Origin of the sequence: Burkholderia sp. Bp8998, from assembly GCF_003854235.1 — a bacterium.
Classification (GTDB): domain Bacteria; phylum Pseudomonadota; class Gammaproteobacteria; order Burkholderiales; family Burkholderiaceae; genus Burkholderia.
On the sequence record NZ_QTQF01000003.1, the window covers coordinates 114,657 to 169,259 of the forward strand.

Annotated in this window: 57 protein-coding genes and 1 pseudogene (2 of these 58 running past the window's edge); 29 read left to right on the top strand and 29 right to left on the bottom strand. The window is 68.4% G+C overall.

The features are described from left to right. The 6 genes from DIE06_RS05530 to DIE06_RS05555 form a co-directional block, all read left to right on the top strand. Positions 1-421: the 3' portion of an extracellular solute-binding protein gene (locus DIE06_RS05530; protein WP_124660513.1), read on the top strand. The gene continues 668 nt to the left of window position 1, outside the view; 421 of the gene's 1,089 nt are visible here — the last part of the coding sequence; its start codon lies beyond the left edge, outside the window; the stop codon is at positions 419-421. A gap of 10 nt (positions 422-431) precedes the next feature. Then, complete coding sequence (locus tag DIE06_RS05535) at positions 432-1,262, top strand: ABC transporter permease (RefSeq protein ID WP_124660514.1); 831 nt, start codon at positions 432-434, stop codon at positions 1,260-1,262. Positions 1,263-1,332: 70 nt separating this feature from the next. Beyond that, positions 1,333-1,788, top strand: a complete 456-nt coding sequence (locus tag DIE06_RS05540) for a TIGR00725 family protein (protein WP_124660654.1) — start codon at positions 1,333-1,335, stop codon at positions 1,786-1,788. A gap of 130 nt (positions 1,789-1,918) precedes the next feature. Beyond that, positions 1,919-2,113: a YqaE/Pmp3 family membrane protein gene (locus DIE06_RS05545; RefSeq protein ID WP_006750656.1), complete on the top strand. Its 195-nt coding sequence runs from the start codon at positions 1,919-1,921 to the stop codon at positions 2,111-2,113. Positions 2,114-2,227: 114 nt separating this feature from the next. Then, positions 2,228-3,544 (top strand): type II toxin-antitoxin system HipA family toxin, encoded by a 1,317-nt coding sequence (locus tag DIE06_RS05550; protein ID WP_124660515.1) that lies wholly within the window; start codon positions 2,228-2,230, stop codon positions 3,542-3,544. Positions 3,545-3,559: 15 nt separating this feature from the next. After that, entirely contained in the window at positions 3,560-3,847 is a 288-nt protein-coding gene (locus DIE06_RS05555) for a helix-turn-helix domain-containing protein (RefSeq protein ID WP_124660516.1), read from the top strand. Between the two features lie 87 nt (positions 3,848-3,934). Here DIE06_RS05555 and DIE06_RS05560 read toward each other — a convergent pair whose 3' ends face one another. From DIE06_RS05560 to DIE06_RS05570, 3 genes are read right to left on the bottom strand one after another with little or no spacing between them, the layout of a single operon-like run. After that, the gene (locus DIE06_RS05560) at positions 3,935-4,123 is read right to left on the bottom strand and encodes a hypothetical protein (protein ID WP_124660517.1); all 189 of its coding nucleotides are present in this window, start codon (positions 4,121-4,123) and stop codon (positions 3,935-3,937) included. Next, on the bottom strand, positions 4,095-5,102 hold the full coding sequence (cydB, locus tag DIE06_RS05565) for a cytochrome d ubiquinol oxidase subunit II (protein ID WP_124660518.1): 1,008 nt from the start codon (positions 5,100-5,102) through the stop codon (positions 4,095-4,097). Before cydB ends, DIE06_RS05560 begins: the two co-directional genes overlap by 29 nt. A 28-nt stretch (positions 5,103-5,130) precedes the next feature. Then, positions 5,131-6,543 (bottom strand): cytochrome ubiquinol oxidase subunit I, encoded by a 1,413-nt coding sequence (locus DIE06_RS05570; RefSeq protein WP_124611420.1) that lies wholly within the window; start codon positions 6,541-6,543, stop codon positions 5,131-5,133. Between the two features lie 454 nt (positions 6,544-6,997). Between DIE06_RS05570 and ltaE the strand changes: the two genes are divergently transcribed. Next, positions 6,998-8,011, top strand: coding sequence for a low-specificity L-threonine aldolase (ltaE, locus tag DIE06_RS05575; RefSeq protein ID WP_124660519.1), 1,014 nt, complete (start codon positions 6,998-7,000; stop codon positions 8,009-8,011). 114 nt (positions 8,012-8,125) lie between these two features. Here the strand turns inward: ltaE and DIE06_RS05580 are convergent, their stop codons facing one another. Next, positions 8,126-8,338 (bottom strand): DUF1059 domain-containing protein, encoded by a 213-nt coding sequence (locus tag DIE06_RS05580; protein WP_057925608.1) that lies wholly within the window; start codon positions 8,336-8,338, stop codon positions 8,126-8,128. A 159-nt stretch (positions 8,339-8,497) separates the two neighbouring features. Beyond that, entirely contained in the window at positions 8,498-9,403 is a 906-nt protein-coding gene (locus DIE06_RS05585; RefSeq protein WP_124611424.1) for an HTH-type transcriptional regulator ArgP, read from the bottom strand. Between the two features lie 234 nt (positions 9,404-9,637). Between DIE06_RS05585 and DIE06_RS05590 the strand changes: the two genes are divergently transcribed. Both DIE06_RS05590 and DIE06_RS05595 read left to right on the top strand, forming a co-directional pair. Beyond that, on the top strand, positions 9,638-10,708 hold the full coding sequence (locus DIE06_RS05590; RefSeq protein WP_124660520.1) for an MBL fold metallo-hydrolase: 1,071 nt from the start codon (positions 9,638-9,640) through the stop codon (positions 10,706-10,708). 125 nt (positions 10,709-10,833) lie between these two features. Further along, positions 10,834-11,493: a glutathione S-transferase family protein gene (locus DIE06_RS05595; protein WP_124660521.1), complete on the top strand. Its 660-nt coding sequence runs from the start codon at positions 10,834-10,836 to the stop codon at positions 11,491-11,493. 136 nt (positions 11,494-11,629) lie between these two features. Here the strand turns inward: DIE06_RS05595 and DIE06_RS05600 are convergent, their stop codons facing one another. Together DIE06_RS05600 and DIE06_RS05605 are read right to left on the bottom strand one after the other, a co-directional pair. Continuing rightward, on the bottom strand, positions 11,630-12,325 hold the full coding sequence (locus DIE06_RS05600; RefSeq protein ID WP_124660522.1) for a phosphatase PAP2 family protein: 696 nt from the start codon (positions 12,323-12,325) through the stop codon (positions 11,630-11,632). A gap of 430 nt (positions 12,326-12,755) precedes the next feature. After that, positions 12,756-13,988, bottom strand: coding sequence for an MFS transporter (locus DIE06_RS05605; RefSeq protein ID WP_124660523.1), 1,233 nt, complete (start codon positions 13,986-13,988; stop codon positions 12,756-12,758). A gap of 100 nt (positions 13,989-14,088) precedes the next feature. On the opposite strand from DIE06_RS05605, the gene DIE06_RS05610 reads away from it, so the two are divergent. Next, on the top strand, positions 14,089-15,072 hold the full coding sequence (locus tag DIE06_RS05610) for a LysR family transcriptional regulator (protein WP_124660524.1): 984 nt from the start codon (positions 14,089-14,091) through the stop codon (positions 15,070-15,072). 18 nt (positions 15,073-15,090) lie between these two features. On the opposite strand, the gene DIE06_RS05615 is transcribed toward DIE06_RS05610, so the two are convergent. Further along, entirely contained in the window at positions 15,091-15,729 is a 639-nt protein-coding gene (locus DIE06_RS05615) for a 2-hydroxychromene-2-carboxylate isomerase (RefSeq protein WP_124660525.1), read from the bottom strand. A 135-nt stretch (positions 15,730-15,864) separates the two neighbouring features. Beyond that, positions 15,865-16,686, bottom strand: coding sequence for an IclR family transcriptional regulator (locus tag DIE06_RS05620; protein WP_124660526.1), 822 nt, complete (start codon positions 16,684-16,686; stop codon positions 15,865-15,867). 172 nt (positions 16,687-16,858) lie between these two features. On the opposite strand from DIE06_RS05620, the gene DIE06_RS05625 reads away from it, so the two are divergent. The 4 genes from DIE06_RS05625 (at position 16,859) to DIE06_RS05640 (ending at position 21,654) form a co-directional block, all read left to right on the top strand. Then, positions 16,859-17,845 (top strand): hydroxymethylglutaryl-CoA lyase, encoded by a 987-nt coding sequence (locus DIE06_RS05625; protein ID WP_124660527.1) that lies wholly within the window; start codon positions 16,859-16,861, stop codon positions 17,843-17,845. After that, positions 17,842-19,137, top strand: a complete 1,296-nt coding sequence (locus DIE06_RS05630; protein WP_124660528.1) for a CaiB/BaiF CoA-transferase family protein — start codon at positions 17,842-17,844, stop codon at positions 19,135-19,137. Before DIE06_RS05625 ends, DIE06_RS05630 begins: the two co-directional genes overlap by 4 nt. An 83-nt stretch (positions 19,138-19,220) precedes the next feature. Further along, positions 19,221-20,528, top strand: coding sequence for an MFS transporter (locus tag DIE06_RS05635; RefSeq protein WP_124660529.1), 1,308 nt, complete (start codon positions 19,221-19,223; stop codon positions 20,526-20,528). A gap of 1 nt (position 20,529) precedes the next feature. Continuing rightward, entirely contained in the window at positions 20,530-21,654 is a 1,125-nt protein-coding gene (locus DIE06_RS05640) for an amidohydrolase (RefSeq protein WP_124660530.1), read from the top strand. Between the two features lie 334 nt (positions 21,655-21,988). Here DIE06_RS05640 and DIE06_RS05645 read toward each other — a convergent pair whose 3' ends face one another. From DIE06_RS05645 to DIE06_RS05655, 3 genes are all read right to left on the bottom strand, one after another. Next, positions 21,989-22,465 carry an SRPBCC family protein gene (locus DIE06_RS05645; protein ID WP_124660531.1) on the bottom strand — a complete coding sequence of 159 codons (477 nt, stop codon included), beginning with the start codon at positions 22,463-22,465 and terminating at the stop codon, positions 21,989-21,991. 120 nt (positions 22,466-22,585) lie between these two features. Beyond that, positions 22,586-23,071, bottom strand: coding sequence for an SRPBCC family protein (locus tag DIE06_RS05650; RefSeq protein WP_124660532.1), 486 nt, complete (start codon positions 23,069-23,071; stop codon positions 22,586-22,588). Continuing rightward, positions 23,034-23,411, bottom strand: coding sequence for a helix-turn-helix transcriptional regulator (locus tag DIE06_RS05655; protein ID WP_124660655.1), 378 nt, complete (start codon positions 23,409-23,411; stop codon positions 23,034-23,036). The genes DIE06_RS05650 and DIE06_RS05655 overlap by 38 nt, the downstream gene beginning before the upstream one ends. Before the next feature lie 79 nt (positions 23,412-23,490). Here DIE06_RS05655 and DIE06_RS38900 point away from each other — a divergent pair. Then, positions 23,491-23,608: pseudogene (locus DIE06_RS38900) on the top strand (GNAT family N-acetyltransferase); the annotation flags it as partial. Positions 23,609-23,705: 97 nt separating this feature from the next. Then, on the top strand, positions 23,706-24,284 hold the full coding sequence (locus DIE06_RS05665) for a hypothetical protein (protein ID WP_124660533.1): 579 nt from the start codon (positions 23,706-23,708) through the stop codon (positions 24,282-24,284). A 31-nt stretch (positions 24,285-24,315) separates the two neighbouring features. Here DIE06_RS05665 and DIE06_RS05670 read toward each other — a convergent pair whose 3' ends face one another. After that, positions 24,316-24,900, bottom strand: a complete 585-nt coding sequence (locus DIE06_RS05670) for a TetR/AcrR family transcriptional regulator (protein ID WP_124660534.1) — start codon at positions 24,898-24,900, stop codon at positions 24,316-24,318. 340 nt (positions 24,901-25,240) lie between these two features. On the opposite strand from DIE06_RS05670, the gene DIE06_RS05675 reads away from it, so the two are divergent. Continuing rightward, positions 25,241-25,945, top strand: coding sequence for an SDR family oxidoreductase (locus DIE06_RS05675; RefSeq protein ID WP_124660535.1), 705 nt, complete (start codon positions 25,241-25,243; stop codon positions 25,943-25,945). 58 nt (positions 25,946-26,003) lie between these two features. Here the strand turns inward: DIE06_RS05675 and fabV are convergent, their stop codons facing one another. Then, positions 26,004-27,206 (bottom strand): enoyl-ACP reductase FabV, encoded by a 1,203-nt coding sequence (gene fabV / locus DIE06_RS05680; protein ID WP_124660536.1) that lies wholly within the window; start codon positions 27,204-27,206, stop codon positions 26,004-26,006. 204 nt (positions 27,207-27,410) lie between these two features. Between fabV and DIE06_RS05685 the strand changes: the two genes are divergently transcribed. From DIE06_RS05685 to DIE06_RS05700, 4 genes are all read left to right on the top strand, one after another. Beyond that, positions 27,411-27,944 (top strand): GbsR/MarR family transcriptional regulator, encoded by a 534-nt coding sequence (locus DIE06_RS05685; protein WP_006760784.1) that lies wholly within the window; start codon positions 27,411-27,413, stop codon positions 27,942-27,944. 142 nt (positions 27,945-28,086) lie between these two features. Then, on the top strand, positions 28,087-29,352 hold the full coding sequence (locus tag DIE06_RS05690) for an SDR family oxidoreductase (protein ID WP_124660537.1): 1,266 nt from the start codon (positions 28,087-28,089) through the stop codon (positions 29,350-29,352). After that, a complete protein-coding gene (locus DIE06_RS05695) occupies positions 29,349-29,819 on the top strand; it encodes a DUF2269 domain-containing protein (protein WP_124660538.1) in 471 nt (156 codons plus the stop codon). Before DIE06_RS05690 ends, DIE06_RS05695 begins: the two co-directional genes overlap by 4 nt. A gap of 141 nt (positions 29,820-29,960) precedes the next feature. Then, on the top strand, positions 29,961-30,584 hold the full coding sequence (locus DIE06_RS05700) for a glutathione S-transferase family protein (RefSeq protein WP_124660539.1): 624 nt from the start codon (positions 29,961-29,963) through the stop codon (positions 30,582-30,584). 63 nt (positions 30,585-30,647) lie between these two features. On the opposite strand, the gene DIE06_RS05705 is transcribed toward DIE06_RS05700, so the two are convergent. Beyond that, complete coding sequence (locus tag DIE06_RS05705; RefSeq protein WP_124660540.1) at positions 30,648-32,051, bottom strand: serine hydrolase; 1,404 nt, start codon at positions 32,049-32,051, stop codon at positions 30,648-30,650. A 194-nt stretch (positions 32,052-32,245) separates the two neighbouring features. Next, entirely contained in the window at positions 32,246-33,424 is a 1,179-nt protein-coding gene (locus DIE06_RS05710) for a hypothetical protein (RefSeq protein WP_185733351.1), read from the bottom strand. A gap of 288 nt (positions 33,425-33,712) precedes the next feature. Between DIE06_RS05710 and DIE06_RS05715 the strand changes: the two genes are divergently transcribed. From DIE06_RS05715 to DIE06_RS05735, 5 genes are all read left to right on the top strand, one after another. Continuing rightward, positions 33,713-34,132: an HIT family protein gene (locus DIE06_RS05715; protein WP_124660541.1), complete on the top strand. Its 420-nt coding sequence runs from the start codon at positions 33,713-33,715 to the stop codon at positions 34,130-34,132. Between the two features lie 256 nt (positions 34,133-34,388). Continuing rightward, on the top strand, positions 34,389-34,553 hold the full coding sequence (locus DIE06_RS38170; RefSeq protein ID WP_185733352.1) for a hypothetical protein: 165 nt from the start codon (positions 34,389-34,391) through the stop codon (positions 34,551-34,553). A 172-nt stretch (positions 34,554-34,725) separates the two neighbouring features. Further along, positions 34,726-35,385, top strand: a complete 660-nt coding sequence (locus tag DIE06_RS05720) for an isoprenylcysteine carboxylmethyltransferase family protein (protein ID WP_124660542.1) — start codon at positions 34,726-34,728, stop codon at positions 35,383-35,385. 375 nt (positions 35,386-35,760) lie between these two features. Then, the gene (locus DIE06_RS05725) at positions 35,761-36,201 is read left to right on the top strand and encodes a hypothetical protein (protein ID WP_124660543.1); all 441 of its coding nucleotides are present in this window, start codon (positions 35,761-35,763) and stop codon (positions 36,199-36,201) included. Between the two features lie 727 nt (positions 36,202-36,928). Then, positions 36,929-37,765, top strand: a complete 837-nt coding sequence (locus tag DIE06_RS05735) for a bifunctional allantoicase/(S)-ureidoglycine aminohydrolase (protein WP_059680319.1) — start codon at positions 36,929-36,931, stop codon at positions 37,763-37,765. Between the two features lie 104 nt (positions 37,766-37,869). Here DIE06_RS05735 and DIE06_RS05740 read toward each other — a convergent pair whose 3' ends face one another. Further along, a complete protein-coding gene (locus tag DIE06_RS05740; protein ID WP_124660545.1) occupies positions 37,870-38,664 on the bottom strand; it encodes an aminoglycoside phosphotransferase family protein in 795 nt (264 codons plus the stop codon). Positions 38,665-38,874: 210 nt separating this feature from the next. Here DIE06_RS05740 and DIE06_RS05745 point away from each other — a divergent pair, with 210 nt between their 5' ends. Together DIE06_RS05745 and DIE06_RS05750 are read left to right on the top strand one after the other, a co-directional pair. Then, a complete protein-coding gene (locus tag DIE06_RS05745) occupies positions 38,875-40,989 on the top strand; it encodes a penicillin-binding protein 1A (RefSeq protein WP_124660546.1) in 2,115 nt (704 codons plus the stop codon). An 8-nt stretch (positions 40,990-40,997) separates the two neighbouring features. After that, a complete protein-coding gene (locus DIE06_RS05750; protein ID WP_124660547.1) occupies positions 40,998-41,609 on the top strand; it encodes a trimeric intracellular cation channel family protein in 612 nt (203 codons plus the stop codon). 62 nt (positions 41,610-41,671) lie between these two features. On the opposite strand, the gene DIE06_RS05755 is transcribed toward DIE06_RS05750, so the two are convergent. The 9 genes from DIE06_RS05755 to DIE06_RS05795 form a co-directional block, all read right to left on the bottom strand. Beyond that, on the bottom strand, positions 41,672-42,502 hold the full coding sequence (locus DIE06_RS05755; RefSeq protein ID WP_124660548.1) for a heme ABC transporter ATP-binding protein: 831 nt from the start codon (positions 42,500-42,502) through the stop codon (positions 41,672-41,674). Between the two features lie 19 nt (positions 42,503-42,521). Beyond that, positions 42,522-43,619 carry an iron ABC transporter permease gene (locus DIE06_RS05760; protein ID WP_124660549.1) on the bottom strand — a complete coding sequence of 366 codons (1,098 nt, stop codon included), beginning with the start codon at positions 43,617-43,619 and terminating at the stop codon, positions 42,522-42,524. A 15-nt stretch (positions 43,620-43,634) separates the two neighbouring features. Continuing rightward, positions 43,635-44,552: a hemin ABC transporter substrate-binding protein gene (locus DIE06_RS05765; protein ID WP_124660550.1), complete on the bottom strand. Its 918-nt coding sequence runs from the start codon at positions 44,550-44,552 to the stop codon at positions 43,635-43,637. Further along, entirely contained in the window at positions 44,549-45,640 is a 1,092-nt protein-coding gene (locus DIE06_RS05770) for a hemin-degrading factor (protein WP_124660551.1), read from the bottom strand. Before DIE06_RS05770 ends, DIE06_RS05765 begins: the two co-directional genes overlap by 4 nt. 49 nt (positions 45,641-45,689) lie before the next feature. Continuing rightward, positions 45,690-47,963, bottom strand: coding sequence for a TonB-dependent hemoglobin/transferrin/lactoferrin family receptor (locus tag DIE06_RS05775; protein WP_124660552.1), 2,274 nt, complete (start codon positions 47,961-47,963; stop codon positions 45,690-45,692). Between the two features lie 265 nt (positions 47,964-48,228). Next, positions 48,229-48,456 carry a hypothetical protein gene (locus tag DIE06_RS05780; RefSeq protein WP_124660553.1) on the bottom strand — a complete coding sequence of 76 codons (228 nt, stop codon included), beginning with the start codon at positions 48,454-48,456 and terminating at the stop codon, positions 48,229-48,231. Between the two features lie 78 nt (positions 48,457-48,534). Next, positions 48,535-48,918: a DUF6232 family protein gene (locus tag DIE06_RS05785; RefSeq protein ID WP_124660554.1), complete on the bottom strand. Its 384-nt coding sequence runs from the start codon at positions 48,916-48,918 to the stop codon at positions 48,535-48,537. A 124-nt stretch (positions 48,919-49,042) separates the two neighbouring features. Next, positions 49,043-49,303: a DUF2866 domain-containing protein gene (locus DIE06_RS05790; RefSeq protein ID WP_011548992.1), complete on the bottom strand. Its 261-nt coding sequence runs from the start codon at positions 49,301-49,303 to the stop codon at positions 49,043-49,045. Between the two features lie 222 nt (positions 49,304-49,525). Beyond that, complete coding sequence (locus tag DIE06_RS05795; protein WP_124660555.1) at positions 49,526-50,686, bottom strand: porin; 1,161 nt, start codon at positions 50,684-50,686, stop codon at positions 49,526-49,528. A gap of 306 nt (positions 50,687-50,992) precedes the next feature. On the opposite strand from DIE06_RS05795, the gene DIE06_RS05800 reads away from it, so the two are divergent. After that, complete coding sequence (locus DIE06_RS05800; protein WP_124660556.1) at positions 50,993-51,799, top strand: MetQ/NlpA family ABC transporter substrate-binding protein; 807 nt, start codon at positions 50,993-50,995, stop codon at positions 51,797-51,799. Between the two features lie 136 nt (positions 51,800-51,935). Here the strand turns inward: DIE06_RS05800 and DIE06_RS05805 are convergent, their stop codons facing one another. The 3 genes from DIE06_RS05805 to DIE06_RS05815 form a co-directional block, all read right to left on the bottom strand. Next, positions 51,936-53,051 (bottom strand): succinylglutamate desuccinylase/aspartoacylase family protein, encoded by a 1,116-nt coding sequence (locus tag DIE06_RS05805; protein ID WP_124660557.1) that lies wholly within the window; start codon positions 53,049-53,051, stop codon positions 51,936-51,938. A 257-nt stretch (positions 53,052-53,308) separates the two neighbouring features. Beyond that, positions 53,309-54,091, bottom strand: coding sequence for an ABC transporter substrate-binding protein (locus DIE06_RS05810; protein ID WP_124660558.1), 783 nt, complete (start codon positions 54,089-54,091; stop codon positions 53,309-53,311). 226 nt (positions 54,092-54,317) lie between these two features. Then, positions 54,318-54,603: the 3' end of a LysR substrate-binding domain-containing protein gene (locus DIE06_RS05815; RefSeq protein ID WP_185733353.1), read on the bottom strand. It continues 635 nt past the right edge of the window; only the last 286 of its 921 coding nucleotides appear in the window; the start codon falls outside the window, past its right edge; it ends in the stop codon at positions 54,318-54,320.

Sequence of the window (54,603 nt, forward strand, 5' to 3'; positions counted from 1 at the left end):
CGTGCTGCGCGTCGAGGGCACGACGCCGTATGCGAAGTTCGTGAAGGGCGAGATCCCGATCCTGATCGGCTACGAGAACGACGGCCTCAAGGCGAAGTACGCTGACGGCATGGGCGACGCGGCCGACGTCGTGATTCCGCAGGACGGCAGCGTGTCGGCGCCGTATGCGATGAGCCTCGTGAAGAACGGCCCGAACCCGTCCGCCGCGCAGCTCTGGCTCAACCTCGTGATGAGCGACGTCGGCCAGGCGCTGTTCGCACAAGGTTATGTGCGCCCGGCGGTGCCCGGCACGCCGGTTGCGCCGGAGGTCGCGGCGAAGCTGCCGAACGCGCCGCAGGTGCGCCCGCTCGACGTCGCGAAGGCGGCGGCGCGCAAGGCCGAGATCGACCAGCTCTGGTCGCAGGCGACGCTCGGCCAGTAAGGAGCGCGCGATGCAGACCTCCCTGGCCGAACGCGGCGCGCTGCGCCGCTTCGGCGCGGTTCCGGCGGCGATCTTGCTGGCGGTGTGCTTCGTGCTGCCGCTCGCCGCGCTCGTCGGCTCGGCGTTCGCGGACGGCAGCCGTGCGTTCGTCGCGGTGCTGCGCGATCCGCTCGTGGCCGACGCCATCGTGCGCTCGCTCGCGCTGGCGGTCGGTGCCGGCACGCTGTCGGTGGGCGTCGGCGTGCCGGTCGCCTTTGCGCTGGCGGCGCAGTCGCCGGCCCGTCGCCACTGGTCGCTCGCGCTGCTCGGCGTGCCGCTCGCGTTTTCCGGGCTGGTGATCGCGTACGGCTTCATCCTCGCGTTCGGCCGCGCGGGTTTCGTCACCACGCTGGCGGCATCGCTGGGCGCGGACCCGAACGTGCTCGGCGGCGCGATCTACACGATGCCGGGGCTGGCGGTCGCGTATGCGTATTACCTGATCCCGCGGGTCGCGCTGATGATCTACCCGGCGCTCGCGAACCTCGACCGGCGGCCGCTCGAGGCGGCGCTGACGCTCGGCGCGCGGCCGTGGCGCGCGTGGCTCGACGTCGCATGGCGCGAGCTGTGGCCGTCGGTCGCGTCCGCATGGTGTCTCGTGACCGCGATCGCGCTCGGCACGTACGGCACGGCGCTCGCGCTGGCCGGTACGCAGATCAACATCCTGCCGCTGCTGATGTACCTGAAGCTGTCGGACGGGCAAACCGATTTCTCGCAGGCGGCCGTGCTGTCGATCGTGCTGACGGCGATCTGTACCTGCGTTCTTGCTCTGGGGGAAGGCCTTGTTCGACAACGGCGACATTGAGTGGTCGGAGGCGGCGCGCTCCGCGCTCACGGATCTCGCGCAGCGGCAGCGCGGCACGCGGCGGCATTGCATGCCGGTCGGCGTGATCGGTCCGCGCGATGCGACGGACGAGCAGATGCGGATCGCGGAACGGATCGCGCATGCGCTTGCGGCAGCGGGCGTCGCAATCGTCGGTGGCGGCAAGCAGGGCGTGATGGAGGCGGCCGCGCGCGGCGCGCAGGCGGCCGGCGGGTGCGCGATCGGGCTGCTGCCCGAGGAGGATGCGCGGGAGGCGAACCCGTACCTGACGGTCGCGCTGCCGACCGGGCTCGGCATTACACGCAACGCGCTGATCGCGCGCGCGTCGCTGTGCCTGGTCGCGGTCGGCGGCGGGCTCGGCACGCTGTCCGAGATCGCGCTCGGGCTGCAGTGGGGCAAGCCGGTGTTCGCGATGTGCGACGCGCCGCAGGTGGCGGGGGTCGAGTGCTTCGACGCAACGGACCGGCTGGTCGCGCGTGTCGCGCAGTGGCTGGCCGATGCGGCGTAGGTCGCGTCCCGCGCGCGCCGATCGCCGGCTGTGTCGGCACGCGAGTGGCGGGTCCGGGCTTGAAATGCGGCGCGCGACCCGCCATATTGGCTGCGCATGAACGTTCAACGACGCCTCCAGAGGATTCCCGATGCGCCTTTTGCTTGCCCTGCTGTTGCCGTGGTTCCAGTTCTTCACGATCGGCCGCCCGATCGCGGGGATCATCTGCCTGATCCTGCAGCTCACGATCATCGGCTGGCTGCCGGCCGCGATCTGGTCGGTATATGCGCTGAGCCAGTACAAGACCGATCGCAAGATCGAGGCGGCATTGGGCGAGCGGCGGTAAGGTGCGGGGAGCGCCCCCGACCGTTTAGTGTCCAACAGCAGGATACCTATTTCGGTAGAAATTTATATAATTCAGCTGTGATAAGCGGCGTTATTTGTATATATTTCTACTGAAATGACTGCCTCCTGCACGATCCAGCTCCACGCCGAGGGTATCTGGCACGACGTCGGCGTTGTCACCCTGTTTGGTGAGCCTGATGAGGGCTGGCGTGGTCGCGCCTATACGGGTTACGACGTCGAATGGATTGTTGAGCATCAATTCGCCCGCGACGCGTACGCGATGGCGTGCGGTTTCCCGGTCGACCTGGAGCCGCTGGTGACGCCCCACTGGCCGGTTTTCCTGATCGATTTGTTGCCGCAAGGCTTCGGCCGCCAGGAACTGTTGCGCCGCCTCGATTTGCCGGAAACGGCGGAGGAGCGTGCAGACTGGCCGTTGCTGTTGGCGGGAGCCGGTAACTCGATCGGCAATCTGCGCGTCAAGGAAGCCGCACAGTGGCTTGCCGAGCGCCAAGGTCCGCACCAAGGTTTTACGGACGATGACGTTGCCGCCCGGGGAGGCGCATTCAGCGAATATCTCGCCGAACACGGATGCTTCGTCGCGGGCTCGTCGGGTGTGCAGGGCGAGTGGCCGAAGCTGTTGCTGACCCGTGCCGACGACGGGTTGCTCTATCTCGATCACACGCTGCCTGACGCGCATGCGGTCGAGCACTATATCGTCAAGTTCGGGCGCGGCGCGAACGAGCGCCGCGCCCAGATCCTGCGTCACGAAGCGCCCTACATGGCATTGGCTCGGCGCCTTGGCTTGCGTGTGCATGCGCCGCTGACGTTACGCGACCGGTCGCTATTCATTCCGCGGTTCGATCGCGCACGCATCGGCGATCGTGTCGTGCGGTTCGCTCAGGAAAGCATTGCGTCGCTGACGGGCAAAGCCGGCTTCGGTGTCGTGCCGAGTCACGACGAGGTGTGCCGGCATCTCGTGCATCAATGCACGGATCCTCAAACCGAGGTGGCCGAGTATCTGTGCCGCGATGTCGCGAATCTTGCGTTGGGCAACAAGGATAATCATGCACGAAACACCGCATTGCAACGCGACTTCGATGGCCGCGTTGCCCTGACGCCGCTTTACGACTTTGCACCGATGTATCTGCACCCCGACGGCATTGCACGGCGCATCCGCTGGGAAGGAAATGACGGTGGCCAGCCGGACTGGGCGCGGGTACTCGATGCGGTCGTCTCGTCGAGCGAGCCGCAGGCGGGAGACCTGCATGTCGGGCTGGATCGTGACGCCTTGCAGGTGAGGCTGCGCGCAATGGCGCCGCGCTTGCACGAGATCGCGGACCATGGCGCCGAGCTTGGTCTGGAGCACGATGTGCATGCTTTTCTGAAACCCGGCCTCGAGCGACTCGCTCGAGAACTGGATGGGCTGCGCTAGGGCGCGAGCGACACAATGGACAAACGCTATAACGCGATGTCGCTCCCCGAACAGCTTGCGCTGCGGCGCCAGGCAATCGAGGACGTTCTCGCGCATCCCGAGTGGTCGCTGCGCGAATCGGTACGCCATCTGAAGAAGACGATGCGGCTGACGAGCACCGAAATGGCGAAGCTCGCCGGCGTGTCGACGAAGACGATTCAGGATATCGAGCAGGGCCGCAGCGACGGGACGGTGCAGACGATGAACCGCATATTCGGGATGCTGGGATTGAAGCTAGGCGTGGTGCGGCGGGCGCCGCAATAACGCGTCCGGCAGAGCAAGCGCATCGCGTATCGATGCGCGTGGCCGGCGTAACGGGTGCGATCGCCCGGTCAGCCGGCCTCCTGGGCTTCATTTCACCGCAAACAGCGTCAGGTTCATGAAGATCCTGAACGCATAGCCGAGCGTGACGGCGCCGAGCACGCCGCCCGCCCACAGGACGACGAACCACATCCAGCCGCGCATGCGCGGCCGCGGCGTGCCGGGCCGGCGCGCCGCGGAATCAGGGGTTTCAGTGGTGGTAGTAATGCTGGTCTTCATGGCGCACCTTGCCTCGGAATACCCAGTAACCCATCGTCGTGTAGGCGATGATGATCGGCAGGATAACCGCTGCGCCGACCAGCGTGAAGGTCTGGCTCGACCGCGGCGCCGCCGCTTCCCAGATCGTCATCGTCTGAGGAATCGCATACGGGAACATCGTGACGAGCAGGCCGACGTAACCCAGCAGCACGAGCACCAGCGCGAGCACGAACGGCGTCATGTCGTGCCGGTCGCGCACCGCACGACGCATCCACACCGCGCACCCGGCGACCAGGAACGGCACCGGCAGCAGGCGCCAGAACAGCCCCGAATCGAACCAGCGCTGCGCGATGGCCGGATCCTGCAGCGGCGTCCACAGGCTGACGACGGCAATGAAGCCGAGCAGCACGACGGTCAGCGGCCACACGACGCGATGGAGGCGCCGCTGCAGGTCGCCTTCCGTCTTCGCGACGAGCCAGCAGCAGCCGAGCAGCGCGTACGTGACGACCAGGCCGAGGCCCGTCAGCAGGCTGAACGGCGTGAGCCAGTCGAATGCGTCGCCGGCGAACACACCGTCCTTCACGTTGATGCCCTGCAGGAACGCGCCGAGCGCGATCCCCTGGAACAGCGTCGCGCCGGCCGAGCCGCCGATGAACGCGAGATCCCACAGCTGCTTCGTGCGCCGTGCCTTCGCGCGGATCTCGAACGACACGCCGCGGAAGATCAGGCACACCAGCATGAAGATCAGCGGCAGGTACAGCGCCGACAGCACCGTCGAATAGACGATCGGGAACACCGCGAACAGCCCGGCGCCGCCGAGCACGAGCCACGTCTCGTTGCCGTCCCACACGGGCGCGACGGTGTTCATCATCAGGTCGCGTTCCTTCTCGTCCGGGAAGAACGGGAAGACGATGCCGATGCCGAGGTCGAAGCCGTCGAGCACGACGTACATGAAGAGCCCCAATGCGATGATCGCGGCCCAGATTACGGTGACGTCCATAGGTTTTCTCGTTTGCGAAATGGGTGGCTCAGACGGTCTCGATCAGCTCGTCGACGGCCGACATCGGGCGGCGCGCGGTGTGATCGGGGCGCGTGTCGGGTGTGTCGTCGTGCTTGACGTCGGGCAGCGCGGGGCCGGCCTTCATCAGCTTCAACATGTAGTACACGCCGGTGCCGAACACGAGGAAGTACACGATCACGAACGTCATCATCGACAGGCTGACCTGCTGCACCGACAGCGGCGACACGCCCTGCGCGGTGCGCATCACGCCATACACGACCCACGGCTGGCGGCCTGCCTCGGTCGTCACCCAGCCCGCGAGCAGCGATACGAAGCCGGTCGGGCCCATCACGAGCGCGAAGCGCTGGAACCACTTCGATTCATACAGGCTGCCGCGGCGGCGCAGCAGCCAGGCGAGCGCGGCGAGACCGATCATCGCGAAGCCGAGGCCGACCATGATCCGGAAGCTCCAGAACACGACCGTCGAATTCGGGCGGTCTTCAGGCGGGAAGTCCTTCAGCCCGCGGATCTCGCCGTCCCAGCTGTGCGTGAGGATCAGGCTGCCGAGGTGCGGCACCTTCACCGCGTAGCGGGTCGTCTCGGCCTTCATGTCCGGAATGCCGAACAGGTTGAGCGGTGTGCCGCCCTTCTCGGTTTCCCACAGCCCTTCGATCGCGGCGATCTTCGCGGGCTGGTGCTTCAGCGTGTTGATACCGTGCTGGTCGCCGATCACGGCCTGCAGCGGTGCGAGCACGAGCAGCAGCCACAGCGCCATCGAGAACATCTTCTTCACACCCTTGTCGCGGCGGCCCTTCAGCAGATGCCACGCGCCCGTCGCGGCCACGACCAGCGCGGCGACGATGAACGCGGCGATCGCCATATGGAACAGGCGGTACGGGAACGACGGGTTGAAGATGATCGCGAACCAGTCGGTCGGCACGACGCGGCCGTCGACGATCTCGAAGCCCTGCGGCGTCTGCATCCAGCTGTTCGACGCGAGGATCCAGAACGTCGAGATCAGCGTTCCGATCGCGACCATCAGCGTCGCGCCGAAGTGCGCGCGCGGGCTCACGCGATTCCAGCCGAACAGCATGATCCCGAGGAAGCCGGCTTCGAGGAAGAACGCGGTCATCACCTCGTACATCAGCAGCGGGCCGGTGACGGCGCCGGCGAAGCTCGAGAAGCCCGACCAGTTGGTGCCGAACTGATAGCTCATGACGACGCCGGAGACGACGCCCATCCCGAACGCGACCGCGAAGATCTTCGACCAGAACAGGCACAGCGTTTTGTAGTACTGCTTGCCGGTCTTCAGCCAGCGATATTCGAGCACGGCGATGAAGCTGGCGAGGCCGATGCTCAGCGCCGGGAAGACGATGTGAAAGGAGACGGTGAACGCGAATTGCAGGCGGGCCAGATCGAGGGCCGAAAGTGCGGTGTCCATACCAGATGACCGAGGCTGACGATACCCGCCGGCGGGTGCCGGCGGCCCCCGGGCCGACGGGGCAGCGGGGTTGGCTGGAGTATGGATTGCGATGTTGCGCCGCGAAATGCGCCAACTCGTCGCAGATGTCCAGCCCGGTGCGCGCGATTTCGGGATAAATCGTTGATTCGTATCAAGAACGTCGTTCGTGGCGCAGGCGGCTGCGGCGTGGCGGTCTGCCGCACGTGCGGCAATATGGCGCGTCGCATCATTCGATCGATGCGGCCGGCGCAACGAGGTCGGCGCACGCCGCGGTGTCGCCCCGCGTCCGGTCGGGCCGACGTCGGGTCGACGCGGCACGCATGCGGCGCGCATGCGGCCACCGGCAGGCGCTGCGCGAATTGCGTACACTCTGAGTCTCGTTTCGGCAGGGCCGGGCGCATCGGTTCCGGTCCGCGTTCACTCAGGGCACAAGATGATCGATTTACGCAGCGATACCGTGACACGTCCGAGCCAGGCGATGCTGGCCGCGATGACTGCCGCCGAAGTCGGTGACGACGTATGGGGCGACGACCCGACCGTGCTGCGCCTGCAGGCGGTCGCGGCCGAGCGGGCCGGCAAGGAAGCCGGCCTGTTCTTCCCGAGCGGCACGCAGAGCAACCTGGCCGCGCTGATGGCCCATTGCGAACGCGGCGACGAATACATCGTCGGCCAGCTCGCGCACACCTACAAGTACGAAGGCGGCGGTGCGGCCGTGCTCGGCAGCATTCAGCCGCAGCCGATCGAGAACGCGCCCGACGGCACGCTGCCGCTCGCGAAGATCGCCGCGGCGATCAAGCCGATCGACAACCACTTCGCCCGCACGCGGCTGCTCGCGCTCGAAAACACGATCGGCGGCCAGGTGTTGCCGGACGGCTATGTGCAGGAAGCCGTCGCGCTCGCGCGCAGCCGCGGGCTGGCCGCGCACCTCGACGGCGCGCGCGTGTGCAATGCGGCCGTCGCGTCGGGCCGTCCGATCGCGGAACTGTGCGCGCCGTTCGATACCGTGTCGATCTGTTTCTCGAAAGGGCTCGGCGCGCCGGTCGGCTCGGTGCTGGTCGGCAATCGCGCGCTGGTCGAGCGCGCGCAGCGCTGGCGCAAGGTGCTGGGCGGCGGGATGCGGCAGTCGGGCATCCTCGCGGCGGCCTGCCTGTATGCGCTCGACCACAACGTCGAGCGGCTGGCCGACGATCACGCGAACGCCGCGCATCTCGCGGCAGGCCTCGCGCGCATCGAGCCGGTGAAGGTGCTGTCGCACGCGACGAACATGGTGTTCGCGCAATTCCCCGAAGCCGATTGCGCGCCGCTTGAGGCGTGGCTCAAGGAACGCGGGATCCTCACGCAGATGCTGTACGCGTCGCGCTTCGTCACGCACTGCGACGTGTCGCGCGCGGACATCGATACCTTCATCGACGCGGTCGGCGCGTATTTCGCGCAACGGCGCGCGTAAGGCGGAATGCGCCGGCCGGCGGGGGCGCCGGCGCGTCGTGGCGCGAAGCAGGAAGTGGGAAGGCGATCGGGGCGACGCTGCAGCCCGCCGGTCGATATCCGGCGTGCCGGCGGATTACGCTTGCCGGGGCGTGTCGACCGGCGGCGTGCCGTCGCGGAACAGGGATTTCAGTTGCGTGCGCAGTTCGGCGCTGTCGGTGTGCTGGTGCACCGAGACCGCATGTTGTACGGCGGCTTCCAGCAGTTCGTTGTCGGAGTCGGCGGAAATCGCGACCGAGCAATTCATCGCGCTCGGGAACTCGCGGCAATCGATATAGCGGCGGGACATGATGTTCTCCTCACGGGAAAGGGAACGGCCGGATATGCATGATCGGCCGCGCCGCGCGTTCGCGAGGCCGATGAAAAAAGTATAGGCGGCGCGGCGGGGTTTCTGGCCGCCGCGCGCACGGCACCACGTGCCGCGCCGGCGGTGTCGATCACCCCCGCGTCACGGCAGCGGCGCGAGCAACCGGCGCGCCGCTTCGACCACCCGTGCGGACAGCGACGCCATGGTCGGCGACTGCACGGTCCACGCATGCCAGTACAGCGCGATGTCGGTCGGATGCATGGGCGCGAGATCGACGAGCCCTTGCGCGTCGAGCGGCGCGCCGCCGATCAGCGGCTCCGGCACCATCGCGTAGCCGAGCCCGTGCCGCACCGCCGCGAAATGCGCGTGCGTGCCCGGCACGTAGTGGCACGGATACGCACCTTCGGGCAATCCGAACTTCTCCTTCAGGAACGTGGACTGCAGCGTGTCGCGCCGCGAATACGCGACGACGGGTGCATGGCGCGCGCTCGTGCGGTTCAGGCCGCGCGGAAACCAGCGCACCGCGAACGCGGCGGCCGCGAGCAGCCGGTAGCGCATCGTGCCGAGCGGCGTCGCGACGCAGCCGCGCATCGGTTTCGGCTCGGTCGTCACGCAACCGACGGCCATCCCGCTTTCGAGCAGCGCGAACGTGTGGTCCTGATCCTCGACGATCAGCTCGAACAGGATGCGCTCGCCCGCGAGTACCGACGTCAGCGCGGGCAGGAACCAGGTGCCGAGGCTGTCGGAGTTCAGCGCGATCGTGACCGAGATCGGCGATTCGCGCTCGGTTGCGAGCGTGCTTTGCAGGTCGGCCTGCAGCAGCGCGACGCGGCGCAGGTGCTGCAGCACGCGCTGTCCGGCCACCGTCGGCCGGCACGGCCGCGTGCGCAGCACGAGCGGCGTGCCGAGGCTCGCCTCCAGCGCGCGGACCCGCTGCGTGACGGCGGACGCGGTCACGTGCAGGCGCACGGCGGCCTGCTCGAAGCTGCCGGTGTCGGCGACGGCCAGCAGCGCGGCGGCCTGCTTCGGATCGATCGTCATCGACATATCGACGCAATTCCTGTGAACGTAAGACGAGAGCAGGCGGTAGTGTAAGGCAGTGTGCGCGACGGTCCGGGCGCGGCATGACGCCCCGCCGCATGCAACGATGCCGGGCGACGCGCGTGTTTTGCACTACGCTGTATGAACGTGCGCCCCGCGCGCCGGCGATACACGCGGTGCGGATTGCACGACCCGCACCCTCCGACAACTGAAACGCCCAGCCGACGGAGCGACTTCGCCATGATCTTCCGGCAACTTTTCGACCCGCAATCGTCGACCTACACGTATCTGCTCGCCGACCGCGGATCGCACGAAGCGCTGCTGATCGACCCGGTATTCGAGCAGGTGCGCCGCGATGCGGCGCTGCTCGACGAACTCGGGCTGCGGCTCGTCGCGACCATCGATACGCACGTGCACGCCGATCACGTGACGGGCGCGTGGCTGCTGAAGCAGCGCACCGGCAACACGATCGCGATTTCGGCCGCGAGCGGCGCGCAGGGCGCCGATCGCTACCTGAACGACGGCGATCGCTGCGCATTCGGCCCGCGCTACCTGACCGTGCGCGCGACGCCGGGCCATACGAACGGTTGCATCAGCCTCGTGCTCGACGACGAATCGATGGCGTTCACCGGCGACTGCCTGCTGATTCGCGGCACCGGCCGCACCGACTTCCAGCAGGGCGACCCGCGCGCGTTGTATCGCGCGGTGCACGGTCGGCTCTTCACGCTACCGGCCGCATGCCTGCTGTATCCCGCGCACGACTATCGCGGGCTGACGGTGACGAGCGTCGGCGAGGAACGGCGCTTCAATCCGCGTCTCGGCGGCGATCTCAGCGAAGACGATTTCGCGGGCTACATGCACAATCTCGGGCTCGCGCATCCGCGCCAGATCGACGTCGCGGTGCCCGCGAACCTGCAGTGCGGCGTCGCCGCGAACGCGCCCGACGTGCAGGCGGCGCCCGACTGGGCGCCGCTGGTCTATACGTTCGCCGGTTTCTGGGAAATCGATCCGCAGTGGCTCGAGGATCACCTGCCGGCGGTGCAGGTGGTCGACGTGCGCGAGCCGGACGAATTCACCGGCCCGCTCGGCCACCTGCCCGGCGCGACGCCGATTCCGCTCGGCGAACTGGCCGCGCGCACCGGCGAGCTCGCGCGTGACCGGCCGATCGTGACCGTGTGCCGCGCGGGCGGCCGCTCCGCGCAGGCGACGGTGATCCTGCTGAAGGCCGGTTTCGATGCCGTCGCGAACCTGGGCGGCGGGATGCTGCGCTGGCGGGGCGAAGGCCGCGTCGTGATGGACGGCCGGGCGTAGCCGCGCGTTCGCGCGCAACAAGAAATTATCGGACGGATGTCGAATCGGCCCGGTGCCGTTCGTCGTCAAGGTATCCGATCACGTGGCGCCGCATGACGCGGCGCCGAAACCCGAGAGACCCCGCGATGACGCCGACGCTCTACGCCCATCCCTTTTCGTCCTACTGCCAGAAGGTGCTGACCGCGCTGTACGAGAACGGCACGCCGTTCGACTATCGCGTGCTCGCGCACGACGATCCGAAGCCGATGCAGGAACTGGCCGCGCTGTGGCCGATGAAGCGCTTCCCGGTGCTCGTCGACGCGGGCCGCACGGTGATCGAGGCGACGATCATCGTCGAGTACCTCGACCTCTATCACCCGGGCCCCGTGCGGCTGGTGCCCGACGACCGGCGCGCGGCGCTGGAAGTGCGGATGATGGATCGTTTCTTCGACAACTATGTCTCGACGCCGCAGCAGAAGGTCGTGTTCGATGCGCTGCGGCCGGCGCACGAGCGCGATGCGCGCGGCGTCGCCGATGCGCGCGCGATGCTCGAAACGTCATACGCGTGGCTGGACCAGAAGATGGCCGATCGCGAATGGGCGGCCGGCGACCGCTTCAGCCTCGCCGACTGCGGCGCGGCGCCGTTCCTGTTCTACGCGGACTGGACGCACCGGATCGATCCGTCGTTCGCGAACGTGCTCGCGTATCGCACGCGGCTGCTTGCGCGGCCGTCGTTCGCGCGTGCGGTTGACGAAGCGCGGCCGTATCGTTCGTTCTTCCCGCTCGGTGCGCCCGACCGCGACTGACGTGCGCGGCCGCGGTCGCCGCGGCGGCGACGACCTGGACGGCGGCCCGCGCAGCGCGCGATGCCGCCGCGCAGGGCCGGCAGCGCGTGCCTGGACGTCGTGATGACAGCAGCGGATGCATCGCGGCGCCGTCCCGTTACATCGTCGTATGCTTGACCGACTGCGCGAGCGTCAGCAGTTCGTCGAACTGCGTGATCAGCTCGAAGCACAGCAGGAACGCGAGCGTATAGGCCGGCGCGGGAAAGCGCCGGATCGCCTCCAGCACCTGCGGCGCGAAGCGCGATCGAATCGCATCGCGCGTCAGCAGCCAGGCGATCGCGATGCCGATCGCGGCACCGGCGATCAGGTCGGTCGGGTAGTGATAGCCGAGATACGCGCGCGGCACGCAGATGAACACGACCGCATACAGCAGCGCGAGCACGCCCGCGCGGCGCGCGATGATGAAGATGCCCGTCGCGATCGCCATCCACAGCATCGCGTGATCGCTCGGAAACGAACTCCAGGCCTGCAGCGTGGCCGCACGCAGTTCCTCGGACGGGAAGTGCAGGTGCAGGTCGGGGTTGTAGATCGGCCGCACGCGGAACGGCAGGACTTTCGCGAGCAACCGGCCGAACGCGAGCGCGACGAGTCCGCTCGCGACCGTCGCGACGACCAGCTCGCGTTGCCGTTCGCGCTGCGGTCCCGGCTGGAACCACAGCCAGCACAGCACGGGGATGAGGACGAAGCCCTTGAACGTATAGAGGCCGGCGATCACGCGGATCGCGTGGTTCATTAGCGGTCCGAACGTGATGTGGGTGAGGAAGATCTGGATCGTGGTATCGAAATTGTTCATGTTCTGCGACCCCCGGCGGACACGCAGTACATGACATGCGGCCGGCGAGAATCAGGTAGCGCGCTCGCACCGGAGCGCAATGGGGGGCAAGTATGTCACCGGTAATTTCGAAGAAAATGGGAAAAAATACCGGGAATCCCCTTAGAAGACGCGATTTTCCGATGGGGCCGGATTGGAGAAGGCCGTGCGGTGCGGTCGTGTGCAATCCTCTGACGGTTGCGTATGGACCCTTCCGCTTCCGCGAAAAATAATTGGTTGAACCGGGCAATTCGGCGGGCCGTCGCGGATTTTGCATCGAATGACCGAATGCGCGCCGCGTCTCGTACGGATCTGTCGCGCTGCGCCGGACTGCGCGGCACCGAACGAAAACAAAAAGAAAAGGCGTGCAGGCCCGGTGAGCCTGCACGCCTCGTATGCGCGTTGCCGAAAATTACCGGCGCCACATGCGCACGGCCAGCGCCGCCAGCGACGTCGTCACCGCCAGCACGATCACCGCATTCCAGCCCAGTTGCGCGAGCAACGCACTGCCGAGCGCGGCACCGGCCGCCATCCCGATGAACATGCCGACGAACAGCACCGCGTTGAGCCGGCTGCGCGACGCGGGATCGATCCGGTAGACGATCGCCTGGTGCGCGATCAGCGTGGCCTGCACGCCGAGATCGAAGCCGATCGTCGCGGCGGCGAGCAGCGCGAGCTGCGCATGCGGCGTCAGCAGCGGTGCGGCGGCCATCGCGGCGAACGACACCATCGCGATCCCGATGCCGATGCGCGTGACACGCTCGGGACCGTGGTGATCGGCCATGCGTCCGGCGATGGGCGCGGCCAGTGCGCCGGCGGCACCCGCGAGGCCGAATGCGCCGGCGGCCGCGCTGCCGAGGTGGAACGGCGCGCCGTGCAGCATCACCGCGAGCGTCGACCAGAACGCGCTGAACCCGACGGCCAGCAGCCCTTGCGCGAGTGCGGCGCGGCGCAGCGCGGGATGACGGCGCCACAGTTCGCCGAGCGACCCGATCAGCGCGCGGTACGACAGCTGCGTGGTCGGCTCGAAGCGCGGCAGCCCGCGTGCGGCCACGACGCCGATCGCGGCGACGCTGGCAGCCGCGAGCGCGAACATCGCGCGCCAGCCGGCCGTTTCCGCCACGAAGCCGGCGACGACGCGCGACAGCAGGATGCCGAGCAGCAGCCCCGTCATTACCGTGCCGACGATGCGGCCGCGATGCGTGTCGTGCGCGAGCGTCGCGGCGGCGGGGACGACGTCCTGCGCCATGGTTGCGGTCAGGCCGATCGCGAAGCTCGCGGCCAGCAGCAGCCCGAGCGACGGCGCGATTGCAGCGAGCAGCAGCGCGACCACCAGCGCGGCGGCTTTCGTCACGATCACGCGGCGCCGGTCGAAGCGGTCGCCGAGCGGCGCGAGCAGCAGGATGCCCAGCGCATAGCCGAGCTGCGTGAGCGTCGGCACGAAGCCGATCGCGCGCGCCGACGCGCCGAGATCGGGCCCCAGCGCGGCGAGCATCGGCTGCGCATAGTAGAGCGGCGCGACGCCGAGGCCGGCCGCCGCGGCGAGCAGCAGCACGAGCCGGCGATCGGGCATCGAGGAGGCGGCCGCATGGGCCGGCGCTTGGGCCGCGCGGGGCGCGGCGTCGAGACGGGTCGGGGTGGACATCGCGTAGATCCTTGTTCGGGTATTGGATGGACGCGAGTTTGCCGACCGGCGGCCGACCGTGGTAGTGCCGCCCGGCGCAGATTTGTTATACGCTTGGCGAATGACCGACAAAATCTCCGTTTCGCCCGCTGCTGGCGGGTCTCCACGCGTTCAGACGGTGCCTGTCGACGGTGCCGGCTATCGTTTCGAGTTGATGGAAACCTTCGTACGCATAGTCGAGGCCGGCAGCCTGTCGGCCGCCGCCGCGCAGCTGCACACGACGCAGCCGACCATCAGCCGGCGGCTGCAGACGCTCGAACGCTCGCTCGGAATGAGGCTGCTGCAGCGGACGACGCATGCGATGCGGCTGACCGTCGACGGCGAGCGCTGCTTCACGCGCGCGAAGGAGTTGCTGGCGAATTGGGCGGCGTTCGAGGCCGACCTGCGCGGCGCGCAGGAGGAGCCCGACGGCCTGTTGCGCGTCGCGGTGCCGCACGCGTTCGGGCAGGAGCGCTTCGTCGCGCCGCTTGCGCGGTTCCTGCGCGACTATCCGCGCGTATCGGTGGAATGGTTGCTGCAGGACGAAGTCCGCGATTTCGTCGGCAGCGGAATCGACTGCGCGATCCAGGTCGGCGAGCCGACCGATCCGTCCGTCGTCGCGATCCGGCTGAGCAAGGTGCCGCGCTTCGTGGTGGCTGCGCCGTCCGTGCTGAACGGCGCCGACGTGCCGGCCGATCCCGACGCGCTCGCCGCGTTGCCGTGGCTTGCGCTGCGCACGTACTACCGGACCGAGCTGACGCTGACGCACGCCGTCACGGGCGACACGCGGCGCATCGCGATGCGTCCGCGCATCACGACGGCGAATCTCTACGCGCTGCGCAGCGCGGCGCTGCTCGGTGTCGGCGCGTGCGTCGGTTCGTCGTGGATGCTGGCGGACCATCTCGCGCGCGGCGAACTCGTGCATCTCGCACCCGACTGGCAGGCCGCGCCGTTGCCGGTCTACCTGACCTACCCGCACGCGCAGTTCTACCCGTCGCGGCTCGTGCGCTTCGTCGCGATGATGCGCGAGGCCGTGCCGCCGCTCGTCGAAGGGCGCGACACGTAGGCGCCGTCGCGCGCGCCGTCAGCCGCGCCGGATGCCTTCGGGCAGTGCGCTGATGCGGCGCACTTCGGGCGAGTCGAGCCACGCGCGGGACGTCGCGCAGTCGACGAACATGTCGGTCGCATCGTCGCCCCAGAACAGGTCGCCGTCGAGTTCGAAGGTCGGCACGCCGAACACGCCGTGCGCGATCGCCTGATCGGTGTTCGCGCGCAGTGCGTCCTTGACCGGCTGTGCTTCGACGGCCGTCACGCCTTCGGGAAAGCCGACCGCCTCGCACAGCGCGGCGAAGCCCTCTGGCGTCGATACGTCCTGGCCGTCGCGCCAGATGTGCCGGAAGATCCGCCGGATCGCGTCGGGCGTGTTGCCCATCGCGATCGCGAGACGCAGCGGCCGGATCGGGTTGAACGGGTGCGCGGGCGGCATCCGGAAGGCAATGCCCAGCTTGTCTGCGCGGTATTGCGCGTGGCGATAGGTGAAGATGCGCTTTGCCGCGATCTCGGCCGGCGCTTTCTGGCCCCAGTGGGTGAGCAGCGCGCCGAGCACGATCGGCTTCGGCTCGTAGGCGGCGGCGGGCGGCAATCCGTCGAACCGTTCCTGCTGCAGGTACGCGAACGGCGAAACGAAATCGAAATACCAGGTGGCGGTGCGCGGGGCGTTCATCGTGGGGCTCCCTTGTGCATGTCCGGACGGCAGTGGCATGTGCCGCGCCGGCGGGCGGCGCGCTGCATGCGTCGACGGCCAGTGTCGCATGCGGCCGCCTTTTGCGCTGTTGCAGCGCCGGATGCGCGTGGCCGGCTAGGGCTGCGCGGTGTCGTCCGGCGCCGCCGCGAAGCGCGCGAGGCTGTCGCGCACGGCCTGCGCGTCGTAGCGCGCGCCTGCGCCGCCGAGCGCGACGGTCGCCTTCTGCGCGAGCGGCAACAACATCGCGAGCGCCGCGGCCATGGCCGGCGCGGCGGCAAGCCGCGATATCGGGCCCGACACCGTCAGCGCGCCGACGCAGTCGCCGGCCGCGCCGAACACCGGCACGGACGCCGACGCCGTCTCCGGGTCGCGCTCGCCGTACGACGCGGCCCATAACTGTTCGCGCACGTCGTCCCACCGCGCATCGTGCGGGTCGGTGAACGCGAGCAGCACTTTCCCGGACGCCCCCTGGCGAACCGGAAACTCCTCGCCGACCCGGATCGACACACGCACCGTGCGCGCGGGTTCGACGCGGTAGAGCACCGAGCGCATGTCGCCATGGCGCACATAGAACGATGCGGTTTCGCCGAGTTCGCGGCTCAGCGTCTCGAGCAACGGCTCGACGACCGGGCCGACCCGGAACGAGCGCTGATACAGCGCGGCGAGCCGCAACGGCTCGTGTCCGACTGCGTACTGGCCGTCGTCGAGCTTGCGCATGAAGCCGCCGTGCTCGAGCGCGGCGAGCAGGCGCAGGATCGTGCTCTTGTACAGCCCGGTGCGGCGCGACAGTTCCGCGAGCGACAGCCGGTCGTCGGTTTGCCCGAAAGCATGGAGGATCGCGAACGCGCGATCGAGGACGGCAACGCCGCTGGAGGCTTCGGCCGACGAATCGGGCGCTTCGTCGGTGTGATCTGCGGGAGTCGAGGTCGGGGGCACGGCTTGCGGTTCCTTGGTGACGGTCGATCGACTATATCGTTCTGTCTGATAGAACGCAAGTTCCAAAAAATCGCAACTTCACGGGTATACCCCGCTTACAGCCCAGTCAGCACGCCTCTAAAGTTCCGTCAAACAGAACGATGTTCTTTCAGATAGAACTTTGAGGTGTCGAATGAGCGTTTCCGAATATCCGAAGGTGCTGGTCAGCGAGGTCGGTCCGCGCGACGGCCTGCAGAGCATCAAGGCCGTCATGCAGACGGCCGACAAGTTGCGCTGGATCACCGCGCTTGCCGCGGCCGGCCTGCGCGAGATCGAGGTCGGGTCGTTCGTGCCCGCGCGGCTGTTGCCGCAGATGGCCGACGTGCAGGCCGTCGTCGCGCATGCGCTGGCGATTCCCGGGCTGCACGTCGCCGCGCTCGCGCCGAACCTGCGTGGCGCCGAAAGCGCGTTCGAGGCGGGCGTCCACAAGCTGACGCTGCCGGTATCGGTGACCGAAGCGCATTCGCTGGCGAACATCCGCAAGACGCCGGCGCAGATGATCGACGAGGTGCGCGCGGTCGTCGCGCTGCGCGATGCGCGGTTTCCGGCGGTGCAGATCGAGGCGGGCGTGTCGGTCGCGTTCGGCTGCACGATCGCCGGCGCGGTTTCCGACGACGAGACGATCGCGATGGCGGTCGCGATGGCCGAATGCGGGGTCGACGAGATCGGTCTGTCCGATACGAGCGGTTACGCGAATCCGGCGCAGGTGCGCCGGCTGTTCTTGCGCCTGCGGCGTGAAGTCGGCGACAAGGCCGGCGGCGCGCACTTCCACAACACGCGCGGGCAGGGGCTCGCCAACGTCGACGCGGCGCTCGACGCCGGCGTGACGACGTTCGACGCGAGCCAGGGCGGCCTCGGCGGCTGCCCGTACGCGCCGGGCGCGACCGGCAACATCGTCACCGAGGACCTCGTGTTCCTGCTGGAGTCGATGGGGTACGACACGGGCGTCGACGCCGACGCGCTGCTCGCCGCGCGCGCGATCCTGCACGCGGCGCTGCCGGCCGAGGCGCTGTACGGCCACGTGCCGGAAGCGGGGCTGCCGAAGGGTTTTCGTTATGCGGACGGCCGCGTGCCGGTCGCGCCCCAGCCGGAAGGCTGCCTGACGGGAGTCGCGCAATGAACGATCGCCCACCGGCTTCGGCGCTGCCGTACGACGGCGTGCGCGTGATCGAGATGACGCACATGGTCATGGGCCCGACCTGCGGGATGCTGCTCGCGGACCTCGGTGCGGAAGTCATCAAGATCGAACCGATCGCGGGCGACAGCACGCGTGCGCTGCGCGGTTCCGGCGCGGGCTTCTTCGGGATGTTCAACCGCAACAAGAAGAGCCTCGCGGTCGACGTGAAGGATCCGCGCGGGCTCGAGATCGTGCGGCGGCTCGTCGCGACGGCGGACGTCTTCAGCGAGAACTTCAAGAGCGGCACGATGGACCGGCTCGGCCTCGGTTATCCGGCGCTGTCCTCGCTGAATCCGCGTCTGGTGTACGTATCGCACAAGGGCTTCCTGCCGGGGCCGTACGAACATCGCACCGCGCTCGACGAAGTGGTGCAGATGATGGGCGGCCTCGCATACATGACGGGCCCCGAAGGCCGGCCGTTGCGTGCGGGCTCGAGCGTGAACGACATTATGGGCGGGATGTTCGGCGCGATCGGCGCGATGGCCGCGCTCGCGCAGCGCGAACGCACCGGCCGTGGCCAGCAGGTGCAGAGTTCGCTGTTCGAGAACAACGTGTTCCTCGTCGCGCAGCACATGATGCAGTTCGCGGTGACGGGGCAGGCCGCGTCGCCGATGCCGAGCCGCATTTCCGCATGGGCGGTCTATGACGTGTTTTCGGTGAAGGACGGCGAGCAGATCTTTCTCGCGGTCGTGTCGGACACGCAATGGGCGCTGTTTTGCGACGCCTTCGGCCTGGACGCGCTGAAGGACGATGCGCGCCTTGCAACCAACAACTTGCGCGTGCAGGCCCGCGAGTGGCTGCTGCCGGAACTGCGCGCGCGGCTCGCCGCGCATTCGGCGGCGGAGATCGGCGCGACGTTCGAATCGATCGGCTTGCCGTATGCGCCGATCACGAAGCCGCAGGACCTGTTCGACGATCCGCACCTGCTCGCGACCGGGGGCCTCGAAGCCGTGACGCTGCCTGCCGACGCGAGCAGCGCCGGCCGGCCGGTCGACACGCGCACCGCGCTGCTGCCGCTGACGCTCGCGGGCGAGCGCCTGCGGCTGCGCTCGGCGCCGCCAGCGCTTGGTCAGGATACCTGCGCGTTGCTCGGCGAGCTGGGTTATACGCCGCACGAGGCTCGGGCGCTGATTGAAGCCGGCGTTGTCGCGGGCCGGCACGGACATGGCGCGGATGGCCAACCGCCGGGCGTATCGGCCGACACGCCTTCGCCGAACGAAGTGGCAAGCGCGTAGCGCCGCCGCGATCCATCGAACGAACAAGGCATCCCGGCCGCGCGATCGCGCGGGCGCGGATCGCCGCATCCACGGAGACAACCATGACATCCGCTACCCCGGCGCTGGCCGCCGATCGCGAGACCGACGCGTCGATCGAGCAACGGGCCGTGCGCAAGGCCGCATGGCGCTTCATTCCGCTGCTCGCGCTCGCATACTTCTTCAACTATCTCGACCGCACGAGCGTCGGGTTCGCGGCGCTGACGATGAATCGCGATCTCGGCCTGACCGCGACGCAGTTCGGCTGGGGCGCCGGGATCATGTTCGCGGGCTATTGCGTGTTCGAAGTGCCGAGCAATCTCGCGCTGTACCGCTTCGGTGCGCGGCGCTGGCTCGCGCGCATCATGATCACGTGGGGGCTGATGGCGGCGGCGACCGCGCTCGCGACGGGGCCGACCAGTTTCTATGCGATCCGGCTGCTGCTCGGCATCGGCGAGGCCGGCTTCTTCCCCGGCGTGATCTTCTTCCTCGCGGTGTGGTTCCCGGCGAGTTACCGCACGCGCGTGCTCGCCTGGTTCACGGTGTCCACACCGCTGTCGTCGCTGATCGGCGGTCCGCTGTCGACCTGGCTGCTGCAGCTCGACGGCACGCTCGGCCTGGCAGGCTGGAAGTGGATGTTCATCGTCGAAGGGCTGCCCGCGTGCGCGCTCGGCTTTTTCGTGCTGAAGCTCCTGTCCGACTCGCCGGCCACGGCTGCGTGGCTGTCGGACGACGAGCGTACCGCGCTGCAGCGCGCGTTCGAGCGCGAAGGGGCCGCCGCCGGCCGCAAGAAGCGCTTCGGCGTCGCGCTGCGCGACGTGCGCGTGTATCTGCTCGCGCTGATCTCGTTCGGCTTCACGATGGGTTCGTACGGCATCGGCATCTGGCTGCCGCAGATGCTGAAGGCGCACGGGATGTCGACGATGCAGACCGGCTGGTTGTCCGCGGTGCCTTACTTCTTCGCGACGATCGCGCTGCTGTGGTGGGCGAAGCGGGTGGACCGGCGCGGCGGACCGGTCGCGAACCTCGCGATCGGGCTGGCCATTGGCGCGGTGGCGCTCGGCGTGTCGACCCATTTCCTGACGCTCGGGCCGGCGCTCGTCGGCATCACGCTCGCGCTGATCGGCACGATTGCCGGACGCACGATCTTCTACACGCTGCCCTCGCGCTTCCTGTCCGGCCAGGCAGCGGCCGGCGGGCTGGCGCTGATCAATTCGATCGGCGCGCTCGGCGGATTCGCGGGCCCTTATCTCGTCGGCTACCTGAAGGACAGCTTCGGCACCTTCACGGCCGGGATGCTCGGCCTCGCGATCGTCCTGGCGATCACGACGCTGCTCACGCTGTCGCTGTACGCGTTCGACCGGAGCGAATGACATGACCTTTTCGATCAAACGACGCCGGCTGCTCGGCGCGGCCGCCGCATCGCTCGCGCTCCCTGCATTGGCCGATACGCGCACGCCGGCTGAAAACGGAGCCCCCCGCATGACGACGCAAGGCAACTATCTCGCAGTGCGAAGCGACTGGCTCGCATCCGCGCTCGAACCCGCACTCGATCCGGATCTGCCGATCGTCGACGCGCATCACCACTTCTACGAGCGGCCGGGCTGGATCTACATGCTCGACGACTATCTGCAGGATGCGCGGTCCGGCCACAACGTCCAGGCATCCGTCTACATGCAGGCGCTGACGCGCTATCGCGATGCGGGCCCGGCCGAACTGAAGCCGGTCGGCGAGACGGGCTACGTCGCCGGCGTGACGGAGCCGCTGCAACGCAGCGGCCCGGCCGTCGCGAAAGGCATCGTCGGGCATGCGGACCTGCGGCTCGGCGCCCGCGTGCGCGACGTGCTCGAAGCGCATCTCGACGCGGGGCGCGGACGCTTTCGCGGCGTTCGGCACCTGAGCACATGGGATGCCGATCCGTCGCTCGCCAACCCGTTGTCGGCGGTGCCGCGCGGGCTGCTGCTCGATCCCGCGTACCGGGCCGGCGTCGCGCAGCTCGCGCCGCTCGGACTGTCATACGACGCGTGGCTGTTCTTTCCTCAATTGCCCGAGTTGTTCGATCTCGCGAAGGCGAACCCCGATACGCGAATCGTCGTCAATCACTGCGGCGGCGTCGTGCGGATCGCGAGCTATGCGGACAAGCGGCCGGAAGTCTTCCAGCGCTGGTCGGCGTCGATGCGCGAACTCGCGCAGCTGCCGAACGTGTTCGTGAAGGTCGGCGGCCTCGGCATGCGGATCAACGGGTTCGATTTCGAGAAGGGCGAGCGGCCGCCGTCGTCCGAACAGCTCGCCAACGCGTGGAAGCCGTGGATGCATGCGTGCATCGAGGCGTTCGGCGCCGAGCGCTGCATGTTCGAGAGCAATTTCCCGGTCGACAAGGGCTCGTATTCGTACGTGAACGGCTGGAACGCGTTCAAGCGGCTGACCGCGCACGCGAGCCCGAACGAGCGCGATGCGCTGTTCCGCGGGACCGTCTCGCGCGTGTACCGGCTCGGCTGACGCGTATCGCGCGCGTCGCATCGCGCCGGGGCTTCGCGCCAGGCCCCAGGGCCTGTTCACGCTAATAACGGGCTTGCGCTGGCCCCCAGAAGGGCCGAGCGCAAGGAATGCGACGAAGCGAATACTCGACGTATTCGCGAGGAGCATGACGCGGCGATCGGCCCTTCTGGGGGCCAGCCCCACGAATGAATTTTCCAAAACAGGGGAACGTGCCTTTCCGCCCGCATTGCGGCGTCGTTCGTCGTTGCAATAGCTACGGCTATTGCGCCTCCTCTCTCCTTGCCCTGCGGGCGGAAAGGCACGTTCGCAAGCCCGTTATTAGCGTGAACAGGCCCTAGCCCGTCTCGACCAGCGCCGCGAGCCGGGCCAGCGCCATCCGCCAGCCGGTCTCGTTGTCGGCGGCCGGCACGCCGGGCGGCACACCGTCGTGCACCGCATCGACGCGCGTGCCGCCAGCTTCGTCGGATAGCGTGATCGTGATCGTCATTGCGCCGCGCAGCATCGGATCGTCGGTTTCGAACACGTCGATCTCGACGATCCGCTCGTCGGGCACGAGCGTCACGAAGCGGCCGTGATAGGTGTCGGTGCGCGCGGTGGTCTTGCCGGTGCCGTCCGACGGTTCGTTGTAGCTCAGCGACACGCGCAGCGCGCCGCCTTCGCGCGCGTCGTAGGCGTAAACGCGGCACGTCATGCCGTCGGGCACCTTCCATTGTTCGACGGCGTGCGGATCGAGCAGCGCGCGGTAGACGCGCCCGCGCGGCGCGTTCAGGTGCCGGCTGACCCGGGTCGAATGCGTGTGCAGTTGCAGCATGTGGCCTCCCGCGGAGCGCGCGCGACGGTGCACGCCGGATGCCGGCGTGTCGTCACGCTTCCTTCAGGAATCCTAGGCGCGTGCGCGGCGGCATGCAACGGCCCGCGCACGCGTCCGGTTTCAGCGCAATGCGGCCGCGAATTCGTCGAGCTGCGTGATGCAGGTGTTCCAGCCCTCGAAGAACCCGAGCGCCTCGTGGCGCTCGCGCGTCGCCACGTCGGGATGCATCACGCGCGCCTCGTAGCGGCAGCCGGCGGCGTCATCCGCCATCGTGATGATGGCCGTGAAGCCCAGCCACGGCACCTGCGGCCGCCAGCCGCCCGCGAGCATCGACGTAAACGCGATTCGCGCTTCCGGCACGATGTCGAGGAAACAGCCGGGGTTGTCGCTCGTGCCGCCGTCGGGGCCGCGCATGAACGTGTGGAAGGCGCCGCCCGGGCGCAGGTCGAACGCGCGCACTTCGGTGGTCCACGGTTTCGGGCACCACCATTCCTTCAGCAGTTCGGGATCGGTCCAGGCGCGCCAGAGCGCCTGGCGCGGCGCACGCAGCGTGCGCGTGATGACGAGGTCATGGGCTTCGACGGGGGCGACGTGGCTGGCTGACATGTGCTTGCTCCTCCTGGTGACGGCGTTCGACGAATTCCACGAGGCGATCGGCGCGGGCTTCCCACAGCACGCGCTGCGCGGCGAGCCAGTGCTCGGCTTCCGCCAGCCGGCTGCCGACCAGCTCGCAGGTGCGCGAGCGGCCGGTTTTCCGGGTCGTGACGAGGCCGCTGCGCTCGAGCACCGCCACATGTTTCATGAACGACGGCAGCGCCATGTCGAACGGCGCGGCCAGTTCCGAGACGGTCCGCCCGCCATTGCCGAGCGCGCCGACGATCGCGCAGCGCGTCGGATCCGAGAGGGCGTGGAATACGTCGCTGATACCGGGTTTAAAGTTAGCCATGTGGCTAAGTATAGGCGATGCAACGCGAATTTTCATCGCTCAGGCGATGGGGCGGTAACACGCGCCGGACGGGCTGGGCGCGGCCGGCCGAATCGTCGGCACCGTGCAGGTCTTGACCGCGCAGCCGGAGAACCAGCCGCATCGAGCGGACATTGCAAAGATGCTTGTGTCGCGTCGTGCGCGTCGCCGTGGTCCCGAAGCCGGGTGGGAAAGAAAAGCCGGCCGTCGGCAGCGCGGCTCCGATATATTCGTGCTGGAACACGCCACCACACCGCCACCGGAATCGCCGCCCCGATGAAACGCTCCCATGTCGCCTTTGCCCTCACGGGCCTGCTCGTCGCGCTGCCGATCGCCGCCTACGCGCTCGTCAAGCCGCTGCGCGTCGTCGCGCCCGTGCTGCTCCCCGGCGTGTCCTGCCCGAGCGCGGACCTCTGCACGGACGATGCCGCGAAGTTCGGCGCGGCGCAGCAGCTCTATCGCGACGGCTCTGCGCGCGCGGCGGCGGCAGTGGGCCCGTTTCGCGACGCGCCGCGCGTCGTGTTCTGCTCGACGCGCGAGTGTGCCGACAGGTTCGGTCTCGGCGAACGCGCGGCACTGACGCTCGGGGATTTCGGCGTGGTCATCGCGCCGCGCGGCTGGCAGACGTACTTTCTCGCACACGAGCTGATCCACCACCGTCAGGCTGAAGTGCTCGGCAACCTCGCGGTCGCGACCAAGCCGCGCTGGCTGATCGAGGGAATGGCGTATGCGCTCAGCGACGATCCGCGTCATCCGCTGAAGGAGCCGTTCGAGTCGTGGCGCACGCAATTCGCAGCGTGGCATGCCGCGCTCGGCCAGCAGCCGCTGTGGGACGCCGCAAGGGCCGTGGAATAGCGGTCGCGCGCGACGGGCGCCCGCCGTGCCGCTATGCCGGCATGGCCGGATCGTCGGGCTGCCCGGCGAGCGTGCGCCGCCCCGTGTCGAGAATCTCGTCGGCCAGCGCCGGATCGGTGCCGGCGAGCGCGCGCGACAGCACGAGCGCGCCGACCATCTGGCTGAAGGCCGCGATCGCGTCGCGGCGCGTGTCGGCCGCGGCCGAGCCTTCCGCGGCCACCATCCGTTCCAGCCGGTCGAGATACGCGGCGACGCCGTGCGCGTAGCAGGCGCGCGCCGCATCAGTCAGCCGAGGTGCATCGCCCGCGAAGCCGGACAGCGGGCAGCCGGCCTCGACGTTGTCGCGATGCGCGGTCGACAGGTACGACGTCACCTGTTGCGCGACGCTGCCGGCGTTCGGCGAATCCGCGCGGTCCTGCATGGCCTTTTCCATCACCGCGGCGACCAGCGCATCCTTCGATTTGAAGTGGTTGTAGAAGCCGCCCTGCGTGAAGCCGGCTTCCTTCATCAGCTCCGTCAACCCCACCGCGTCGACGCCGCGCACCCGGAACAGCCGCTCGGCGGCCGCGACGATCGCGTTGCGGTTTTCGGCGGCCTGCTGTCTCGAGACGCCCATCGATCCCTCCCTCATTCCTGCAATTGCGTCGATTGAAAAACACAATGGTGATCACCATTGACGTGCCGGAATCGCGCTGACACAATGCATCGCAAAGACAATGGTGATCGACATTGACATCAAGTGTAGCCGACTTCGCGAACGAAGCGAAGCGACCGGCGCGGCACGGATGGACGTCGGTCCGGGTCTTGGGTGCGGAGGGGCGTGGGCGGCGGGACAGCCAGCGCTCCGGCACCGGTGGTGCAACGGTTCGGTACGCGATGGCAGCGTGGTTTTTCACCGGATCCCGAGCGCGCGGCGAACCGGCGCGAACGGGGTCGACTATCCGAAAGGAACGATCATGAAGATCGAAGGTGCAGTCGTTTTCGTCACGGGCGCGAACCGCGGGCTTGGCCTCGAGTTCGCGAAGCAGGCGCTCGAACGCGGGGCGCGGAAGGTCTATGCGGGCGCGCGCGATCCGGCCAGCGTGACGCTGCCGGGCGTGGTGCCCGTGAAGCTCGACGTGACCGATCCGGCGGCGGTCGCCGCGGCCGCCGACGCCGCGCGCGACGTCACGCTGCTGATCAACAACGCGGGCATCGCGCGGCTCGGCAGCCTGACCGACGACGGCGCGGTCGACGCATTGCGCGATCACCTCGAAACCAACGTGTTCGGAATGCTGGCGACGTCGCGCGCGTTCGCGGGAACGCTCGCCGGCCACGGCGGCGGCGCGATCCTGAACGTGCTGTCGGTCGCAAGCTGGGTGAACCGGCCGATCCTGTCGGGCTACGGCGTGTCGAAGTCGGCCGCGTGGGCGCTGACCAACGGGCTGCGGCATTCGCTGCGCGAGCAGCGCACGCAGGTGGTCGGGCTGCACGCCGGCTTCATCGATACGGACCTGACGCGCGGCCTCGACGTGCCGAAGGCGACGCCGGCCGACGTCGTGCGCCAGGCGTACGACGCGATCGAATCCGGGGCGGAGGAGGTGTCCACCGACGACTTCACGCGGCAGGTGAAGGCCACGCTGTCGGCCGGCGTGTATCTGGACGAGGCGACGCCGCTCTGACGTCGCCCGTGGAAGACGGCCCGCCGCCCGCGCATGCGCGCGGCGGGCCCGGCCATCGTCAGACCGTGGTGTCGATGATGCCCGGGATCTTCACGTCCGGGTTCACGTCCGCGTCGTAGTCGACGCCGGCGATCTCGAAGCCGAACAGGCGCAGGAACTCGGTCTTGTAACCCGTGAAGTCGGTCATCTCGTACAGGTTCTCGTTCGTGACCTTGTCCCACATCGCGACGACCTTGTCCTGCACTTGCGGATCGAGTTCCTTGTAGTCCGCGCGCAGACGGCCTTCTTCGTCGATATGCGGCGTCGCGCCGTACAGGCTGTCCTTCAGGAGCCCGTACACCTGCTCGATGCAGCCTTCGTGCGTGCCCTGTTCCTTCATCACCTTGAACAGCAGCGACAGGTAGAGCGGCATCATCGGGATCGCCGAGCTCGCCTGCGTGACGACGGCCTTCAGCACCGACACGCGGGCGTCGCCGCCGTGCGCGGCCAGCTTGTCGCGAATCGACAGCACCTTCTTGTCGAGATCCTTCTTCGCCTCGCCGATCGAGCCGTTCCAGTAGATGTCGTGCGTGATCTGCTCGCCGAGATACGTGAACGCGGTCGTCTTCGCGCCGTCGGCCAGCACGCCGGCTTCGTCGAGCGCGTCGATCCACATCTGCCAGTCCTCGCCGCCCATCACGGCGACGGTGCCGTCGATCTCTTCCTGCGTCGCCGGCTCGAGCGAGACTTCGCGGATCACTTCCTTGTCGGTGTCGAGGCCGCGGAACGTGACCGACTTGCCGACCGGCTTCAGCGTCGAGCTGATCGTTTCGCCGGTTTTCGGATGCGTGCGGCGCGGTGCCGCGAGGCTGTAGACGACCAGGTCGACCTTGCCGAGATCCTGCTTGATGGTGTCGATCGTGATCTGCTTGACCTTGTCGGAGAATGCGTCGCCGTTGATGCTGCGCGCATAGTGCCCCTTTTCCGCGGCGAACTTCTCGAACGCGGCGCTGTTGTACCAGCCGGCGGTGCCCGGCTTCGTTTCGCTGCCGGCGCGCTCGAAGAACACGCCCAGCGTGTCCGCGCCCGAGCCGAATGCGGCCGAGATCCGGGCGGCGAGGCCGTAGCCGGTCGATGCGCCGATCACGAGCACCTTCTTCGGGCCGTTGGCGATCGGGCCGTGCGAAGTCACGTAGTCGATCTGTTCCTTGACGTTGGCTTCGCAGCCGACCGGATGAGTCGTCACGCAGATGAAGCCACGCACGCGCGGTTTGATGATCATGAAAACCTCTAGTCAGAAAGGCAGGGACGGCCTGAAATCGGAAAAATCCCGCGCATTGTAATGGAAGCGGGCGGGCACGGCGGGAAAGGCGGACCGCAACAGCGGTCGCATTGGCTCAGGGTCGAACTACGGCAGCTGCGCTTCGCGTCGCTGCCGGTTATTTCTCTCTTGACAGAAATAACTGAAAAAACTAAATTTCCCGACATGGAACTCACACCGATTGCCGAACGATTCATTCTCCACTGGGGCGAAATGGGCTCGCGGTGGGGCGTCAACCGCACCGTCTCGCAGATTCACGCGCTGCTGTACCTGGCCGGGCGGCCGGTCGCGGCCGACGAGATCGCCGAGACGCTCAACGTCGCGCGCTCCAACGTCAGCACGAGCCTGAAGGAGCTGCAGGCGTGGCGGCTCGCGAAGGTCGTGCACGTGCTGGGCGATCGGCGCGACCACTTCGAGACGTCGACCGACATCTGGGAACTGTTCAAGCTGATCGTCGAAGGGCGGCGGCAGCGCGAGATCGAACCGACGCTCACGGTGCTGCGCGATTGCCTGACGAGCCCCGAGATCGCCGACGAGAGCCGCGAGACCGAGCAGCGCATCCGCGACACGCTGCAGTTCGTCGAGACGCTCACGACCTGGTCGGACGAGATGCTGCGGCTCAAGCCCGACACGCTGATGAAGGCGCTCGGGATCGGCGCGAAGATCAGCCAGACGGTCAGGCGCAAGTCGTCGAAGTAAGCGGCACCGGACATGCGGGCTCGCAGCCCGTTTTTTTTGAAATCGTTATTTCTGTCTTTACAGAAATAACTGTAAATAGAGGGCGAAAAATGAACGAGGCCATGCTGTCGATCCGCCGGCATGCCGCACCGCGGAGTGCGACATGAACGTCCTCGTCTGCGGCGCGAACGGCTTCATCGGACGGGCGCTGGGCGCGCGGCTCGAAGCCGGCGGCCATCGCGTGCTGCGCGGCGTGCGTCGTGCGGTCGGCCCGCACGACGTCGCGATCGACTTCGCGACGGATACCGATCCCGACGCATGGCTCGCCCGGCTGGACGGCGTCGACGTGGTGATCAATGCGGTCGGGATCCTCGCCGACCGGCGCGAGGCGACGTTCGACACCGTGCATCGTGCGGCGCCCTGCGCGCTCTTCACCGCGTGCTGCCGTGCCGGCGTGCGGCGCGTGATCCAGATCTCGGCGTTGGGCGTCGAGCGTGGCGATACGCCGTATTTCGCCAGCAAGTACGCAGCCGACACCTTCCTGCAGACGCTGCCGCTCGATTACCGGATCGTGCGTCCGGCGCTCGTCTACGGAACCGCCGGCACGTCCGCACGGTTTTTCCGGATGCTCGCGAGCCTGCCCGTGCACGCATTGCCGGCGGGCGGCCATCAACGGCTGCGCCCCGTGCACGTCGACGATCTCGCCGACCTCGTCGCGCGGCTCGTCGATGCGCCGGCGGCCGGCAACCCGGTCATCGACGCGGTTGGCGGCGACGAAGTCGAGTACCGCGAGATGCTGAGCGTTTATCGCGCCGCGCTGGGCTTCGCGCCGGCGGCGCGCATTGCGCTGCCGGGCCCGCTGGTCGGCGCGGCGGCCGCGCTGCTCGGCGCGATGCCGGGCGCGATGCTGACCCGCGACACGTGGACGATGCTGCGCGGCGGCAACACCGGCGATCCCGCGGCGCTCGCGGCCGTGCTCGGCCGGCCGCCGCGCGGGCTGCGACGTTTCATCGGCGCGGACGTGGACACGGACACGGTCGCGCTGCGCCGCGACGCGCTCGCGATGTGGCACCGGCCGCTGTTGCTCGGCGCGCTTGCGATCGTCTGGATCTGGACGGCCATCGTGAGTGCTTTCGTCCACCCGCTGGGCGACAGCCTGGCGATGCTTGCCCGCGCGCATTTGACCGGGCTGCCCGCGCTGATCGCGCTCTACGCGGCCTGCGCGCTGGACTTCGCGTTCGGCGTGGCGACCGTCGCCGCGCCGTCCCGCCGGCTGTGGGCCGCGCAAGGCGTGCTGATCGTCGCGTATTCGGCCGTCATCGCGGTCACGATGCCCGGCCTGCTCGCCGAGCCGTTCGGCCCCGTGCTGAAGAACGTGCCGATTCTCGCGATCCTGTTGATCCTGTTTTCAGAAGAAGAACGCGCATGAACACCTATCTCGTGATCAAGACGCTGCATATCCTGTCCTCGGTGCTGATGGTCGGCACCGGATTCGGCACCGCGTTCTACCTGTTCTTCGCGAACCGCACGCGCTCGGTGCCGGCGATCGCTGCCGTGTCGCGCCTCGTCGTGCGCGCGGACTGGTGGTTCACGACGCCGGCCGTGCTGTTCCAGCCCGCGTCCGGGCTGTGGCTCGCGCACACGGCCGGCTGGCCGTGGGATACGCCGTGGCTCGTCGCATCGATTGTGCTGTATGCGGTCGCGGGCGCGTGCTGGCTGCCGGTCGTGTGGCTGCAGATCGAGCTGGCCACGATCGCGAAGCTCGCGCATGCGAACGGCGATGCCGCGTTGCCGGCGCGCTACTGGCGCTATGCGAAGCGCTGGGAGCTGCTCGGCTATCCGGCGTTCTTCGCGATGCTGACCGTCTATTTCCTGATGGTGCTCAAGCCGATGTAAGCGAAGCAGCGGGGCCGGAAACGCCGGAATCGCCCGAAGCCCTGTCGATTCCCGCGGGCTCGTGTATAACTTCGACGAGAGCGCGTTCGGGCCGTGTCGCGCGTCCCGATCGCTTCGCATTCGACCTCACAAGGAGCCTGCATGCTGCACATCCTCGGCAAGATCCCGTCCATCAACGTCCGCAAGGTGCTGTGGCTGTGCACCGAGCTGAACCTGCCGTTCGAACAGGAAGACTGGGGCGCGGGCTTTCGCACGACCAACGACCCGACCTATCTCGCGCTGAATCCGAACGGCCTCGTGCCGGTCATCAAGGACGACGACTTCGTGCTGTGGGAGTCGAACACGATCATCCGCTATCTCGCGAACCGCTATGGCGGCGACGCGCTCTATCCGGCCGAGCCGCAGGCGCGCGCGCGGGTCGATCAGTGGATCGACTGGCAGGGCACGGACCTGAACCGTTCGTGGGTCGGCGCGTTCCTCGGCCTCGTGCGCAAGTCGCCCGATCACCAGGACCCGGCAGCGATCGCGCAGTCGATCGCGGGCTGGACGAAGCACATGCAGGTGCTGAACGCGCAGCTCGAAGCGACCGGCGCGTTCGTGGCCGGCGACCGCTTCACGCTCGCCGATATTCCGATCGGCCTGTCGGTGAACCGCTGGTTCGGCACGCCGTTCGAGCATCCGGATTTCCCGGCGGTGAAGCGCTACATCGACCGTCTGGCGACGCGCGAAGGCTTCAGGCAGTACGCGGGCAGCGCGAATCCGTAACGCATCGCAGGTCGCGCGGTGCGGCCGCGTGGCGGCCTGACTGCCGCCGCCGCGCCGCGGCCGTCACGAGCCGGATGCCGGTACGGCCTCGAGCACGCGCGCGAGAAACGCCTCGTGATTCCACGCGGATTCCGGCCGCGACAGCCCGAGCCGCACGACCACCAGCTCGCGGCTCGGCACCACGCTCACGAACTGGCCTTCATGGCCGACCGCATGAAACGCGTCGGCGGGCAGCGGGCTCGCGTGCGCGTCGCGATCGTTGAACGGCTCCGGCACCTTCACCCACAGATGCGCGCCGAATTCCTCGCGCGTCGACAGCGGCGTCGCGCGCGTCAGGTAGCGCACCCAGCCTTCCGGCAGCAGCCGCTGCCCATCCCATACCCCGTCCTGCCGCAGAAGCTCCCCGAAGCGCGCCCAGTCGCGCGCGCTCGCATACATGAACGACGCGCTGCCGAGCGTGCCGGCCGCATCGGGCTCGAACACCGCGCTGCGCATCCCGAGCGGCGCGAACAGCGCACGGCGCGGAAACGCGAGGTAGTCGCCCTCGGTGCCGCCCATCGCTTCGCGCATCACGCGCGCGACGATCGCGCTCGTGCCGCTCGAGTAGTACCACTGCGTGCCGGGTTGCGCGGCGAGCGGCTTGTCCGACGCGAAGCGCGCGGTGTCGGGCTGCGTGAACAGCATCACGGCGACGTCGGACAACGGGTCGTCGTAGTCCTCGTTGAATCGCAGGCCGCTCGTCATCCGCAGCAGCTCGTCGAGCGTGATCGCCGCGCGCGTATCGCCGCTGTCGCGCCATTCGGGCAGCAGCGCCGACGTCTCCGGCGACAGCTTGTGCTGCGCGACGAGCATGCCGGCCAGCGCGGCCGTCACGGTCTTCGTCATCGACCAGCCGGGCAGCGGCGTGTCGGCCGTGAAGCCGGGCGCATAACGTTCGGCGATCACCTGGCCGCGCCACATCACGACGACCGCACGGGTGCGCCGCGGCCGCGCCGGATCGGGCTCGTCGAATGCGCGGTCGAGCGCGGTCCGCAGCTTGCGTGCGTCGATGCCGGCGGGCGGTGCGGCCGGGGCCGCAGCTTGCGCGGGCGGCGGATCGGGAACGGGTGGCAGCGCGGCCGGCAGCACGCCGCGCGACGGCCCGAGCGCGAGCGTGCAGCCGAGCCCGGGCCGGAAGTCCGCCTCGCGTTGCGCGAAACCGGCGAAGGTCGCGACGGCACGATGATGCTCGGGATCGATCGACGGGCGCACCAGTTTCAGCAGCGGATGCACGCCGGCCATGATGTCGACGTCGATCACCGACGCGGCCGGACGGCCCGACACGAACACGCCGGAACACAGCGCCTTCGCGGCATAGCCCGTCGCGATCGGGGCGAGCCGCGACAGCATGTAGCCGGTGTAGCCGAGCGCGGCGACGAGCGCGACGGCGGCACCGCGCAGGATCAGCGATTTGAAGGGGATCGTCATGCGCGAGCGTCCTCGGTGGCGTGCCGGCCGGCAACGATCCGGCAGTGTCGCAGGTTCGGGCGAGCGGCGGCAATCGCGGGAGCGGATGACGCCGGGCGGCGTCGATCAGGCGGCATGGTGCCCGGCGTGTGCGAAGCGCATGTGTCGATCGCGCAGGTTCGAACGGGCCGCATGCGGCCCGTTCGCATGGGGCGTCATTGTGCGTTGTTGTCGTCCGGACGCAGGGTCCAGACCGTTGCAGTATTCGTGTTGTCGTCGACGGCCGCGAATTCCGGCTGGCCCTTGCTGCCGTGCCCGAACGCGATCCCGAATGCCGCGCCCGGCACGGTATCGACCTGCATCTGCGCGACGAAGCGCCCGTCCACCGTGAATTCGACGATCTCGCTCGGTTGCAGCGGGTCGGGGTTGACCGCGTCGCCGTTCGCGGTCACGAGATGGCCGTTCGGCGCGAGCGCCAGGGCGAGCGGGCCGTGCAGGTGCGCCGCATCGAAGTAGATCATGCGTCCGACGCCGCCGTTGCGGTTCGTCGTCGCGGCGTTCTGGATCGCGAACACCGCGTTGTCGCCGGTCGAGGCGACGTACAGGACGTCGACTTTCGGGTCGTACGCGAGACCGGTCGGGCCGACGACGAGCGCGTTGGGATCGGTCCGGTTCACGTAGCCCGACGCGATGATCCGCGAGCTCGGCAGCATCGTGACGCCGTCGTTGCCGATCGCCAGTTCGATCCGTGCGACCGTCCCGTTCAGCACGTTGGACACGAACGCGGTCACGTGCGGGCCGTGATCGATCACGGTCATGTCCCACGGCCCGTCGAGCAGCGTGGCGCTGACCAGTTGCGTGACGAGATTGCCTTGCGGACCGATGACGAGCAGGGAGCCCGGGGGGACCACGGTCTTGCCGTCCGGTGCGGGGACGTTGCCGACCAGCACGAAGCCGCTGCGCAGCACCGCAAGCGCGGTCGTCAGGCCGAGATTGCTGCCCTGGAAGAACGTTGCCGGCGTTTTGCCGGGCGTCAGCTTCACGATCGTCGTGCCGGTGCCTTGCGTGTTCGACGCCGAGTTGAAGTTGGACACGACGACGTCGCCCGATTTCAGCGTGCTCCAGCTCGGCACGCCGCGCGGCACGAACGCGATGCCGTACGGATTGACGTCGCCGTTGGCCGGCACGGTCGACGCGGTGACCGACGAGACGATCGGCAGGATGATGTCGCTGCCGCCGGCCCACGCGAAAGCCGACGACAACGCGACCAGCCCGGCGCCGCAAGCGCCGCGGCATAGCATGCGCGCCAATGTGCGACGGGCGTGGGCAAGGAGCGGCGGGTGAAGGGCAAGGACGGGCGGGGCGGGTGAATGACAGGAAGGGAGAGGGTCCATGGCATGACTCCGGTTGATGATCGCAATCAGTCATCCCGGCTGCCGGCCTGCGCAGCCGACGGGTGTCCGGCGCGGGTTCGCGATCGTGCCATGCGAATCCACGCTCGGAATAAACGGATGACGACGGCCCGATATTCCATTCGTCGACGGACATCGCATGCGAGCCGGCGTGCATTGTTCACGGCAATCGCGACATGTCCTGACAAGTTGAAATCCGGCCCGCCGTCGGCCCATAATCGTCCGGCATCGTTCCCAGTCAAACCGCAACCGGAAGAATCGGAAAACGCCATGTCCTACGACAACAACAACCCGTTCGCCCGGATCCTGCGCGGCGAACTGCCGTGCGTGAAGGTCGCCGAAGACGACGCGACCCTCGCGATCATGGATCTCATGCCGCAGGCCGACGGTCACGTGCTCGTGATCCCGAAGGAGCCGGCCGCGCAGATCTTCGAGCTGTCCGGTGACGCGGCCGCGGCCGGCATCCGCATGACGCAACGCGTCGCGGCGGCCGTGCGCGACGCGCTCGGGCCGGACGGCGTGTTCATCGGCCAGTTCAACGGCGCGGCGGCGGGCCAGACGGTCCCGCACGTGCATTTCCACGTGATCCCGCGCTGGGAAGGCGTCGAGCTGCGGATGCACGCGCGCGACATCGCCGATTCGGCGACGCTCGAGTCGGTCGCGCAACGTATCCGCGCCCGTTTCGTGTAACGCGCACACGGCGCGTGGCTCGGGCGGCGCCAGCGGGCGCGGGCCGCGACGCCGCGCGCATCTGTTTCGGCAGTCACACGAAGTAACACGTGTAACCGCTCGCGAAACTCGTCCCGGCGGCCCCGGCGCTAGACTCCGCGCATTGCTTCATCGAGCGACAGGAAGGGCGGATCGCCCCTTCGTGCCGGCCGTCGCAGCATGCGGCGGTGCGGTGTTCGCAAGGTGCCATGTACCCCTCTTCGCCGGGAATCGAGCCATGTACAAAGTTCTCATCACGTTCGCGCTGATCGCCGGCCTGACCGGCTGCTACGTCGCGCCGCCTTACGGCTACGCGCCCGCACCGGCCTACTACGGCTATGCGCCCGCATATTACGCACCGCCCGTCAGTGTCGGGATCGGCGGCAACTTCCGTATCCGCTGACCGGGCGGCGTCGGCGGGCGCGGGCTTGCCCCGCACGTCGATCGACCTCGTGGCTCGACGCGCCGCCGCTGCCTCTCGCAGGGACCACTCGCGCGCCGCATGACGGCGCGCGTGCGCATCGCTTGCGCGGCTTCCTATACTTCACGGGAAAGCCCACTCCGACGAGGCAGCCATGGCCGTCACACGCAAGGTCGCAATCGTTGCGAGCGTCTCCACGCTCGTCTATCTCGGGCTCGCCGTGCTCGGCATCGGCGGGTTCGCCGCCTTCTTCTCGCATCCGCAACTGACCGCCATTGCCGTCGCGACGCTCGCGCTGGCTGCCGCCGCGTTGTGCACCGAAGGCAACCTGAGCGCCGGCGAGCGCGAGAACCGCGACAACCGCTGGGTGCTCGCGGCCTTCGCGGCCAGCGGGTTCCTGCTCGCCTATCTGCCCGCGCTGACCGACCGGCTCGACGTGTGGACCGTCGGCGACGGCGCGGTGCGCTGGATCGGCGTCGTGCTGTATATCGCGGGCGGCGTGCTGCGGATCTGGCCCGTGTTCGTGCTCGGCAAGCGCTTCAGCGGCCTCGTCGCGATCCAGCCGGGCCATACGCTGGTGACGGACGGCATCTATCGCAGGATCCGCAACCCGAGCTATCTCGGCCTGCTCGTCAACGCGATCGGCTGGGCGTTGGCGTTCCGCTCGGGTGTCGGGCTGCTGCTCGTCGCGCTGACGATGATTCCGCTCGTCGCGCGCATCCGCTCCGAGGAAGCGCTGCTGCGCGCGCAGTTCGGCGCCGAATACGACGCGTACTGCGCGCACACCTGGCGGCTCGTTCCGGGCGTGTATTGACCCTCTTTTCCGTTCGAACGAGCGGGGCGGTCCACGCGCCCCGCGCCGCGACTCGATGTGTTGCCACCTGTGTCCGAACCCGCGACGCCGACGCTTCCGCCACCGCCATCCCGACCGGCCGACTCCCGTCGGAGCCTTTGCCGGCGGGCGTTGCCGGGCGATTCGGCAAGCCTTTCCGAGTCCTCTTTCGGTAAACAACTTGTTACCAGAATGTCGACGGCAAGGGGGCGCGACCGGTGCTATTCTTCGCCGCAAGCTCATTGAAATGAATTGGTCCGGGTTTCGGCACAATGCCGGCATCGACGTCGATCGGTTCAGATCGTCGTATCGAGCGGACCTTCAATAACCAGATTGCGAACAAGGAAGAATACGGGAATGTGGAAGAAAATTGCCCCCACTCTCGTCGTCGCCGTGCTGACCGGCGCGACCGCACTGCCGGCGATGGCCGGTGACTTGAACAACGCGCTTGGCGGCGCGCTCGGCGGGGTTGCCGGCGCAGCGGTCGGCGGCGCGGTCGGCGGCAGCACGGGCTCCGTGATCGGCGGCGCGATCGGCGGCGGCGCGGGTGGCGCGGTGACGGCAAACCGTCACGAGCGCACCGGCGCGATCATCGGCGGCGCACTCGGCGGCGGCGCGGGTACCGCGGCCGGCAACGCGATGGGCGGCCGCACGGGCGGCCTGCTGGGCGCGGCAGTCGGCGGTGGCGCCGGCGCGGCGCTCGGCGGCAACATGTCGCGCAACTCGTACGACGGCGGCTATCGTGGCGATCGCGGCTATCGTCACCGCAAGCATCACCATCACCGCGACTGGGACTGATCGCCGCGGGCGCGGCACGGTGCGCGGCGTGCGCACCGGCGCGCCCGACGCGTCGGCACCCGATCCGACAGCCGGCCCGGCGGCCTCAGCCGGGCCGACGTCACCGGCAAGGCCCGCAGCTTTCATCCTCTTCGGCAGTTCATGCCCAGCCCCGTTCGACGGGTTGGCACGCTCCCTCCCGCTTTACCTGTCCCGCTTGTAGACCGCATCGCCAATTGCACGGAAGACACGCAACCGGGCAGGTTTGGCCGATCCCCTTCGATATCGCCGATCCACGCGTGCGCGACCGTTCCGCGCGACCGTGAACGCCCTCCGGTCATCAGGCTTTCCCTGATGCGTCGACCGTCCGCGACACACGCTCACCGGCCCTCGCGGGCGGTGGCGGGTAGTGGGAAATCGAATGGATGTCATCGCAACATTTAATTGGTCGATCGGGAGCGACTTCGCTATCGTCAGCGCTGCCCGCGTATGGAATCGAACCGTGCCGTCCGCCGTGCCCCGCCGCATGACCCCGAGTGTCCGCGGCCCGGCCGCCGGGCCCGCAAGCATGGCGCGCCCGCCCGCTCAACCGGGCGGATCCGTCGCGAAGCCTGGCCGACCGAACGAAGGCGCCCGCGCTTTCAAGCCACCCCGGCAACGATGTCCCGCCGTCGCATGCGTGCCCCACGCGCGTGCCGCGCCTGCCGTTGCGACCCGGGGCCGGACCAACCCATTGCCTGGATGCTTTATGTCTAAGACAACGTATTACGCACCGCATGGCGGCCACCCGCCGCAGACCGACCTGCTGACGGATCGCGCGATGTTCACCGAGGCGTACGCGGTCATTCCGAAGGGAGTGATGCGCGACATCGTCACGAGCTGGCTGCCGTTCTGGACCAACACGCGCCTGTGGGTGATCGCACGTCCGCTGTCGGGTTTCGCCGAAACCTTCTCGCAGTACATCGTCGAAGTGAACCCGGGAGGCGGCAGCGACAAGCCCGAGCAGGACAAGAACGCCGAAGCCGTGCTGTTCGTCGTCGAGGGCGAGGCCGAGCTGACGCTGCAGGGCAAGCAGCACACGCTGAAGCCGGGCGGCTACGCATTCATTCCGCCGGGCGCCGACTGGACGCTGCACAACGTCAGCGATGCCGCCGTGCGTTTCCACTGGATCCGCAAGCACTACCAGGCCGTCGACGGCATTGCGCTGCCGGAAGCGTTCGTGACCAACGAGCAGGACGTCGAGCCGATCCCGATGCCGGGCACCAACGGCGCATGGGTGACGACGCGCTTCGTCGACATGAGCGACATGCGTCACGACATGCACGTGAACATCGTCACGTTCGAGCCGGGCGGCGTGATCCCGTTCGCCGAGACGCACGTGATGGAGCACGGCCTGTACGTGCTCGAAGGCAAGGCCGTCTATCGCCTGAACCAGGACTGGGTCGAGGTGGAGGCGGGCGACTTCATGTGGCTGCGCGCGTTCTGCCCGCAGGCATGCTATTCGGGTGGCCCTGGCCGCTTCCGCTACCTGCTGTACAAGGACGTGAACCGTCACATGAACCTGACGCTGAATCCCGCGCGCTAAGCGTCGCGCGCGTCGGACAGGAAAACCCGCCGGCTTGCACCCGCGGGTTTTTTATTGGCGATGCGGTTCGATGCGGCCGACGTGGCGGCGGGATGCGTCGCGCGCTACAGGCCGAGCGCGGTGGCGGCCAGCATTGCGACCTGCAGCCGCGTATCAGGCGGCAAGTCGTCTTCCATCAGCCAGACCGCCGACAAGCCGGCCCACGCGAGGATCCATTGCAGCAGCCGGTGCCGGTCGAGTTGCGCGGACTCGGCGACGAGCACGACGCGCCGCGCGAAGCGGGCGGGATCGACCGCGATGTCGTGTACGGGATTGCAGAACAGGTTCGCGTAGTCGAACGCGCGGTCGCCGCGCAACCCCTTCGGGTCGATCGCGAGCCAGCCGCGATCGCCGAAATGCAGCAGGTTGCCGTGATGGATGTCGCCGTGCAGCACGACGTCGTCGACGGGCGGCACGGCCAGCAGCCGATGCGCCGTCGCGGCCGAACGCCGCAGTATGTCGTCGTCCGTGTCGTGCGACAGCAGTGCGTGGAACCAGTCGGGCAGCGGCACGACCTTGGGTGGTGCCGGTGCGCGATGCGCGTGCAGCCGCGCGACCACGTTGCACGCGATCCGGATCGCGTCGTCGTCGTGGCCCGCGTCGGACAGGCCGGCGAGCGTCGGCGCCGGCTGCGCGCGTTCGAGCAGCACCGCGTCGCTGTCGTGCAGCCACACGCGCGCGGCGCCGTCCCCGTTCCACCAGGTCATCAGCGCATTGCCGCGACGCGCTTCGTCGCAGGTCGCGACCTTCAGCATCGCGGGCCGCGCGTGCCACACGACGGGCAGCACGCCGCCGCTCGCGGTCAGGATCGGGCCGCCGTCGGGAACGAGGTCCCACAGGCGCAGGTACATGTCGAACATGCGGACGATGGTACAGGCGAACCGGCCCATGCGCCGCGCGGTTCGACCGGCACAGCCGCCCGCGCACCCTTTCCTAAATAAAATTTAGCCAGCCAAACTTGGGCTAAAGAATGTTCCGGTATTCCGGCATCCCTTCGACAATGCGCGCCTTCCGTGACCGACGGGCGCCTGTTGCGCGCCCGCGGTCGCCGCATCGCAGAAGGAGCCCGCATGACCGACCACACCGCCAACCCTCCGCCGCCATCGGCCCCGCCTCCCGCATCGCCGCGCCGCCGTGCGTGGCGCGTGCTCGCGGGCGCGCTGCTCGGCCTGACGCTCGCGTGCGCGGGCATCGGCGCATGGACGGTTCACCGTATCTGGACCCAACTGCCGTCCGTCGAGCATCTGGCCGCCTACCGCCCCGCGCTGCCGCTGCGGATTTTCTCGCGCGACGGCGATCTGCTGGCCGAGTACGGCGTCGAGCGCCGCGAGTTCGTGCCGCTCGAACGCATTCCGGCGCTGATGCGCCACGCGCTGCTCGCGGCCGAGGACGCGAAGTTCTACCAGCACGGTGCGATCGACGTCGGCGGCCTCGCGCGCGCGACGTTCGCGAACGTCGTGACGGGGCAGCCGGGGCAGGGCGGCAGCACGATCACGATGCAGGTCGCGCGCAACTTCTACCTGACGCGCGACAAGGTGCTGAGCCGCAAGCTCGCCGAGATCCTGATGGCCATCAAGCTCGAGCGCGAGTACGGCAAGGACAAGCTGCTCGAGCTGTACATGAACCAGATCTATCTCGGCGAGCGCGCGTACGGCTTCGCGGCCGCCGCGAACGTGTATTTCGGCAAGCCGCTCGACGCGCTGAGCGCGGGCGAAGCGGCCGTGCTCGCCGGGCTGCCGAAGGCGCCGTCCGCGTTCAACCCGGTCGTCAATCCGGCGCGCGCGACCGCGCGGCGCAACTACGTGCTCGGCCGCATGCATGCGCTCGGCGAGCTCGACGATGCAACCTATCGCGCGGCGGTCGACGCGCCGATCGCACTGGCGAACACGCCGCCGCCCGGCATCGTCGCGGCGCCGTACGTCGCGGAGCGCGCGCGCCGGATGATGGTCGAGCGCTTTCACGACGACGCCTATACGCTCGGCCTCGACGTGACCACGACGATCTCGATGCGCGACCAGCGCGCGGCCGAAGCCGCACTCGCGCGCACGCTGCGCCGCCAGCCCGGCGAGCGCGATGCGCGCAACGGGCTCGAAGGCGCGCTCGTGTCGCTGGATGCGGCGACGGGCGACATGCTCGCGCTCGTCGGCGGCGCGGATTTCAACCGCAACGTGTTCGACCACGCTTTGCAGGCGTATCGCCAGCCGGGTTCGAGCTTCAAGCCGTTCGTCTATTCGGCGGCGCTGGAGAAGGGCTATTTCCCCGGCGTGCTCGTCGACGACTCGCAGCGCACGCTCACGCCTGCGGAAACGGGCGCGCGGCCGTGGCGTCCGCGCAATTTCGGCAACCACTACGAAGGCTTCATCCCGGTGCGGCGCGGGCTCGTGCGCTCGAAGAATCTCGTTGCGGTCAGCCTGATGCAGGCGGCCGACGCGCGCTACGTGCAGCAGCACGCGGTGGGCTTCGGTTTCGACGCGCAGCGCAATCCGGCATCGCTGCCGCTTGCGCTGGGCGCGGGCGCCGTGACGCCGCTCGAACTCGCGAGCGCGTACGGCGTGTTCGCGAACGGCGGGGTGCGGATGGTGCCGCGGCTGATCCTGTCGGTGAAGCAGCGCCATGGCGGTGCGCTGTACGACGCGTCGGCGCCGGACGGCACGCGCGTCGTGTCGGCGCGCAACGCGTTCGTGATGGACAGCATGCTGCGCGACGTCGTGCGGGCCGGCACCGCGCGCGGCGCGCTCGCGCTGCGCCGCGACGACGCGGCCGGCAAGACCGGCACGTCGAACGGCTCGAAGGACGTGTGGTTCGCCGGCTATTCGTCGGGCATCGTCGCGGTCGCGTGGCTCGGCTACGACACGCCGCGCCCGATGGGACGCGCGACCGGCGCGACGCTCGCGCTGCCGGTCTGGCTCGACTATATGAAGACGGCCGTCGACGGACGCACGCCGGTCGACGCGACGCCGCCGCAGGACGTCGCGCGCGTCGACGGCGACTTCGTGTACGCCGAATACACGCGCGGCACGTGCACCGCCGACGTGCCGCCGTTCATCCGCAGCCGCTTCGCGTGCGGCGGCGCACCGGTGTCCGACGCGCCGCAGGGGCACGGCAAGCCCGACGAGCCGATGCCCGCCGCCGTCGATGCGGCCGAGCGCGAACGCGTGCTCGACCTGTTTCGCACCGAAGACTGACGCGCGCGATGCATACGCTTTATCTGATTGCGATCGTCGCGGAAGCGATGTCGGGCGCGCTGATGGGCATGCGGCGCGGGATGGACCGCTTCGGGCTCGCGCTCGTCGGCGCGGTGACCGCGCTCGGCGGCGGCACCGTGCGCGACGTGCTGCTCGGCCACTATCCGCTCGGCTGGATCGCGCATCCCGAGTACCTCGTGATCACGCTCGCCGCAGCGACCGTCGCGTCATGGGCCGCGCGGCACGTCGCGCGCATGAGGACGCTGTTCGTCACCGTCGACGCGATCGGCCTCGCGGCATTCACGATCATCGGCTGCGACATCGGCGCGTCGACGGGCACAGCGCCGATCATCGTCGTGCTGGCCGGTGCGATTACCGGCGTGTGCGGCGGGATGCTGCGCGACCTGCTGTGCAACGAGATGCCGCTGATCTTGCGCGAGGAGCTGTACGCGAGCGTCGCGTGCTTCACGGGCACGCTGTACGTCGGGATCCGGCATCTCGGTATCGATGCCGGGTTCGCGACGATTGTCGCGCTGGCGGCGGGCTTCACGATGCGGATGCTTGCCGTGCGGTTCGGGTGGAAGATGCGGAGGTTCGGCGTCGCGGACGTCGAGCATTGAGCGACAGAGGCGGCATGGTGCGACGCGGCGTGCGGATGGACGCCGCGCCGCCCGCAGCGATCTCATGCCGGCACCATGACCGGCGGCGATTCGTCGCCCGTTTCCACCATCTTCACCGCGAAGCCGTAGCACTGCGCGATATGGGCGGGCGTCATCACGTCGCGCGGCGCACCGTGCGCGACGATCGTGCCGTCCGCGAGCATCGCGATCGCATCCGCGTGCCGCGCGGCGAGGTTCGGATCGTGGACGATCGCGAGCACGCCGAGCCGCCATTCGCGCGCGACCGTGCGTACGGTATCGAGCAGCCGGTGCTGATGCGCGAGATCGAGCGCGGCGGTCGGTTCGTCGAGCAACAGGTAGCGCGGGCCTGTTTCCGGCGCATCGTCGTCCGGCCACAGCTGCGCGAGCACACGCGCGAACTGCACGCGTGCGAGTTCGCCGCCCGACAGCGTCGTCACATCGCGGCCGACGAATGCGTCGGCGCCCGCGCGTTCGAGCGCCTGCCACGCGATGTCGCGATCGCGATGCGCGATCACGTGCCGCGCGCCGCCGCGTCGTGCATGCGGATAACGGCCGAGCAGCACGATTTCGTCGACGCTGAACGGAAACGCCGGCTGCGCGGCCTGCGGCAGCACGGCGCGCAGGCACGCGAGCCGCGGCGCGTCGATGCGCGCGAGCGGCTCGCCGTTCAGCGTGATGTCGCCGGTCACGCGCACGCCGTGCGGCGCGCCGCGGCCGGTCAGTTCGCCCGCAAAGGCTTTCAGCAGCGTGCTCTTGCCCGCGCCGTTGCGGCCGAGCAGCGCGGTTACGCGGCCGGGCTCGATCGACAGCGACAAGTTGCGGAGGACGGCGCGGTGCCGGCGGGCGACGTCGAGATGATGGGCGGTCAGCATGATGAAGGAACGTGAAGGGTCAGCCGCCGAGCGCGCCGCGGCTTTTCCACAGCAGCGCGAGAAAGAACGGCGCGCCGAGCAGCGCGGTCAGCACGCCGAGCGGTATCTCGGCGGGCGCGGCGACCGTGCGCGCGGCAAGATCGGCGGCGAGCGTCAGCAATGCGCCGAGCAACGCGGCGCCGGGCAGCACGACGCGCTGATCGGGGCCGCATGCGAGGCGCACGCAGTGCGGCGCGACGAGGCCGATGAAACCGATGATGCCCGCGCACGACACGAGCGCGCCGACCGCCAGCGCAACCGCGACGAGCACGCGCCGCTTGAGCCGCTGCACGGGCACGCCGAGATGCAATGCTTCGGTCTCGCCGAGCTGCAACGCGTTGAGCGCGTCACGGTCGCGCGCGAGCAGCACGCAGCCGATCGCGACGCATGGCGCGACGGCCGCCAGCGCGGACCATTGCGTGCCGCCGAGGCTGCCGAGGCTCCAGAACGTCAGGGAACGCAACTGCGCATCGTCGGCGACGAATGTAATCAGCCCGATCGCCGCGCCGACCAGCGCGTTGATCGCGATGCCGGCGAGCAGCAGCAGCGGCAGCGCGAGCCGGCCGCGCGACGCGGCGAGCCGGTAGACGAGCGCTGCGACCGCGAGCGCGCCCGCGAACGCGGCGACGGGCAGCACGGCCGCGCTCGCATGCGCGGCGAACAGCGCGGGGCCCAGGACGATCGTCGTCGTCGCGCCGAGCGCCGCGCCGCTCGACACACCGACGAGCCCCGGATCGGCGAGCGGATTGCGGAACAGCGCCTGCATCGCGGCGCCGGCCGCGCCGAAGCCGCCGCCGACCAGCAGCGCGAGCACGACGCGCGGCGCACGGATGTCGACCAGCACCGCACGCGCCTGTTGCGCGGCCGGGTCGCCGCTCAGCGCGGCCCATGCTTCCGCGAGCGGAATGCGATAGGCGCCGACGCACAGCGCGACGACGGACATCGCGCACACGAGACAAGCGAGCGCGGCCAGCGCGAACGGCGCGAAGCGGCGCGACGTGCCGACGCGTGCGGCGCCGGAGCGCGAGGTGGGCGAGGTGGGTGACCGCGCGGGGAAAGGCGAAGCATGGACGGGCATCGGGACGATCCGGAATCAGGCGAGCGCATCCGACAGGCGCCGGTGCAGGGTCGTGACGGCGAGCGGCAGGCGCGGACCGAAGCCGAGCAGGAACAGCGCATCGAGCGACACGACCCGCTGCGCGCGGCCGGCCGGCGTCGCGTCGAAGCCGGGCGCGGCGAGCAGCGCGGCGCGGCCGCCGACCGCCGTGAGCCCTTCGTCGGAAATCAGCACGATGTCGGGTGCGGCGGCGGCGAGTGCCTCGGTCGTCAGCGGCTTGTAGTGATCGAAGCCCTGCATCGCATTGCGCGCGCCCGCATAGCGGATCATCGCGTCGGCGGCCGTGCGCTGGCCGGCGACGAGCGCCTGGTTGCCGGTATGGTTCAGCACGAACAGCACGCGCGGCGGCTGCGCGCCGCCGGGCGCGCGCGCGGCGACCGTGGCGCGGGCGGCCTGCCAGTCGCGATCGAAGCGTTGCAGCAGCGTTGTGCCCGCGTCGCGCACGTCGAGTGCCTGCGCAACGCCGGTGAGCTTCGCGCGCACCGAGTCGACGTCGTGCCGCTCGTCGAACCTCGTCACCGCGACGCCCGCGCTTCTCACCTGGGCGATCGCGGCGGGCGGGCCGGCCTCCGCCGACGCGAGCACGAGATCGGGGCGCAGCGACAGCAACCCCTCGGCCGACAGTGCGCGCTGGTAGCCGACCTTCGGCAGGCGCTTCGCGGCGTCCGGGTACGTGCAGGTCGTGTCGGTGCCGACGAGCCGGTAACCGCGTGCGTCGCCGCCGCCGAGCGCGAACGCGGTTTCCGCGAGCGCGCCGCCGATCACGACGACGCGTTTCGGCGCGGCCTGGGACGCTTGCGGGAGCGCGCGGCCGGGCAGCGCACCCGCGAGCGCACCGGCGACCGCGCTCGCGAGCACGACGCGGCGCCGCGGCAGGAACGAGCGCGCGCTCACCGTGCGTCTCCGCGCGCCGCCGACGGCAGCGTCGCGACGAGCGCGCGCCAGTCGTCGCGTTCGACCTGGCCCGGCTTGCGCTCGCCGAACAGCAGCGCGACGTGGTCGCCCTGCCGGTCGAACAGCTCGAGCGACGTGACGATGCCGTCGCTCGTCGGTTTCTTCACGACCCATGCGGCGGCGATCAGGTCTTCGCGCACGTGCAGGTTGAAGCCCGGATCGAGCACGTTGATCCACGCGCCGACCTCGCGCACGTTCGCGACGGGGCCCGTGTGGATCTGGATCATCCCTGCATTGCCGACGAACACCATGATCGGCTGGCCGCTTTGCGCGGCCTGTTCGAGCGCGTGACGCAACGCGCGCGCCGCTTCGACCGGATACGCGTATCGAGGATCGGCGAGGCGCAGCGCCTGCAGGCGGCTCACGCCGAAACGCTGCGTGATGCCGAAGAACTGGTGCGTGTCGGTCATCGCGTCCCACGCGGCGCGAAAGCCCGCGACGTCGATCTCGGTATCGGCGCGCTCTGGCGTTTTCGCCGCGGCGGGCACGACGTCGAGCCCCGGCTCCTGCGACGCCGCGCGCCAGCGCTCGACGAACGCGTCGTACGCCGCGTGATTGCTGTGCGCGCGCAGGTAGACCTTGTGGATCGCATGACCTTGCGCGTCGAAGAACTGCAGGCTCTTCAGCGGACCGTGCGCGGTCTCGTCGCACACCGCGAACGCGGACACCCAGTGACGGTAGAAGATGCGCAGGTCGATTTCGCCGAGCGCGAGGCCGACCGGGCCGTCGTGGCTCATCTGCGCATATTCGCCGTCTTTCTCGTGAACGGCCGTATCGTTGCGCGTGAGCGCCATCACGCGGCCGAGGCGCGGCATTTCCTCGAACATCGCCGGAAAGCGCGCGTCGAGCCGCACCACGTGTTCGCCGACGAACGCGGCGAGCGCCTCGCCCTCGCTGACGCCGAGTGCCTGCGCGACGTCGCGGTTGCGAAGCTGGCGCTCGGCCTTGAGCGTGACGAATGCGTCGCGCAACGCGGCGGACGCGCGCGCCGGCGTGGCCGGCTGACCGGGAAGGGCGGAATGCATCATGTCGGACTCCTTCAAGTAACGGTTGGGTAGGAACGCGCGACAGCGCGCATCAGAAATCCACTTTCATGCTGACGGCGACGGTGCGTCCGGACGACGTATACGCGTCGAGCACCTGCGAATCGGCCGTGATGCCGCGCACGTCCGACCAGTTCCAGTACTTGCGGTCGAACAGGTTGCGAATGCCGATCGTCGCGCTCACGTGCTTGTTGAAGCGGTACCCGCCGCGCAGGTCGACGACGAACGACGACGGCGGCGCGAAGCACGCCTTGTTCGAGCAGTCGGACTTGTCGATGTCCTTGTTGCGTTTCGCGGCCTGGAACAGCAGGTCGGTCTGCACGAACCAGCGTTCGCCGGGTTCGTAGCGCACGCCGAACACTGCCGAGAACGGATTGACCGTGTTCAGCGGCTGGCTCGCGGCGCCGTCGTTCTGCGTCGAGCCCCTGGTGAACGCCATCGCCGTCTTCAGCGTGATGCCGTTCGGCATGATCCATTCGGCGCGGCCTTCGAGACCGTGGATGCGCGCGTCGGCGAAGTTCACGTACTGGAACACGAACGGGTCGGCCGGGCGGCCGCTGCCCGCGATCGTCGTGCGAGAGATGAAGTTGCGGTAGCGGCCGGTGAACGCGGCCGCGCTGTAGCGCACGACGCCGTAGCCGGTGCCGGCCTTGCCGCGCAGGCCCGCTTCGAACGTGTCGCTGGTCTCGGGCTTCAGGTTCGGATTGCCGATCGACGTGTAGCCGTACACCGGGTTCGAGAAGCTGCTGTTCACCTGGTCGGGCGTCGGCGCGCGGAAGCCGTGCGCGTACTGCGCGTACGGAATCAGCGCGGGCGTGATCTCGTAGAGCACCGCGACGCGCGGCGACACTTCGTTCGCGCTCGTCGACACCGCGGTGCCGGTGAACAGCGGATCGTTCTGCGTGGGGCTCAGCCGATACGTATCGAAGCGCAGTCCCGGCGTGACCAGCAGGCGGCCGTAGCCGATCCGGTCCTGCACGAACGCGCCGAACAGCGTGTAGTCGGTATCGGGAAACGCCTTGTTCGGGAACGCTTCGCCGACGCCCGGCACCGTGCCGTCGCGCATGTTCGTCACGCGCGACAGGCTGCCGTCGACGCCGACCAGCAGCTTGTGCGCGAGCGGGCCGGTCGAGAAGCCGCTTTCGGCGAACGCGGCGCCCCCGACCGTGCGCTCCTGGTACTGGTTGTCGCGGGAGCGCGAAGGCTGCGTGCCGCGCGTCTCGAATGCGAACTGGTCCTGCTTCGCGTCCTGATAGTAGAGCTGCGCGTGCGCGGTCTGGAACCAGCGGAACGCTTCGTCGCGGAAGTCGTAGTCGACACTGAAGCGGTTGCGCTCGAGCCGGTCGTACGTCATGAGGCCGAGCGTGGCCGGCCGGTTGATCGCGGACAGCACGTCGGTGCTCACCCGGCGCTGCACGGTTTCGGCGGCGAACTTGATCGTGTCGCGCGCGGTGGGCGTCAGCACGAGCTTGCCGAGCAGCGATTCCGAATAGACGTCCTGCGGGTTCGACGTCGTGCGCAGCGTGCTCGCCGAATTGTTGCCGCCGCGCGTGTCGACCTCATGGCCGCGCCGGCCGTCGGCGATGATCATTCCCTGCACGCGGTCGTTGCCGCCCGCGGCCGACACCGTCGCGCCGACGCTGCGGTCGGCCGAGTCGTAGCTCGGCCGGAACGAGAAGTAGGCGGGCCTGCCGTAGATCGACAGCAGGTCGCGCGGATCCTTCGTGATGAAGTTCACCGCGCCGGTCAGCCCGTCGCTGCCGTACAGCGCCGATGCCGGCCCGCGCAGTACCTCGATGCGCTTGAGCATGTCGAGATCCGCGTAGTCGCCGCGGCCGGCTTCGAGCGGCCCGAACGAGAACGCGTTCGGCAGGCGGATGCCGTCTTCCATCAGCAGCACGCGATTGCCTTCGAGGCCGCGGATGTTGATGCTCGAATCGCCGTCGCGGCCGCCGCCGAGCGCGGCGCTGCCGGGGCGGTACGCGGTGCGGCGTACCGTGACGCCCGGCTCGTAGCGCAGCGCGTCCTTGATGGTGGTGGCCTGCTGTTCCTCGAGATCGTCGTCGGTGATCACCGACACGGACGCGGCCGTGCGGCTCGCGGCGGTGGCGGTGCGGGTGGCCGTGACGGTGACGGGGTCGAGCAGCGCCGCATCGCCGCGCATGGACGCGGCGGCGGTGGTCAGGACGGCAGGTGGCGGGTTGGCGCCTTGCGGCGACGAATCGGCATGAGCCGGGGCGGCGGACAGGCCGAACGCACCGAACAGCGCGGCACAGATCGGCCGCCGCGCCAGCGTATAGCAATGCACAGGTGGTCTCCCATTGACGATAACGAGCCCGAAGGCTGGCTGGGTGACGCGTTCACCTGGCTGGCCCGTTCGCGCGCGACAGGCGCCGAACGGCGAATTGAAAGGGAACTGATGAGTCTCGCAGTGTAAATGAGACTTATTCGCAATACAAGAATGAAACACGGCGTGTCGGGACGCGCGTTGCCGGCGCGGATCGGGCGAGCCGCGCGGGGGGAAATTCGGGAGAAGCGGGCCGGTGCAGGCCCGCTATGGGCATAAGCAGGCCCTAGGCCAGCGATTCGATACGAATCAGCAGGTTGCGCGCATGCGCGATGAACGCGTCGTGCGTCGCGCGATCGCCGTGGCCTTCGAAGCCGGTCTGTTCGGCGAACGCGAGCTGTTCGGCGTAGAGGTCGACGAGCGCGCTGCGTGCATCGGGAGGGAGCGCCCGGATCATCGAGACGAGCAGCAGTTCCTGCGCGCGCAGCATGCCGGACAGCGATTGGGGGTTCATGCCGACCTCCTCGAACGACGCGGCGGTGTGCCGCTCATTTCATGGTAGGCGGTAGACGGTCGGCGCGCGCAGCGGAAATCAGCCGGCGGCCGTCGCCGTCCGTGCATCGCGCACGACCTGCGCGACGCGCTCGACGAATTCGGCATCGACGCTCGACAGCGCTTCGCGCTTGCCGTCGGACATCTCGACCATCAGCCGGTACGTGACGTCCTGCGTGGTCCAGGCGAGATAGCCGACGACGGCGAGCATCACGCCGACGACCAGCGCGGCGCTCGATCCGCCGATGCCGCCGGCGATGGCGGCGACCACGCCGATCAGCGAGATCAGCGACGGCACGAGGCGATTCTTCGGGATCTTGACGACATCGACGTTGCGGATGTCACGCAGGGGGAAGACCTGGCCGGCGGCCGACAGGCCGTTGCGCGTGACCATCACGCCGCGTTCGTTGAATGCGTTTTCCATCGTGTGTTGCGTGGACGAAAACGCGCAGCGTAGCAGACTTCGTTGCCGCGTCAAACGAGACCGAGTGCCGCACGATGCGTGCGGGCCGGTTGCGACGCCGGCAGCGACGCATGTAAAGGGGGGATCAGAACTGCAGCCGGCCGTCGCCGTACAGGCGGCCGGGCACGTGCGACGCGACGACCTCGGCGATCTCTTCGTCGGTCGATTCGGCCGGCACGATCTGGCGCCGCGCGGGCGCGTCGAGATGCATCGTCCATTCGACGAGCCGGTACGGACGGCCCCATGGGCGCTGCATTTCCACAGACACGCGGCAGCTCTGGACCGGCAGCGAATGTTGGCACGTCAGAATCGCGTGCAGATGGCTGAAAACGGTATCTTCGATCATCTTGGCCTCCGATCCTGTCTTGCGGGCAGTTGATGGCGGTGCCGTGTAGTGGGACTCAAAAAAAAAGCCGCCGATGCTCAGGCGGCCAACAGGGGGGGTGAGAGCATCCTCTCAGCCCAGAATTAAGCGAAACTTAAAAGTCCATAAAAAAGCGCCCCGCGGGGAGCGGGGCGCTGCTTGCCGTCGTCATCCGCGAAATGAGCGGATAGTTAAGCGGATGCTTTAGAACTTGTGACGGATACCGACGCGCGCGGCCAGCTGGTTCGACGAACCGTTGCCCGACGTGCTGAAGTAGCTCGTGCTCGAACCGATCTGCGCCTGCACGTTGTTGCCCGACGCCTTCTGGTAGACCACCAGGCCGTACACGTCCGTACGCTTGCTGAGTGCGTAGTCGAGGCCCAGGTTGCCCTGGTTCCAGTGCGCGGAGCTGCCGCTTTGCGTCGCGTTCGTGTACGTGTAGCCCGCTGCTGCCGACAGGGCCGGCGTGATCGCGTACTTCACACCTGCTTCATAGGCGTTGTAGAACGTGCCCGATGCACCGGCGGCGATCGGGGTGAACTGCGTGCGCGTCCAGAGCAGCCATGCCGTTGCCGGGCCGAAGATGTAGCGGCCGCCGACGCCGTACGTGCGCAGGTCGCGGATGTTCGTCAGCGCGATGTTCGCGATCGACGTCGAGAATGCCGGCGTCGACTGGCTCGGGAAGCGGATGTCCGTGTAGGCGGCGCCGAGGGCGAACGGGCCGTTCGCGTAGTTCAGGCCGAAGCTGTATGCACGCGACGAACCGGCCGTCGTCGTGGTGCCCGTCGTCGTCGACGGTGCGCCGGCGAAGTCGGTCGAGTTCGAGAAGCCGTACAACGCGCCGAACGTGAAGCCGGCGTAGTTCGCGCTCTGGAACTTTACCGAGTTGTTGATGCGGCTCGACGTGAGCTGGTCGATGTCGTTCACGTGGTACGCGTAGTTACCCGCGACCGTGTTGCCGCCCGTCGAGTAGTTCGAGCCGAGGATGTCGGTCGAGAACGAGTACTGGCGGCCGAACGTGACCGTGCCGTATTGCGACTGGCTCAGGCCGACGTAGGCTTGACGGCCGAAGATCGCGCCACCCTGGCCGATCGTGCCGTTGCCGCTGTTGAAGCCGTTTTCAAGCACGAAGATCGCCTTCAGGCCGCCACCGAGGTCTTCGGTGCCGCGCAGGCCCCAACGGCTGCCCTGGGCCACGCCGTCGTCGTACTTGAACAGCTTGCCGCTGCCGCCGTTCGCGGTCTTGCTGTGGTTCACGTAGCTGATACCGGCATCGATGACACCGTACAGGGTCACGCTGCTTTGTGCGTGCGCCGCGCCAGCCGTTGCTGCGAGGATGGCGATGGTCAACAGTTTCTTGTTCAAAGGATTCTCCGAGCGAATAAATGGCGTGTCCAGTTGCGGTTCCGGCGCTCTCTATGGGCGCTTTCACGGACCGGTCGCAACTTTATCGGCGGGCCACGTAATGAATGTGACAGCCTTGTCATATGACGAATCTGTGGTGCCGACGCGACACTGAATTCTGCCCGGTTGTACAGCGGGGAGTTATACCGATTCCGCCTGAGCGTCGATCGGGATGGGGAATATGCACATGAAATAAGCTTGGTTGGTGCCGTTCCGGCCCCGTGCCACGATGCGCGCTTCAACAACGACACGGGACAAGAGGACACCATGCGACATTCGATCCTGACCGGCCTCGGCGCGCTCGCCGCGGCGCTGGCCTTTGCCGCGCCCGGCGCGCACGCCGACCCGCAGACGCTGAAGATCGGCACGATGAGCGGCCCCGACGCGCAGATCTGGACCGAGGTGACGAAAGTCGCCGCTCGCGAAGGCCTCGCGATCAAGGTCATCGAATTCAACGACTACGTGCAGCCGAACGCGGCGCTCGATGCGGGCGACCTCGATGCGAACGGTTTCCAGCACCAGCCGTTTCTCGACAGCCAGATCAAGCAGCGCGGCTACAGGATCGTCAACGTCGGGCTGACCTACACGGCGCCGATGGGCTTCTATTCGAACAAGCTCAAGTCGCTGAAGGACCTGCCGGCCGGCGCGAAGGTCGGGATCCAGAACGATCCGTCGAACGGCAACCGCGCGCTGTTGCTGCTGCAGAAATCCGGGGTGATCAGGCTGAAGGCGGGCGCCGGCACGAACGGCGTCAACGCGACGCCGCTCGACGTCGCCGAGAATCCGAAGAAGATCAGGATTGTCGAACTCGATGCCGCGCAACTGCCGCGCGCGCTGCCCGACCTCGACGCCGCGTCGATCAACACCGACTACGCAGTGAAGGCCGGGCTCACGCCGGTGAAGGATGCGATCGCGATCGAGGACCTGCGCGGGCCGTACGCGAACCTGATCGCGGTGCGCGCGCAGGACAAGGACAAGCCGTGGGTGAAGAAACTCGTCGCGGCCTATGAATCGGACGACGTGCGCAAGTTCATCGACCAGAAGTTCGGCGGCGCGATCGTGCCGGCGTTCTGAACGCCAGCCGTTGGCCCGGCCGCGTCGCCGGGCAACCTGCCAGGCCGAAAAGCAAATCGCCCGCGCAAGCGGGCGATTTCGTTGGTGCGCGCCGTGATGCGGCACGCGGGCCGGCCGCTCAGGCGGCTCAGGCGGTTCAGGCCGACAGCAGCGACCCGGTGCGGATCGGCGTCGCGCCGGCGATCCGCGCGACTTCCATCCCGGCGGTCGCGAAGCGCACGATCTGGCGCGCGTACAGCACGCCTGACACACTGCTCTTGAGCGTGATCACGCGATCGGTCAGCGGATCGACGATGTCGGCCACGTCCTGGCCGGCCTCGATCCACGCGCCGACCGGCGTGCGGAACACGATCACGCCCGACACCGGCGCGACGAGCGGATCGGTGCCCGCGAGCGGCGTGGCAGGATGCGCGAGCGGCGGCAGCGGCGCGGGCGTGCCGTCGATGACGCCGCGCTCGGTCAGGTATTCGACGATCGCCTGCGAGTCCTTTTCCGCGAATTCGTACGACACGTCGCGCTCGCTGCGCAGTTCGACCGTGACGGAAATCGCGCCGTTCGGGATCGGGAACCGATCGCCGAACCGGCCGCGCAGATCCGACCAGCAGAAGCTGTGGATCTCGTCGAACGGATTGCCGACCGAATTCAGCGCGAGCAGCGACGCCTGCGCATCCAGATAGCGCGACAGCGGCTCGACGTCTTCCCACAGATCGGGGTTCGTATACAGATGCATCACCGCGTCGCTGTCGCAATGCAGGTCGAGCACGATGTCGGCGTCGAACGACAGCTTCTGCAGCGCGAGGCGCTGCGATTCGAGCTCGGTGCGAGGCTTCTGTTCGTCGAGCGCTTCGCGCATCACGGCGCGTACCGCGGCGAGGTTGCGCTGCGCGTCGTTCGTCAGGCGGCGTTCGATGCGCGGCAGCACGAGTGCCGCGAGATCGTAGAAATTGCGGTTGAAGTTCTGCATCGAGCCGAGCTCGAAGCGGCCGAGGTGATCGCCGAACACGTGTTGCGACAGGCCGATCGGGTTCGGCACGGGGACGATGACCACTTCGCCGCGCAGCTTGCCGGCCGTCTCGAGCGCGGCGATCTTGCGGCGCAGCAGCGCGGCGACCAGCATGCCGGGCAGTTCGTCCGCGTGCAGCGACGACTGGATGTAGACCTTCTTGCCGCCGCGCGGGCCGTAGTGGAAGCTCGTGATCTGGCGTTCGGTGCCGACGGCGGGGGAAATCAGCGGATGGGTCTGCGTTTGCATGATGAGGGGAGGGCGGCGCAGCCGCGAGTGATCCTATGCGTGGAAGATCGATTGTACGTTGCCTTCCGCGAACCTATCAAACCGCCCGACCGGCATGCCGTTTTCCTTTATGAATCATTGGGTTGATGTGTAAAAAAATAACCTCGGCGCGGCCCTGCGTTCATGCGTTTTTCGCAGCTTTCGGTCGCCTGCGAGCAAAAAAAACGGGCTCCTTGCGGAGCCCGTCTGCGCGGATGCGAAGCGCGCGTTGCGCGGTGTTACTTGCCGTACACGTCGAAATCGAAGTACTTCTTCGCGATCTTGTCGTACGTGCCGTCCTTGCGCATGCCGGAGATCGCGCCGTCGATCTTCGCCTTCAGGTCGGCGTCTTCCTTGCGCAGGCCGATGCCGGCGCCGTTGCCGAGCGTCTTCGGATCGTCGATGTCCTTGCCCGCGAAATCGAAGCCCGCGCCGCGCGGCGTCTTCAGGAAGCCGATATCGGCCTGCACCGCGTCCTGCAGCGCGGCGTCCAGACGGCCCGCGATCAGGTCGGCGTAGACCTGGTCCTGGTTCTGGTACGGCACGACCTTCACGCCCTTCGGCGCCCAGTAGGTCTTCGCGTAGGTTTCCTGGATCGTGCCCTGCTCGACGCCGACCGACTTGCCCTTCAGCGATTCAGCCGTCGGCAGCAGGCCCGCGCCCTTCTTCGCGACGAGGCGCGTCGGCGTGTTGAACAGCTTCTCCGAGAACGCGATCTGTTCCTGGCGCGCCGGCGTCATCGACATCGACGACAGGACGCCGTCGAACTTGCGGGCCTTCAGCGCCGGGATCATCCCGTCGAAGTCGTTTTCGATCCACACGCACTTCGCGTTCATGCGGCGGCAGATCTCGTTGCCGAGATCGACGTCGAAGCCGACCACCTTGCCGCTCGCATCTTTCGATTCGAAAGGCGGGTAGCTCGCGTCGACGCCGAAGCGCACGGTCGTCCAGTCCTTCGCGTATGCAGTGCCGGCCGAGACGGCGAGCAGGGCCACGGTCACAGCCGCAAGAATCTTTTTCACTTCGGTGACTCCTCGTTTTGTTCGATGGGTGCGCGGTTGTGCCGCGCCGTAAGCCTTCGGTCCGGCGCGGCTTCGCGTCGGACTGTCCGTTTCGCTGCCCGATGCGGGCGCGCGACGTGCGCAAGATTATCAAGACAAAATACCGGCAGGGCGCCTAGGACATGCCCCGATACCGGACCCGACGGCCGCGCGTGCGGCGTGCGACCGTTTCAGAGGAAGGAACGATTCAACCGAGCGTTTCGTTGACCGCGCGCTGCAGGCAGGTGACGAATTGCGATACGGCGGGCGTCGGCAGCAGGTCGCGGCGCGCGATGATCGACAGGTCGAAGCGCGGCATGCTTTCGTCGAGGTCGGCCGTGCGGATGCCGAGCGGCGCCACCATCGCGGCCAGCGGGCGCGTGAAGCAGCCGATCACGTCGGAGCGCGCGACGAGCCCGAGCGTCACCGCGAACGACATCGGCGAGCGCAGCAGGCGCTTCGGCAGCGGCAGCCCGCGCGCCTCGAACATCGCG

What these genes read in the sequence shown, in the direction of transcription:
- DIE06_RS05720 (WP_124660542.1), top strand. Translation starts at nt 34,726, where the DNA reads ATGGCCGTCACACGCAAGGTCGCAATCGTTGCGAGCGTCTCCACGCTC.
- DIE06_RS05555 (WP_124660516.1), top strand. Translation starts at nt 3,560, where the DNA reads ATGGACAAACGCTATAACGCGATGTCGCTCCCCGAACAGCTTGCGCTG.
- DIE06_RS05750 (WP_124660547.1), top strand. Translation starts at nt 40,998, where the DNA reads ATGCATACGCTTTATCTGATTGCGATCGTCGCGGAAGCGATGTCGGGC.
- DIE06_RS05550 (WP_124660515.1), top strand. Translation starts at nt 2,228, where the DNA reads ATGACTGCCTCCTGCACGATCCAGCTCCACGCCGAGGGTATCTGGCAC.
- DIE06_RS05745 (WP_124660546.1), top strand. Translation starts at nt 38,875, where the DNA reads ATGACCGACCACACCGCCAACCCTCCGCCGCCATCGGCCCCGCCTCCC.
- DIE06_RS05700 (WP_124660539.1), top strand. Translation starts at nt 29,961, where the DNA reads ATGCTGCACATCCTCGGCAAGATCCCGTCCATCAACGTCCGCAAGGTG.
- DIE06_RS05735 (WP_059680319.1), top strand. Translation starts at nt 36,929, where the DNA reads ATGTCTAAGACAACGTATTACGCACCGCATGGCGGCCACCCGCCGCAG.
- DIE06_RS05780 (WP_124660553.1), bottom strand. Translation starts at nt 48,456, where the DNA reads ATGAACCCCCAATCGCTGTCCGGCATGCTGCGCGCGCAGGAACTGCTG.
- DIE06_RS05665 (WP_124660533.1), top strand. Translation starts at nt 23,706, where the DNA reads ATGAAACGCTCCCATGTCGCCTTTGCCCTCACGGGCCTGCTCGTCGCG.
- DIE06_RS05685 (WP_006760784.1), top strand. Translation starts at nt 27,411, where the DNA reads ATGGAACTCACACCGATTGCCGAACGATTCATTCTCCACTGGGGCGAA.
- DIE06_RS05545 (WP_006750656.1), top strand. Translation starts at nt 1,919, where the DNA reads ATGCGCCTTTTGCTTGCCCTGCTGTTGCCGTGGTTCCAGTTCTTCACG.
- DIE06_RS05770 (WP_124660551.1), bottom strand. Translation starts at nt 45,640, where the DNA reads ATGATGCATTCCGCCCTTCCCGGTCAGCCGGCCACGCCGGCGCGCGCG.
- DIE06_RS05630 (WP_124660528.1), top strand. Translation starts at nt 17,842, where the DNA reads ATGAACGATCGCCCACCGGCTTCGGCGCTGCCGTACGACGGCGTGCGC.
- DIE06_RS05635 (WP_124660529.1), top strand. Translation starts at nt 19,221, where the DNA reads ATGACATCCGCTACCCCGGCGCTGGCCGCCGATCGCGAGACCGACGCG.
- DIE06_RS05740 (WP_124660545.1), bottom strand. Translation starts at nt 38,664, where the DNA reads ATGTTCGACATGTACCTGCGCCTGTGGGACCTCGTTCCCGACGGCGGC.
- DIE06_RS05535 (WP_124660514.1), top strand. Translation starts at nt 432, where the DNA reads ATGCAGACCTCCCTGGCCGAACGCGGCGCGCTGCGCCGCTTCGGCGCG.
- DIE06_RS05690 (WP_124660537.1), top strand. Translation starts at nt 28,087, where the DNA reads ATGAACGTCCTCGTCTGCGGCGCGAACGGCTTCATCGGACGGGCGCTG.
- DIE06_RS05785 (WP_124660554.1), bottom strand. Translation starts at nt 48,918, where the DNA reads ATGGAAAACGCATTCAACGAACGCGGCGTGATGGTCACGCGCAACGGC.
- DIE06_RS05695 (WP_124660538.1), top strand. Translation starts at nt 29,349, where the DNA reads ATGAACACCTATCTCGTGATCAAGACGCTGCATATCCTGTCCTCGGTG.
- cydB (WP_124660518.1), bottom strand. Translation starts at nt 5,102, where the DNA reads ATGGACGTCACCGTAATCTGGGCCGCGATCATCGCATTGGGGCTCTTC.
- DIE06_RS05705 (WP_124660540.1), bottom strand. Translation starts at nt 32,051, where the DNA reads ATGACGATCCCCTTCAAATCGCTGATCCTGCGCGGTGCCGCCGTCGCG.
- DIE06_RS05790 (WP_011548992.1), bottom strand. Translation starts at nt 49,303, where the DNA reads ATGATCGAAGATACCGTTTTCAGCCATCTGCACGCGATTCTGACGTGC.
- ltaE (WP_124660519.1), top strand. Translation starts at nt 6,998, where the DNA reads ATGATCGATTTACGCAGCGATACCGTGACACGTCCGAGCCAGGCGATG.
- DIE06_RS05560 (WP_124660517.1), bottom strand. Translation starts at nt 4,123, where the DNA reads ATGAAGACCAGCATTACTACCACCACTGAAACCCCTGATTCCGCGGCG.
- DIE06_RS05540 (WP_124660654.1), top strand. Translation starts at nt 1,333, where the DNA reads ATGCCGGTCGGCGTGATCGGTCCGCGCGATGCGACGGACGAGCAGATG.
- DIE06_RS05725 (WP_124660543.1), top strand. Translation starts at nt 35,761, where the DNA reads ATGTGGAAGAAAATTGCCCCCACTCTCGTCGTCGCCGTGCTGACCGGC.
- DIE06_RS05570 (WP_124611420.1), bottom strand. Translation starts at nt 6,543, where the DNA reads ATGGACACCGCACTTTCGGCCCTCGATCTGGCCCGCCTGCAATTCGCG.
- DIE06_RS05595 (WP_124660521.1), top strand. Translation starts at nt 10,834, where the DNA reads ATGACGCCGACGCTCTACGCCCATCCCTTTTCGTCCTACTGCCAGAAG.
- DIE06_RS05640 (WP_124660530.1), top strand. Translation starts at nt 20,530, where the DNA reads ATGACCTTTTCGATCAAACGACGCCGGCTGCTCGGCGCGGCCGCCGCA.
- DIE06_RS05755 (WP_124660548.1), bottom strand. Translation starts at nt 42,502, where the DNA reads ATGCTGACCGCCCATCATCTCGACGTCGCCCGCCGGCACCGCGCCGTC.
- DIE06_RS05645 (WP_124660531.1), bottom strand. Translation starts at nt 22,465, where the DNA reads ATGCTGCAACTGCACACGCATTCGACCCGGGTCAGCCGGCACCTGAAC.
- DIE06_RS05675 (WP_124660535.1), top strand. Translation starts at nt 25,241, where the DNA reads ATGAAGATCGAAGGTGCAGTCGTTTTCGTCACGGGCGCGAACCGCGGG.
- DIE06_RS05615 (WP_124660525.1), bottom strand. Translation starts at nt 15,729, where the DNA reads ATGAACGCCCCGCGCACCGCCACCTGGTATTTCGATTTCGTTTCGCCG.
- fabV (WP_124660536.1), bottom strand. Translation starts at nt 27,206, where the DNA reads ATGATCATCAAACCGCGCGTGCGTGGCTTCATCTGCGTGACGACTCAT.
- DIE06_RS05710 (WP_185733351.1), bottom strand. Translation starts at nt 33,424, where the DNA reads ATGGACCCTCTCCCTTCCTGTCATTCACCCGCCCCGCCCGTCCTTGCC.
- DIE06_RS05715 (WP_124660541.1), top strand. Translation starts at nt 33,713, where the DNA reads ATGTCCTACGACAACAACAACCCGTTCGCCCGGATCCTGCGCGGCGAA.
- DIE06_RS05655 (WP_124660655.1), bottom strand. Translation starts at nt 23,411, where the DNA reads ATGGCTAACTTTAAACCCGGTATCAGCGACGTATTCCACGCCCTCTCG.
- DIE06_RS05650 (WP_124660532.1), bottom strand. Translation starts at nt 23,071, where the DNA reads ATGTCAGCCAGCCACGTCGCCCCCGTCGAAGCCCATGACCTCGTCATC.
- DIE06_RS05805 (WP_124660557.1), bottom strand. Translation starts at nt 53,051, where the DNA reads ATGCAAACGCAGACCCATCCGCTGATTTCCCCCGCCGTCGGCACCGAA.
- DIE06_RS05800 (WP_124660556.1), top strand. Translation starts at nt 50,993, where the DNA reads ATGCGACATTCGATCCTGACCGGCCTCGGCGCGCTCGCCGCGGCGCTG.
- DIE06_RS05760 (WP_124660549.1), bottom strand. Translation starts at nt 43,619, where the DNA reads ATGCCCGTCCATGCTTCGCCTTTCCCCGCGCGGTCACCCACCTCGCCC.
- DIE06_RS05625 (WP_124660527.1), top strand. Translation starts at nt 16,859, where the DNA reads ATGAGCGTTTCCGAATATCCGAAGGTGCTGGTCAGCGAGGTCGGTCCG.
- DIE06_RS05590 (WP_124660520.1), top strand. Translation starts at nt 9,638, where the DNA reads ATGATCTTCCGGCAACTTTTCGACCCGCAATCGTCGACCTACACGTAT.
- DIE06_RS05605 (WP_124660523.1), bottom strand. Translation starts at nt 13,988, where the DNA reads ATGTCCACCCCGACCCGTCTCGACGCCGCGCCCCGCGCGGCCCAAGCG.
- DIE06_RS05580 (WP_057925608.1), bottom strand. Translation starts at nt 8,338, where the DNA reads ATGTCCCGCCGCTATATCGATTGCCGCGAGTTCCCGAGCGCGATGAAT.
- DIE06_RS38170 (WP_185733352.1), top strand. Translation starts at nt 34,389, where the DNA reads ATGTACAAAGTTCTCATCACGTTCGCGCTGATCGCCGGCCTGACCGGC.
- DIE06_RS05600 (WP_124660522.1), bottom strand. Translation starts at nt 12,325, where the DNA reads ATGAACAATTTCGATACCACGATCCAGATCTTCCTCACCCACATCACG.
- DIE06_RS05585 (WP_124611424.1), bottom strand. Translation starts at nt 9,403, where the DNA reads ATGTCGATGACGATCGATCCGAAGCAGGCCGCCGCGCTGCTGGCCGTC.
- DIE06_RS05670 (WP_124660534.1), bottom strand. Translation starts at nt 24,900, where the DNA reads ATGGGCGTCTCGAGACAGCAGGCCGCCGAAAACCGCAACGCGATCGTC.
- DIE06_RS05610 (WP_124660524.1), top strand. Translation starts at nt 14,089, where the DNA reads ATGACCGACAAAATCTCCGTTTCGCCCGCTGCTGGCGGGTCTCCACGC.